Below are 43,421 nucleotides of genomic sequence, written 5' to 3'. Positions count from 1 at the left end.
CCGGCAAATAACGGGCTAAATCTCCGGTGCGGTACATACGGGCATCCGGCTTATCACTAAACGGATCGATAAGGAAACGTTCCGCCGTCAAGTCAGGGCGATTGAGGTAGCCACGCGCCACGCCCGCCCCCCCGATATACATTTCCCCCACCACGCCCAACGGCACCGGTTGACCATACGCGTCCAGTAAGTAAAGGCCGGTGTTGGCTATCGGACGCCCGATACTTTCAATAATCCGGTCACCCCGCTGTATCGGTAACCAGGCAGAATAGGTTGTCGTTTCAGAGGGTCCATAGAGATTGCATAACCGCTCTATTTGTGTTTCCTGGAAGATCTGTTTAATTAAAGCGCCTTTAAGCGGCTCTCCCGCCAGATTGACAGTATGAACCGACGCCATCAGCGCCTGAGCCTGCAATAACGGTTTCATCGCAGACGGGACTGAGTTGATCAAGGTCACCGGCAGGGCATGCTGCATCAATGACAGCGCATCTTCCACCAGATAAATCGCCGCGCCACGGGACAACGGCATAAAACATTCAAAAATGGACAGGTCGAAATTCATCGACGTTGAGAAAAGCACCTCGCGGATCGCTTCCGTTTCAAAAGCCTGCTGCGCCCAGTGCAAGAAGTTAACCGTATTGCGGTGCTCAATCATCACCCCTTTGGGCACCCCCGTGGAGCCGGAGGTATAAATCACATAGGCCAGATGCCGGGAAGTCAGCGCAGGTACCTGTGAGTTACTGTCCGGCTGTTCAGGCAAGGTATTCGGGTCCAGCACCACGAGTCCGGTCAGCGCTTCCTCACCCAGTGCAACCCAGCCAGCTTCATCTGCCAGCACCACGGCCGGAGCAGCATCGGTCAGAATATGAGCCAAACGTGCGCCAGGATAAGCCGGGTCTAGCGGCACATAAGCTCCGCCCGCTTTCATCACCGCCAACAATCCCACCACCATTGCCGGTGAACGCGTCACACAAATCGCTACCCGTTGGTCAGGTACGACGCCCAGTGCGATAAGTTGATGGGCCAGGCGGTTGGCACGGGCATTTAATTCAGCATAACTGAGCGTTTGCTCTTGATACACTAACGCTGTCGCGTCAGGGGTTTGCTCCACCTGTTGTTCAAATAATTGATGAATGCACAACTGGTCAGGATAAGCGGCTTCCGTGGCATTCCAAGTTGTTAACAACAAGGTCCGCTCCGCTTCCGGCAGAATTTCCAACTGTCGTACCGGCATTTGCGGGGCCTGTTCCAGCGCTGTCACCAAACTCTCCAGCGCTTGCTGCATATAACCGCACAAGCTTTCCGGCTCAAACGGCCGCACTACTTGAGCCGTCAGCCCCAGAGCATCACCAAAATCTTCTACCGATAGCATTAACGGATAGTTGGTCCGCTCCTGTGCGCCAAGAAACTCAATACCGTTCATCAAATCATCTGACGTTACCGGCAAAGTATTGTGCCGATAGTTCAGCAAGCTGTTAAAGAGGGGGATCTCACCCTGCACGCCGCTGCAACGCTGGGCCAGCGCCAGTGATGCGTGTTCATGCGCCAATAATCCGGCCAATCGGGTATGGGCAACCCGCACACTCTCCCGTACCGGGGTCTCATCCATATCCAACCGTAACGGCAAAGTATTAATAAACAGCCCCATGCCATTGTCAGCCCCGTCTCCCGCCGCCATACGCCCAAACAGCACCGTGCCGAACACCACTTGATCTTGCCCGCTGGTACGCGACAACACCTGTGCCCAAGCCAGATGACACAAGGTCGCCAGACTCACACTCAAACGTCGGGCCTGACTGCGCAAACGGTTATTTAGCTCAGGCGCCAGCATCCGGTGAGATTCAGCCACCTGCGAGCCATCACGATGCACTTCCGTCAACCCGAACGGTAACGTGGGTTCATCCACCCCGGCTAACATGCCAGTAAAGAAACGGGTATGTTCCTCCTGACTCATCCCCAATCGGGCCTGCGCTACCAGATTACGGAAAGGTGCCGGTGTAGGCAGGCTCTCCTCCTGACTTGCCAGATACGCCTGCACTTCACGGTGCATCACTTCCATCGTTTCATGGTCGCCAATCAGGTGATGCAGCAGTTGCAACAGAACCCAACGGCCATCGGTTTCCTGCGCCACCACAAAACGTAATAACGGTGCTTCCCTCAAATCAATACGATGCTGACGCGGATCAAAACGCTGGGTTAACTGCTCACTGACCGGACCATCAATCGGGTTTAGTGTCAATTCCGTCACCGATAAGGTGGCCTGACGCCAGACTACCTGCGCCGGAACTGACAATCCTTGCCAGATAAAAGCGGTACGCAGAATATCGTGGCGATCAACCACCCTCTGAACCGCTGCCAGATAATGATCCAACAGCGCCCGGTCAGCAAAGGCCATCTGACTGATTAACAGATAGGGATCACCTTCATTCTCCAGCAAATGGTGGAACAAAATGCCATCCTGCAACGGCGACAGCGCATAGATATCCTGAATATTGGCTACTCCGCCCGGCACTTGTCCGACGATGCGGTCAATATCAGCCTGAGCCAAATCAATCAGCGGCAACATTGCCGGCGTCAACTCTGTGGTTGCTGGCACAATGACGTTAGGTGGCACTTTCACAGCCTGATGCTGTCCTAATGTTTGCGCCAGATCTGATAGCACTGGCGACTGGAACAGATCACGCGCCGTCAGTGTCAATCCCAAGTGACGCAAGCGTCCAATCATGCGTACAGCGAGCAACGAATGACCACCCAAGGCAAAAAAGCTGTCATACCGACTTATTTGCTCAATGCCCAATAATTCACGCCAAATCGCCGCCAGCGCTATTTCTGTTTCTCCCTGGGGCTCAGCGTAAACCTGACGGGCAACAATTTCATTGTCCGGTGCCGGTAACGCCCGATGATCCAACTTACCGTTTGGCGTCAACGGAAAAGCATCCAGCCGCACAAAGGCCGTTGGCACCATATAGTCAGGTAAAATAGTGCTCAGGTGAGTATGCAGGCTGTCCACCAGCCCGTCATCCTCTGATTCCACCACATAGGCCACCAGCCGTTTATTCTGACCTTCCCCCTGTACCAACACCGCCACTTCACGCACCGTTGGGTGATCGGCTAACCGGGCCTCAATTTCCTTTGGTTCAATGCGGAAACCGCGGATTTTAACCTGCTGATCATTACGGCCCAAGAACTCCAGATTGCCGTCCGGCAGATAACGCGCCAAATCTCCGGTGCGGTACATACGGGCGTCCGGGTTATCACTGAACGGATCGACAAGGAAACACTCGGAGGTCAATTCAGGCCGATTAAGATAACCACAAGCCACCCCATCTCCACCTACATAAATCTCCCCGACCACCCCCAGCGGCACCGGCTGACCATAAGTATCCAATAGATAAACCCGCGTGTTGGCTACCGGTCGGCCAATCGGGATGTTGGTCGCTCCCGGTGCTACTGCATTGATACGGTATGTGGTCGTAAAGGTGGTGCCTTCACTCGGCCCATAACCATTTAATAGCTGCCGTGGCGGACTCGTGCGCAGTACCTGACCGATGACATGCGGATCAAGGGCATCTCCGCCGACAATCAGGAGCCTTATCTGCGGCAAAACAGGAGACAATTCCTCTGCTAGCTGGTTAAACAATCCGACGCTCAACCACAGAACAGTAATTCGCTGAACTTGTAAAACCTGTACAAACTCTAGCGGCGTCAGCAAAGTGGCGTGATCAACGACCACTAACGCGCCACCATTAAGCAACGGCGCCCAGACTTCAAACGTGCTGGCATCGAAAGCAGGGTTAGCGGCAAAGGCCACTCGGTCATCTGGTTCGATTTCAGCATAGCCATTGTTGATCACCAGCCGGACCACCGCACGATGCGGCACCAATACGCCTTTAGGTATCCCGGTAGAGCCAGAGGTGTACATGATATACGCTAACTCAGTGCTAGAACGCGGTAAGTCAAGGTTAAGGCGATCTTCCTCGTTGTCTGTATCTGTCTTATCCGAGAGACGAAACAGCGGCACAGCCAGATCCGCCGGAATATCCACCCGCGTATCGGTGAGCAGTAACTTGGCTGCACAATCACTTATTAGCCAGTTTTTCCGCTCATCCGGCACATTGGGATCTATCGGCACGTAAACAGCGCCAGCTTTGAGAATTGCCAATTGGGCTATCACCAGTTCCACCGATCGAGCGAGCAAAAGCGCAACATGCTCACCGGGACACACCCCTTGTTCGATGAGCTGACGAGCCAACCGGTTAGCGCGGGCGTTTAATTCGGCATAACCAAGGGTCTGATCTTCATACACTAATGCTATCGCGTCAGGCGTTTTTTCCACCTGTTGTTCAAACAACTGATGGATACATAACTGATCAGGATAGGCGGTTTCCGTGGCGTTCCAGCTTTTTAACAGCAACGTCTGTTCCGCTTCTGGCAGAATTTCCAATGCCCGAACAGCCATATCCGGGGCTTGCTCAAGAGCCTCCACCAGACTTTCTAGCGTCCGTTGCATATAGCCGCATATCCGTTCTGACTCAAACGGTTGCACTACCTGAGCGGTCAGTCCCAGAGCATCGCCAAAATCCTCCACTGACAGCACTAACGGGTAGTTAGTTCGCTCCTGTATGCCAAGGAATTCAATACCGCCAATCAGTTCATCTGATGCTGCCGATAAGGCATTATGCCGATAGTTCAGCAAGGCACTAAAGAGCGGCGTACCGCTGGCAACCCCACTGCACCGCTGAGCCAGCGCCAGTGACGCATGCTCATGCGCTAATAATCCAGCCAATCGGGCATGGGCAGCCTGTACACTTTCCCGTACCGGGGTTTCATCGATATCCAACCGCAATGGCAAGGTATTAATAAACAACCCCATGCCGTTGTCGGCGCCATCCGCTGCCTGCATACGCCCAAACAGCACGGTGCCGAACACCACTTGTTCCTGACCACTGGTACGCGACAACACCTGTGCCCAAGCCAAATGACACAATGCCGCCAGACTGACCCCTAAACGCCGAGCCTGACCGCGCAGACGATCATTCAACTCAGGGGCCAACATCCGGTGGGATTCCGTCACCTGTGAGCCGTCGCGGTGCACCTCTGTCAACCCGAATGGCAGCGTCGGTTCATCCACCTCCGCCAGCATTTCGGTAAAGAAACGGGTATGTTCTTCCTGACTTACCCCCAGTCGGGCCTGAGCCACCAGATTGCGGAAAGGTACCGGAACAGGCAGGCTCTCCTCCTGACCCATTAGATACGTCTGGACTTCGCGGTGCATCACTTCCATCGTTTCATGGTCGCCAATCAGGTGATGCAATAATTGCAGCAGTATCCAACGGCCATCGGTTTCCTGCGCCACCACAAAACGCAATAACGGCGCTTCGTTCAGGTCGAGACGATGATGACGCGGATCAAACTGCCGGATTAACTGCTCACTGACCGGACCATCAACCAGGTTTAATGTCAGTTCAGTCACCGATAAAGTGGCCTGACGCCAGACCACCTGTGCCGGGACTGACAATCCTTGCCAGATAAAAGCAGTACGCAGGATATCGTGGCGATCAACCACCCGTTGCACCACCGCCAGATAACGATCCAACAGAGCCCGATCAGCAAAAGCCATTTGCCCCGTCAACAGATACGGATCACCTTCGTTTGCCAGTAAGTGGTGGAACAAAATACCGTCCTGCAACGGCGACAGAGCATAGATATCCTGAATATTAGCGATCCCGCCCGGCACCTGCCCGACGATGCGGTCAATGTCAGCCTGAGTCAAATCAATCAGCGGCAACATCGCCGGCGTCAGCGCCGTAGTTGCTGGCGTAATAACGTTAGGCGGTACGATCACAGCCTGATGCTGTCCCAACGTTTGAGCCAGATCTGACAGCACCGGCGATTGGAACAGATCACGCGCCGTCAGTGTCAGTCCCAAGTGACGCAAGCGTTCAACCACCCGTATCGCGAGTAGCGAATGACCACCCAGAGCAAAAAAGCTGTCATACCGGCTTATCTGCTCAATTCCCAGTAATTCACGCCAAATCGCCGCCAGCGCAATTTCTGTTTCTCCCTGAGGCGCTTCGTAAGTCTGACGGGCAAAGGCTTCACTGTCAGGCGCCGGTAGTGCACGACGATCCAATTTACCGTTCGGCGTTAGCGGAAACGCATCCAGCCGCACAAAGGCTGACGGCACCATATAGTCAGGCAAAATAGCTTGCAGATGAGCACGCAGACTGTTCGTCAACCCGTCATGGGCTTCCGCCGCCACATAGGCCACCAGCCGTTTATCCTGCCCTTCCCCTCGTACCAACACCGCCGCTTCACGCACCGCTGGGTGCTCTGCTAACCGGGCTTCAATTTCCCCCAGTTCAACGCGGAAGCCGCGGATTTTAACCTGCTGATCGTTTCGGCCCAAGAATTCCAGATTGCCGTCCGGCAGATAACGCGCCAAATCCCCAGTGCGGTACAGGCGAGCATTCGGGTTATCACTGAACGGATCGGTAAGGAAACGCTCGGCGGTCAATTCAGGCCGATTAAGATAACCACAGGCCACCCCATCTCCACCCACATAAATCTCTCCGACCACCCCTAACGGCACCGGCTGACCATAAGCATCCAACAGATAAACCCGCGTGTTGGCTACCGGTCGACCGATCGGGATATTGGTCGCTCCCGGTGCGACCGCATTGATTCGGTATGTTGCCGTAAAGGTGGTGCCTTCACTTGGCCCATAGCCATTTAATAGCTGTTGCGGCGGACTGGTGTTCAGTACCTGGCCGATAACATGGGGATCAAGCGCATCTCCGCCGACAATCAGAAGCTTTATCTGCGGCAAAACCGGTGACAGTTCCGCTGCCAGACGGTTAAACAACCCGACACTCAACCACAAAATCGTTATTTGCTGAATTTGTAAAGCTTGTACAAACGCCTGCGGCGTCAGCAAAGTGGCGTGATCAACCACCACTAATGCGCCACCATTCAGCAACGGTGCCCAGACTTCAAACGTGCTGGCATCAAACGCCGGATTAGCGGCAAAAGCCACCCGATCATCCGGTCCAATTTCTGCATAGCCATTATTGATAACCAGCCGGACTACCGCACGATGCGGCACCAAAACTCCTTTGGGTGTCCCGGTAGAACCGGAGGTGTACATGATATACGCTAACTCGGCGCTGGAACGCGGTAAGTCAGGATTGATGCGATCTTCTTCGCCGCCCGAGTCTGTCTCATCCGAGAGACGAAGCAGCGGCACAGCCAGGTTAGTCGGAATATCCGCCTGTGTGTCGGCGAGCAGCAATTTGGCGGAACAATCACTTATCAACCAATTTTTCCGTTCATCCGGCACACTGGGATCTATCGGCACGTAAACAGCACCGGCTTTGAGAATCGCCAATTGTGCCACTACCAGTTCCATCGAGCGCGCTAGCAGAAACGCAACATGATCACCGGGACACACCCCCAGTTCAATGAGCTGACAAGCTAACCGATTGGCGCGGGTATTCAGTTCCATATAACTGAAAGTTTTATCTCCCGCTATCAGTGCCATTGCCTCTGGGGTTTTCTCCACCTGTTGTTCAAACAACTGATGAATGCATAACGCCTCAGGATACGTGGTTTTAGTAGCGTTCCAGGTTTCCAGTAACAACCTACGTTCAGCCTCAGGCAACAAATTAAGCTGCCCCACGGGGGTTTCATCACTCATCCTTTTTGATGACGCCAGCACCTGCAAATGTTCACTCATCCGCCGAATAACTTCTGGGCTCAGACGATTTTCATCATAGATCCAGCGAAAACCGCCTTGCGCATTCATCTGGAACGTCAATAATTCGCCGGCTACCGTCTGATGACACGATTTGTCATCCTGTATTACAGAAACGGCGATCTGCCATGGTCGGCTTGTTCTTAATTCCGGGATAGACCGCAGTGAAGGAGAACGGGAAAGAAGATCACGACTAAATGTGCGGTGCCGCGCCAATCGGACAAGCTCGTTATCCATCCAGTCAGCTACCACAGGCCACGGCTTATCAAACGCCACCTCAACAACCATCGGCACCACCGATGACAACCCGGTCAATATATTTGGTTTATCTTCTGCCCCATCCACACACCAGCCGATTTGGAGTTCAGTTTGCTGAGTCAAGCGCGCAAGATAGATAACGAATACCTGCAACAGTACCTGTAATGGATCTTCTCCAGCGTTTTTTAGCAATGGAGGCTGCCAGGAGCTCATTCCCCATCGTGGTTCTGCTTGTTTCCCAATCATTTCAAAAGGCAACTGGAGTGGTTGCAACGAGGCAAGACGCTCATACCAAAATGGTTCACTGGATGCGAGTGTTTGAAGGGTATTTTTTACATTCTGCGCTTGTTGTGAGGAGAGCAAAGGAAGCTGTTTGCCTGGCCTAAGTTCCGACATATCGGCAAGTTCCCTGGCAGACAGCAAATGACCTTCAAGGGTGGCGAATCCCCCAATCCGCACATCCTCACTACCGGTCGTCACCTGCCAGGCATCCTCCTCCACACTAATCAACGTACCGGGTCCCCCCTCAGAGCACGTGTTCAACCGCTGAAGCCAGGAAATTTGTACCGGGCCCTGCCTCAGTAACAGTTTCGGGCAACCCAATGGATTTAAATAATTCTCCCCAAAATCTAATGCCCGCACTAAAGCTGACAGGGCTTCTCCCGACTGCTCCCAACATAAATATCCCCCCCGGTCGGGGCGACGTGACTGAGCATAAAAACTCCGTTGCGAAAGATCCTGAGGGTGAGTCACCAGTACGTCGCACCCCAGATTCTTCAGTAGTTCAACAAATCCTTTCTGAGCAGCTTGGTAACATTTCAGATTCAACGAGAAAGCATTATCCTGTTCTTCAATCGATACCGGCCATTGCACGGCAATATCGCCGACATCCACACCGCCTTCAATACAGTGCCAGGAAATAGCGTAATGTGTTTCCCTCGCTAACAACGCCCAAGAGGTTGCATGACTGCCCGCATAGCGTGGCAGGGGACTATTATGATAATTAAAAGCCCCACCACGAATTTGTTCAATGAGCGACACCGGCAGGATGATTGGGTTGACGATTGAGAAAAGCCAATCGACAGGCTGTAATGTGATTTGTTCCTGTAATGCATCAACCGAGTTCACACAAGCAATCCCTTGCTGGGCAGCCCACGTTTGTAGAACAGTATCAGTAGGTAGCACTGCTTGTATGGTATGTCCAGCCGCCAAAATTTGCTCGGCGCAAAACACCGCCAGGGTTGTTCCTCCCACCACAACACATTCTCGTGATGGAATCGATGTATCATACGTATTATGAGTTATATTTTCACATGACATCTGAGAGAGAGTTTCGTCTTTAAGAACATTTCCAGCTGTAGCAATGTTACCTTTCATTTATTACCTCAAAGAGTTTGTTAGAAATTTGAAAACTGTCATATCCGACAGCCATCACCAATATTTCTTTCTTACTTCTTACCCCCCAAAAATAAACACGGACGTATCCGACATCAATTCAAGATATTAAAAAACCGTGCCATCGCTCGATTAATAACAACCAATTAGTCATTTTTTACGCTAATTTCCCTAATAACCGAACAAATAATCAACCTTAATTGAAAAAATAAAACACCCTATCCTTGTTCCTATAAGGACATCATTATATTCAATACCGTAAAGAAACATTACAACGTACAATTAATATCACCACATATTATTTCACAATAATAAAATAATGTGACATATATAATAATTAACCCAATAAGATATTGATTGTAACGAGATGTATGCAAATTAGATCGTTTTGTGATGTTATTTTTCTGACGCCAAGCGATATTTACCAACACCTGGTGCAAACTGGGATAAAGCTTAATATTGTTCAATTACATACTCCTCCCAACATATACCCGTCATCTTTCAAGTTGCCTCTTTGTTGGCTGCACTCACTCACCCCGGTCACATCGTTATCTATGCTCCCGGGGATTCGCTCCCTTGCCGTCGCGATGTATCTTGAAATCCATTGGGTATATACACTTATTGCCTATCCAAGAGGGCTATTTTATTTGCTATTCTTTGCCATAAATAACGAGGCGAATCACCCTTCATATATTGCGTGTATACGCCGGGTTTTCCGCACTGTCCGTATCTGCCATTCATTTATACCCGTCATCTTTCAAGTTGCCTCTTTGTTGGCTGCATTCGCTCACCCCGGTCACATAGTTATCTATGCTCCCGGGGATTCACTCCCTTGCCGTCGCGATGCATCTTGAAATCCATAGGGTATATAAGAATGACCAGCAACAATTACCTCTAACAAGTAAGGCTTTTAATTATCACGAGCCTTTAAAACAAACTCAATATATTCTAAAGCGAGTTCATGAAATTAAGGCTGATTAAATTAGCCTATATCACCACTAAAAAACACATTACCATGATCACACCTTCAATTATCTTCTCATAATTATCTATTACAATAAATATTCCCAACAATAATGACAAAATTAAAAATATAATTTTGATACCAAGGCAATCAACAAAACAAAATAAAATCAACAATAAAATCCGTTTGAGATCACAAAATATAAAATAGCAACAATAATAACAAAGAAACCTAAAAAATAACTCATATAGGAATGATAACTTCCCTTATTCTATTTTAATGCATAAAAAATCCGGTATAATAAATACATACCGGATTATCACACTAGAACTAAATAATTGAGTACTTCCTTAATATATCAGTATTACGAAGCCTTCTCATCATAGTTGATTGCTAACGCCCTATTCAAAATCTGAGCTAAAGCGATTTTATTCTCATTATCCTCCAATAAACTAAAATGGTTACCCGGAGTAGCAATCAACCTAAGTGAAGTATCAGGCATGACCCGTTCCCAACCTAACGACGGCTCTATATTCACGGACTCCGACTTTTCATCCGTCACAAAAGAAACCGCAGGAGAAGGTTCTACCGCATAGAACTGATGCAACGTTATTGCTAATGCTGGCGGCTCATAATCGGCAACGATTTGCGTGTAACGTTCGATCCGCTCCCAACGTTTTGCGATCACATCAGCACGCAGATTTACGGGATATAACGCCAATTCTTGTGCTGCTTCAATAAACCGCACCAAATTCAACTCATCAATTCGCCGGTACAATGCTGCAATCTCTTCTTTGCATTCCTCCCCTGATTGCCGGGCCAGCTCAGTAAAGCAATGGTATTTGGGCTGCATAGCCTCCTTCCCAAAATAATGCGGCGCAGGCGTATCAATTAACCCCAAGAAATTGACCATTTCACCGGCACTCAAAAGCCGCTGGACAACGGCATAAGCCAATATCCCGCCGGAAGAGTAGCCACTTATCCGATACGGGCCTACCGCTTGTACCGCTTTCATCAAGGTGATCATTCTGGCTGCCTGCTCTTCCATCGTTAACATCGGTTCTTCATTGATGGATGGCCAAGGCAGCGCATAAATCGGATAGCCCGATGGGATATGTTGAGCCAGCCCGAAGACATAAGAATAATCACCCATGCCACTGGGAACAAAGAACAATGGCAGCCCAGTTCCGTCAGGTCGCACCGATATAGCGCTGTTTTGCGGCTGAGATAGCAAATCTGAGGTGATTTTCGATGCCAATTCGGACAACACCGGGAATTGGAACAAGGCATTCAATGTAAAACTCAAACCCCGACCAGCGGCAAGATTCATCATTCGCATGGCAAGCAGTGAGTGGCCGCCCAACGCGAAGAAATTGTCATACCGGCTAACCTGCTCAATCCCTAGCAATTCACACCAAATCGCGGCTAATACGGTCTCCGTTTCGCCTTGTGGCGCTTCATAAGCCTGACGAGCAAACGCTTCATTGTCCGGCTCCGGTAGCGCACGACGATCTAATTTACCGTTCGGTGTCAATGGAAAAGCGTCCAGACGCACAAAGGCTGACGGCACCATATAGTCAGGCAAAATGGCGCTCAGGTGGGCACGCAAACTATTCGCCAACCGCTCATCCGCTTGCGCCACCACATAAGCAACCAGTCGTTTATCCTGCCCTTCACCCAACGCCAGCACCACAGATTGACTTACCGTAGGATGTTCCACCAACCGGGCCTCAATTTCACCCGGTTCAATGCGGAAGCCACGAATTTTCACCTGCTGGTCATTGCGCCCCAAGAATTCCAGATTGCCATCCGGCAAGTAGCGAACCAAATCCCCGGTTCGATACATCCGTGCATTTGGATTATCACTAAACGGATCAGTCAGGAAGTATTCCGCGGTCAGTTCAGCCCGGTTGAAATAACCCCGTGCGACACCCGCGCCCCCAATATACAATTCCCCCACAACGCCTAACGGTACTGGCTGCCCCTGAACGTCGAGCAGGTAGACACGTGTATTCGGTAGCGGACGGCCTATGATATTGGCCTGCCCCATCCCCTCGTTTAGGCAGGATGTCGTCGTGGTAATCGTGGCTTCTGTAGGGCCGTAGCAATTCGCCAGAACAGGGGATTCACCGTGAGTCGATAACCAACGCTGTAACTCATGATCAGGTATTGCTTCTCCACCAATGCAAATAATCCTTAGGCCCTGATAGATATCACCTTTATTAACATTTGATATTATCCGCCAGAATTGGGCCGGTATCGCCATGTAGGTAATTTTATAAGACTCGCACAGACGCCAGAACTCCTGCGCACTCAGGAGCCACTGATTTGTCCTTAAGACTAATTGTGCCCCCTGTGTTATTGCGCAAAATATTTCTGATGCGCAAACGTCAAAAGAAGGGTTGCAAAATTGCAATAGACGGTCAGATGCGTTAAGCGACCACTTCATGTTCAGCGAAGTAATTTGGCTGACCAGTTGCCTATGTTCAACCATCACGCCCTTTGGTGTGCCAGTCGAGCCGGAGGTGTAAATCACATATGCCAGATGCCACGAGGTCAATTCAGGTATCTGTGGATTGCTGTCTGGCTGGTCAAGCAATGTATTCGGATCAAACACTGTCAGCCCGGTAAGTACATTCTCGCCCAACACTGTACGCCCGACAGCATCAGCCAATAAAATAACCGGTGAAACATCAGCCAAAATATGTGATAGACGTTCACCTGGATAATCCGGATCCAGCGGCACATAAGCCGCGCCAGCTTTCAGCACCGCCAATAATCCCACCACCATCGCCGGTGAACGTGCCACGCAAATCGCCACCCGCTGGTCCGGTTCTACACCTAGCGCAATGAGCTGATGGGCCAGCCGGTTAGCGCGGGCATTTAATTCGGCATAGCTGAAAGTTTGCTCCTCATACACTAACGCTGTTGCGTCTGGGGTTTGCTCCACCTGTTGTTCAAACAATTGATGAATACATAACAGTTCAAGATACGAGATTTCCGTCGCATTCCAAGTTTTCAGCATCAACGTACTTTCAATTTCAGGTAGGATGTTCAATGTCCGTACCGGCGTTTCCGGGGTCTGCTCCAATGCCTCCACCAAGCTCTCCAATGCCTGTTGCATATAGCCGCATACCCGTTCCGGCTCAAACGGTTGGATAACTTGAGCAGTCAGCCCCAGTGCGTCACTAAAATCCTCCACCGACAAGGCAAACGGATAGTTGGTAAACTCCTGCGCACCAAGGAATTCAATACCGTCCACCGTTTCATTCAAAGGATCTAGCTGATCATTATGTCGGTAGTTCAACAGGGCGCTAAACAGTGGAATGCCATCCTGCACACCACTACAACGTTGAGCCAACGCCAGTGAGGCATGCTCATGTTCCAACAATCCCGCTAACTGGCTATGTACTGCCTGTACACTATCTCGCACTGGCGTATCATTTATATCCAGCCGCAACGGCAAGGTATTGATAAACAGCCCCATGCCGCTGTCAACCCCTTTCCCAACCGCCATGCGCCCAAATATTACGGTACCGAACACCACCTGTTCCTGTCCGCTGGTACGCGACAACACCTGCGCCCAAGCCAGATGACATAAAGCCGCCAGACTGACCCCCAAACGCCGGGCTTGACTGCGTAAACGGTCATTCAGCTCAGGTGCCAACATCCGCTGCGATTCCGTCACTTGGGAGCCATCACGATGCACCCCCGTCAATCCGAACGGCAATGTAGGTTCATCCACCTCCGCCAGCATTTCGGTAAAGAAGCGGATATGCGCTTCCTGACTCACCCCCAGCCGGGCCTGCGCTACCAAATTGCGGAAAGGTGTCGGTGTTGGCAGGCTCTCCTCCTGTCCGTCCAGATAAGCTTGTACTTCACGGTTCATCACGTCCAGCGTGGTATGGTCGCCAATCAGATGATGCAGCAATTGCAGTACAATCCAACGGCCATCAGTCTCCTGTGCTACCACAAAGCGCAATAACGGTGCTTCGCTCAGGTCTAGACGATGGTGTCGGGGATCAAAACGCTCAGCCAGTTGTCCGCTAACCGATCCATCGGCTGGGTTCAGTGTCAATTCAGTCACCGACAAGGATGCCTGACGCCAAACCACTTGGGCAGGCACTGAAAGCCCTTGCCAGATAAAGGCGGTACGCAGGATATCGTGTCTATTTACCACCTGTTGCACCGCCGCCAGATAACGGTCCAGCAAAGTCCGCTCAGTAAAGACCATCTGACCGGTTAATAAATAGGGGTCCCCTTTGTTTGCCAATAAGTGATGGAACAAAATACCGTCCTGCAACGGCGATAAGGCATAGATATCCTGAATATTGGCAACTCCGCCCGGCATTTGCCCGACGATACGGTCAATCTCTGACTGAGTTAGATCAATCAGTGGCAACATTTCCGGTGTCAACGCCGCGGTTGCCGGAGTGATGACGTTAGCCGGCACGATTATGGCCTGATGCTGTCCCAACGTTTGGGCCAAATCTGACAACACTGGCGACTGGAACAGATCACGCGCCGCCAATGTCAACCCCAAATGACGCAAGCGTTCAATCATGCGTACAGCGAGCAGTGAATGGCCGCCCAACGCAAAGAAACTGTCATATCGACTAACCTGTTCAATCCCCAGTAATTCACGCCAAATCGCCGCTAGCGTCATTTCCGTTTCGCCTTGTGGCGCGACGTAAACCTGACGGGCAACGGCTTTACTGTCCGGTACCGGTAACGCCCGACGATCCAGCTTACCGTTCGGCGTCAACGGAAACGCATCCAGACGCACAAAGGCTGACGGCACCATATAATCAGGCAGAATTTTACTCAGGTGAGTACGCAAGCTATTCACCAGCCCGTCATCCGCGAGTACCACCACATAAGCCACCAGCCGTTTGTCGGGTCCATCACCTAACGCCAACACAGCCGCTTCACGCACCGCCGGGTGCTCTACTAAACGCGCCTCAATTTCCCCCGGTTCAATTCGGAAGCCCCGGATTTTAACCTGCTGGTCATTACGGCCCATGAACTCCAGATTACCGTCCGGCAAATAGCGAGCCAAATCCCCGGTGCGGTACATGCGGGCATCCGGGTTATCACTGAACGGATCGACAAGAAAACGTTCGGCGGTTAACTCAGGACGATTGAGATAACCTTGGGCGACCCCATCACCACCGACATAAATCTCACCGATCACACCTGGCGGTACCGGCTGACCGTAAGCATCCAGCAGATAAACACGCGTATTCGCTATTGGCCGACCTATAGGTATCCGGCTCGCTCCTTGCGGTAACACCTCGATAGGATACATGGTGGTAAAGGTGGTGCCTTCACTCGGACCATAGGCTTGCAAGAGTTGTTGTGGTGGACGATTATCCAGAACCTGAGCAATCACCTGTAAATCGGGTATATCTCCCCCGAAAATCAGAATTTTAATTTGCGGAAGAATGGGAGATAACTCTGCCGCCAGCCGGTTAAACAACCCGATAGTCAGCCACAGAACTGTGATGCGGTGCTCCTGTAAAGTCAGCACTAACTCCTGCGGTGTCAATAAGGTGGCGCGGTCGATAACCACTAAAGCACCACCATTAAGCAACGGTGCCCAAACTTCAAACGTGCTGGCATCGAAAGCTGGATTAGCTGTAAAGGCAACCCGATCCTCCGGTCCGATGTTGGCATAGCCATTATTGATGACCAGCCGGACCATAGCACGATGCTGTACCAAAACCCCTTTTGGGGTGCCGGTAGAGCCGGAGGTGTACATAATATACGCTAATTCGGCGCTGGAACGCGGCAAATCAGGGTTGACATGATCTTGCTCTCTGTTCGCACTTTTCTTATCCGAGAGACGCAACAGCGGAATAGTCAAGTTAGCCGGAATATCAGCCCGTGTATCAGTGAGCAGCAACCGGGCGGAACAATCACTTATCAGCCAATGTTTCCGCTCATCCGGCATACTGGGATCAACCGGCACGTAAACAGCGCCGGCTTTGAGAATAGCCAATTGGGCCACCACCAGTTCTATCGAACGTTCTAACAGGAGCGCAATATGGTCATCCGGACGAATCCCCTGTTCGATTAGCTGATAAACCAATCGGTTAGCACAGGTATTCAGTTCCGTATAGCTTAGGGTTTTATCGCCCGCTATCAGCGCCGTCGCCTCTGGGGTTTTCTCCACTTGCTGCTCAAACAATTGATGAATACATAACGCATCAGGATAGACGGTTTCCGTGGCGTTCCAAGTTTCCAGCAACAACCTGCGTTCCGTTTCAGGCAGGATGTTCAACCCCCGTATCGGTGTCTCCGGCGCTTGCTCCAAAGCTTCTACCAGACTCTCCAGCGCCTGTTGCATATAACCGCATAGGCTTTCCGGATCAAACGGTTGTACTACCTGAGCCGTCAGCCCCAGAGATTCACCAAAATCCTCCACCGACAGCACAAATGGGTAGTTGGTTCGCTCCTGTCCACCAAGAAATTCAATACCACTGATCAGTTCATCCGACGTTGCCGGCAAAGCATTATGCCGATAATTCAACAGCGCACTAAAGAGTGGCGTACCGCTGGCAACCCTACTGCAACGCTGAGCCAGTGCCAATGAAGCATGCTCATGCGCCAATAATCCGGCGAGTCGGGTATGGGCGGCCTGCACGCTGTCCCGTACCGGAGTCTCATCGATATCCAGCCGCAACGGCAAAGTATTGATAAACAATCCCATGCCATTGTCAGCACCGTCCCCCGCCTGCATACGCCCAAACAGTACCGTACCAAACACGACACTCTGCTGACCGCTGGTACAAGACAACACCTGTGCCCAAGCCAGATGACACAGCGCCGCCAGACTGACACCCAAACGTCGGGCTTGACTGCGCAGACGGTCATTTAGCTCAGGAACCAACATTCGGTGGAATTCCGTCACCTGCGAACCGTCACGATGTACCTCCGTCAATCCAAACGGCAACGTAGGTTCATCCACCTCCGCCAGCATCTCGGTAAAGAAGCGGGTATGCTCTTCCTGACTGACACCCAACCGGGCCTGAGCCACCAAATTGCGGAAAGGAACCGGCACCGGTAAACTCTCCTCCTCACCCGTCAGATACGCCTGAACTTCGCGGTGCATCACTTCCATCGTTTCATGGTCACCGATCAAGTGATGATGTAATTCCAGTAACAACCAACGACCATCCGTTTCCTGCGCGATAACAAAACGCAATAATGGGGCTTGACTCAGGTCAAGACGATAGTGAGCGGGATCAAAACGCCGGGTTAACTGGTCACTGACTGAGCCGTCAGCCGGGTTCAGTGTCAGTTCCGTCACTGATAATGGGGCCTGACGCCAGACCACCTGCGTCGGCACTGACAATCCTTGCCAAATAAAAGCGGTACGCAGGATATCGTGCCGATCAATTATCCGTTGAATCGCCATCAAATAACGATCCAACAGCGCCCGGTCAGCAAAAACCATCTGGCTGACTAACAGATAGGTATCACCTTCATTTTCCAGCAGATGGTGGAACAAAATGCCATCCTGCAACGGCGACAGCGCATAGATATCCTGAATATTCGCCATCCCGCCCGGTATCTGTCCGACAATGCGGTCAATGTCAGCCTGAGTTAAATCGATCAGCGGCAACATCGCCGGTGTCAGTACCGTCGTATCCGGTGTAATACCGTTGTCAGGCACCTGGATTTCATCATGCTGAACCAGAGACTGCGCCAGAACACAGAGTGTTGGATGTTGAAATAGCGTTTGTACCGATATCCCCAGACCGATACGCCGCAATCGTTCAATCATGCGCACGGCGAGCAGTGAATGGCCGCCCAACGCAAAGAAGCTGTCATATCGACTAATCTGCTCAACGCCCAATAATTCACACCAGACAGCCGCTAGCATCGTTTCTATCTTCCCTTGCGGGGCTTCATAAACCTGACGGGCAAACGCCGCTTCCCCCGGTGCCGGCAATGCTCGGCGATCCAGCTTGCCATTCGGCGTCTGCGGGAAGCTATCCAGACGTACAAAGGCCGCCGGTATCATATAGTCAGGTAAAACCGCACTCAGGTGTTCACGCAAACGGGCAGCCAAACCCTCATTCGCTTCCGCCGCCACATAGGCGACCAGCCGTTTGTTTTGCCCGTCATCCAGCACCAGCACCGCCGCCTCTTGCACCGCCGGGTGTTCCACCAGCCGGGCTTCAATTTCCCCTAGCTCAACCCGGAAGCCGCGAATTTTAACCTGTTGGTCGTTACGCCCCAGGAATTCCAATTCACCGTCCGGCAGGTAGCGGGCCAAATCTCCGGTACGATACATCCGCGCATCGGACATCGGATTAAAGGGGTCCGATATAAAACGTTCCTCGCTCAATGCCAGCCGGTTCAGATAACCCCGTGCCACCCCCACGCCACCAATATATATTTCTCCAACGCAGCCCAATGGCACAGGTTGCCTGTTTCTATCCAGTAAATAGACACGAGTATTCCTAATCGGCCGACCGATAGAACGATCGTCTACCGGGGATAATATTTCTTTACAGGTCGCCGTCACGGTATTTTCCGTCGGGCCATAAGCGTTCAATAGCCGGAGTTGGTAGGTTTCCTGTTTAAACCAATCCTGAATGGCGCTCTTTTTGACCGCCTCACTGCCAATGATGATCAGCCTGAGACCATCCGGCAACGGCAACCCGTTATCTCTGGCCGCCAGTTCAGACCAGAACAAAGTCGGCAGAAACATCACCGTGATACGGTTTTGCCGGGCTAAGGCAATAAATTCCGCCATTGAAGCCAGCCAGCTATCATCACGAATTACCAGCGTGGCTCCGTTGCATAATGACGAGAAGCACTCTTCCACTGAAACATCAAACGCAAAAGCGGCAAATTGCAACACCCGGTCTTGCTCGGTGACGGCATAGAGTTCATTAACACCCAGATAACGTTGATACACCGCCTGATGTTCTACCATCACTCCTTTCGGCTGCCCGGTGGAACCGGAGGTGTAAATCACATAGGCCAGATGCTGTGGCGTTAATGCCGTCACTAATGGATTGCTGTCCGGTTGGTCAGGCTGGATATTCGGGTCAATTACCGTCAGCCCAGCCAGCGCTTCGTCACCCAGCGTGGCCTGTCCGGTCGCATCCGCTAATACCACTGATGGGGCCGTGTCATTCAAGATATACGTCAGACGCTCCGCCGGGTAAGTTGGATCCAGCGGCACATAGGCCCCACCCGCTTTCAGTACCGCCAACAATGCCACCACCATAGTCGGGGAGCGAGCCACGCAAATTGCTACCGGCTGATCCGGTGTTACGCCAAACGCAATCAGTTGATGGGCAAGGCGATTGGCGCAGGCATTTAATTCGGCATAACTCAGCGTCTGCTCTTGATACACCAGCGCCGTCGCATCAGGGGTTTTCTCCACCTGTTGTTCAAACAACTGATGAATACATAACGCGTCAGGATACGGATTCTCCGTGGCGTTCCAGGTTTCCAGTAACAACGTGAGTTCCGTTTCAGGCAGGATGTTCAGTGTTCGTACCGGTACCTCTGGAGCCTGCTCAAGAGCCTCTACCAAACTCTCCAGCGCCTGCTGCATATAACTGCACAAACTTTCCGGATCAAACGGTTGCACCACATGAGCGATCAGCCCCAACGTGGCGCCATCGTCCTCCACCGACATGCCAAAGGGATAGTTAGTGCTCTCCTGTTCGCCCAGGAATTCAATCCCCTCTATCGTTTCATCCAAAGGATCAAGCTGATCATTATGTCGGTAGTTCATTAAGGCACTAAAAAGTGGCGTACCGCTGGCAACCCTGCTGCATCTCTGAGCCAACGCCAGTGAAGCATGCTCATGTTCCAATAATCCCGCCAGCCGGGTATGTACGGCCTGTACACTATCGCGTACCGGCGTATCATCCATATCCAGCCGTAACGGCAGGGTATTGATAAACAGCCCCATACCATTGTCAGCCCCTTCTCCCGCAGTCATGCGCCCAAACAGCACGGTGCCAAACACCACTTTCTCCTGACCACTGGTACACGACAGTACCTGTGCCCAAGCCAAATGACACAACGCCGCCAGACTGACCCCCAAACGTCGGGCTTGGCTACGCAGGCGGTCATTCAAGCTGGCCGTCAGCAGCCGATGGGATGCTATCTCCTGAGAGCCATCACGATGCACATCCGCCAGCCCGAACGGCAGCGTAGGCTCATCCACCTCCGCCAACATGTCAGTAAAGAAGCGGATATGCGCTTCCTGACTCACCCCTAGCCGGGCTTGAGCCACCAAATTGCGGAAAGGAGCCGGGTCAGGCAGGCTATTCCCTTGCCCGGCAAGGTACGCCCGCACTTCACGGTTCATCACTTTCATTGTGGTATGGTCACCAATCAGGTGATGTTGCAATTCCAGTAAGAACCAGCGGCCATCGGTCTCCTGCGCCACCACAAAACGTAACAGCGGTGCCTGACCCAAATCGAGACGATTATGACGGGGATCAAAACGTCGAGCCAGTTGATCGCTAACCGGCCCATCAACCGGGTCCAGCGTCAATTCAGTCACTAATAAGGACGTTTGACGCCAGACTACCTGTGCCGGCACTGACAACCCTTGCCAGATAAAGGCAGTGCGCAGAATATCGTGGCGATCAATCACCTGTTGCACTGCCGCCAAATAACGATCTAGCAGAGACCGGTCAGCAAAAGCCATTTGACTGACCACCAGATACGGATCACCTTCGTTTGCCAATAAATGGTGGAACAAAATACCGTCCTGCAACGGTGACAGGGCATAGATATCCTGAATATTAGTCATCCCACCCGGTACCTGCCCGACGATACGATCAATCTCAGCCTGAGTCAGATCAATCAGCGGCAACATTTCCGGGGTGATTTTCGTCGTCGCTGACGTAATCACATTCGATGGCACCACCATAACCGGGTGCTGCCCCAATGTTCGCGCCAATTCAAACAACACTGGCGACTGGAACAGGTCACGCACTGCCAGCGTCAACCCCAGGTGACGCAAGTGTTCAACCATCCGCACAGCCAGCAACGAGTGGCCGCCCAACGCAAAAAAGCTGTCATACCGGCTGACTTGTTCGATCCCCAGTAATTCACGCCAAATCGCTGCCAGCGCAATTTCCGTTTCGCCTTGTGGCGCAACATAAACCTGACGGGCAAACGCCTCTTCGTCCGGTGCCGGTAACGCCCGGCGATCCAGCTTACCGTTCGGGGTTAACGGGAAAGCATCCAGACGCACAAAAGCTGACGGCACCATATAATCAGGTAAAATAGCACTCAGGTGATCACGCAGAGTAATCGCCAGCCCCTCATGGGCTTCCGCCGCCACATAGGCCACCAGCCGTTTGTCCGACCCATCACCCAGCGCCAACACAGCCGCCTCACGCACCGCCGGATGCTCCACCAGACGCGTCTCAATTTCTCCCGGTTCAATGCGGAAGCCGCGGATTTTAACCTGTTGGTCATTGCGGCCCAGAAATTCCAGATTACCGTCCGGCAGATAACGGGCTAAATCCCCGGTCCGGTACATACGCGCATCCGGTTGATCACTAAATGGATCTGTCAGGAAACGTTCCGCAGTCTGGTCAGGGCGATTAAGATAGCCGCAAGCAACCCCATCTCCCCCCACATAAATCTCACCGATCGCACCTGTCGGCACCGGCTGACCGTAAGCATCCAGCAGATAAATACGTGTATTGGCTATCGGTCGGCCAATGGGGATACGAGTCACTCCCTGCGTTAATGCCACGATAGGATACATAGTGGTAAAAGTGGTTCCCTCACTGGGACCATAAGCCTGCAAGAGTTGTTGTGGCGGGCGATTATTTAGAACCTGAGCAATCACCTGTAAATCGGGTATATCTCCCCCGAAAATCAGAATCTTTATCTGCGGCAGAACCGGAGATAACTCTGCCGCCAGTCGGTTAAACAACCCGATAGTTAGCCACAGCACTGTGATGTGGTGAGCCTGTAAAACCGGTACTAACTCCTGTGGTGTTAATAACGTGGCGCGGTCAATAACCACTAACGCCCCGCCGCTGAGCAACGGTGCCCAGACTTCAAACGTACTAGCATCGAAAGCCGGATTAGCCGTAAAGGCAACTCGGTCATCCGGTCCGATTTCAGCATAGTCATTATTGATGACCAGTCGGACCACCGCACGATGCGGTACCAAGACCCCTTTGGGTGTACCGGTAGAACCGGAGGTGTACATGATATACGCTAACTCGGTACTGGAACACGGCAAACCAGGGTTGAGGCACTCTTCCTCTCTTCCGTCCGTGTCTGATTCATCCGAGAGACGCAACAGCGGAACAGTCAGGTTCGCCGGAATATCAGCCTGTGTATCGGTGAGCAGTAACCGGGCGGAACAATCACTTATCAGCCAGTTTTTCCGCTCATCCGGCATACTGGGATCAACCGGTACGTAAACGGCACCGACTTTAAGAATGGCCAACTGGGCCACCACCAGTTCTATCGATCGTTCTAGCAGAAGCGCAATATGATCACCGGAACAAGCTCCTTGTTCGATTAACTGATGAGCCAGCCGGTTAGCACGGGTATTCAGTTCCGTATAGCTTAGCGTTTTATCTCCTGCGATCAGCGCTGTCGCCGCTGGAGTTTTCTCCACCTGCTGTTCAAACAACTGATGGACACATAACTGATCTGGGTAGACGGTCTCCGTCGCGTTCCAGGTTTCCAGCAACAAAGTACGCTCCGCTTCCGGCAGGATCTCCAATACCCGAACGGGCATTTCCGGGGTTTGCTCCAGCGCTTCCACCAGACTCTCCAGTGCCTGTTGCATATAACCGCATAGGCTTTCCGGATCAAACGGCCGCACGACTTGAGCGGTCAGACCCAGCGTAGAGCCACCGTCCTCTACCGACAGCACAAACGGATAGTTAGTTCGCTCTTGTTCGCCCAGGAATTCAATTCCGGCCATTGTTTCATTCAAAGGATCTGGCTGCTCATTATGGCGATAGTTCAACAGGGCACTAAAGAGCGGCGTACCGCTATCAACCCCACTGCATCGTTGAGCCAGCGCCAACGGAGCATGCTCATGTTCCAACAATTCAGCCAGCCGCAGATGCGCCTCCCGCACACTGTCCCGTACCGGGGTCTCATCGATATCCAGCCGCAGCGGTAGGGTATTGATAAACAACCCCATTCCTTCCCCCACGGCCATGCGCCCAAATAGGACGGTACCAAACACCACTTTCTCCTGTCCGCTGGTACGCGATAACACTTGTGCCCAAGCCAGATGACACAACGCCGCCAGACTGACGCCCAAACGCCGGGCCTGACTGCGCAGACGGTCATTTAGCTCAGGAACCAACATCCGGTGGGATTCCGTCTTCTGAGATCCATCACGATGCACGCCCGTTAACCCGAACGGCAACGTTGGTTCATCCACTGCCGCCAACATGTCGGTGAAGAAACGGGTATGCGCTTCCTGACTCACTCCCAACCGGGCCTCAGCCACCAGATTACGGAACGGCACCGGCGCAGGCAGATGCTCCCCCTGTCCGGTAAAATAGGCCTGCACTTCACGGTGCATCACTTCCATCGTTTCATGGTCGCCAATCAAATGATGCTGCAATTCCAGTAAGAACCAGCGGCCATCGGCTTCCTGAGCGATAACAAAATGCAGTAGCGGCGCTTGACTCAAGTCAAGACGATATTGAATGGGATCAAAACGCCGAGTTAACTGATCAATGACTGGACCGTCAGCCGGATCCAGCGTCAGTTCTGTCACGGGCAACCGTGCTTGACGCCAGACCACCTGCGCCGGAACTGATAATCCTTGCCAAATAAACGCCGTCCGCAAGATATCATGGCGATCAACCGTCTGTTGTACCGCCGCCAGATAACGCTCCAGTAAAGAGCGGTTAGCAAAGGCCACCGGATAGAGCACCAGATAGGGGTCACCTGCCTGTTCCAACAGGTGGTGGAACAAGATACCGTCCTGCAACGGCGACAACGCATAGATATCCTGAATATTGGTTATCCCGCCCGGCACTTGCTCGACGATACGGTCAATGTCAGTCTGACTCAAATCAATCAGCGGCAACATCTCCGGCGTCAGCGCAGTAGTTGTCGGCGTGATGACGTTAGGCGGGACTATCACAGCCTGATGTTGTCCCAACGCTTGGGCCAACACTGACAGCACCGGAGACTGGAACAGATCACGCGCCGTCAGTGTTAACCCCAGGTGGCGCAGGCGCTCAATCATCTGCACGCCGAGTAGGGAATGACCGCCCAACGCAAAGAAACTGTCATGTCGGCTTATTTGTTCAATACCCAATAACTCACGCCAGATGTCCGCCAGAGTGATCTCAGCCTTCCCTTGTGGGGCTTCATAAATCTGACGGGCAAAATCGTCTTCCCCTGGCGCAGGCAACGCCCGGCGATCTAACTTGCCACTCGGGGTCTGCGGGAAGCTATCCAGACGCACAAAGGCCACCGGCACCATATAGTCAGGCAAAATGGCACTCAGGTATTCACGCAAATCAGCAGCCAATCTCTCATTCGCTTTCGCCTCCACATAAGCCACCAGCCGTTTGCCCTGATCGCCATCCAATGCCAGTACCGCTGCCTCTTGTACCGCCGGGTGTTCCGTCAATCGGGTTTCAATTTCCCCCAGTTCAATTCGAAAACCGCGAATTTTAACCTGCTCATCGTTACGGCCCAAGAATTCGAGGTCACCGTCCGGCAGGTAGCGGGCCAAATCCCCAGAGCGATACATCCGTTCGCCGGATACCGGACTAAAAGTATCCAACATAAAACGTTCTACGCTCAACGCCGGCCGGTTGATATAACCTCGTGCCACCCCCACGCCACCAATATACATCTCACCTACACAACCTGCGGGGACCAATTCGCCATATTTGTCCAACAGGTAGATACGGGCATTTTTAGCCGGTCGTCCGATAGAACGGGCATCTTCCGGGGATAACACCTCCTTATAGGTCACCGTCACGGTGTTTTCCGTCGGGCCATAACCATTCAATAGCCGAGGCCGGTGGCCCGTCTGTCTAAACCACGCCTGAATGGCGCTCTTTTTCACCGCCTCACCCCCAATGATGATGAGCCGGAGACAATCCGGCAGCGGTAATCCATTATCTCTGGCCGCCAATTCAGACCAGAATAAAGTCGGCAGTGACATCACCGTAATACGATATTGTCGGGTTAAGGCAACAAATTCGGGTATCGAAGCCAGCCAGCTATCATCCCGGATAACCAGTGTGGCTCCGTTGCATAATGACGAGAAGAAATCTTCCACTGAAACATCAAACGCAAACGCGGCAAATTGCAATAGCCGGTCTTGTGCGGTGACCGCATAGGTGTCATTAAAACCCAGATAACGTTGGTAAATCGCCTGATGTTCCACCATCACCCCTTTCGGCTGCCCGGTGGAGCCGGAGGTGTAAATCACATAAGCCAAATGCTGTGGCGTCAACGCCGGGATCTGCGGGTTGCTGTCGGGCTGGTCAAGTTGGATACTCGGATCAAGTACCGTCACTCCTACCAGCGCCTGTTCGCCCAGCGCCGCCCGGCCAGCTTTATCAACCAGCACCACTGACGGCGCACTATCGCTCAGGATATATGCCAGACGTTCCCGCGGATAAGTTGAATCCAACGGCACATAAGCCCCACCGGCTTTCAGCACGGCCAGCAATGACACCACCATCATCGGGGAACGTTCCACACAAATCGCGACCCGCCGGTCTGGTGTGACGCCCAGCGCAATCAATTGATGAGCCAGCCGGTTAGCATGAGTATTCAATTCCGCATAACTGAGGGTCTGTCCTTGGTATTCCAACGCCGTGGCGTACGGGGCTTGCTCTGCCTGTTGTTCAAACAATTGATGAATACATACCGGGTCAGGATAAGGGGTTTCCGTGGCGTTCCAGGTTTCCAATAGCAAGGTACGTTCAGCCTCAGACAACACATTAAGCTGCCAAATAGGAACTTCCTCTCCCTGCCTTTTTGACGCTGCCAGCATCTGTAAATGTTCACCCATGCGCAGAATCACTTCCGTGCTCAGGCGATTTTCATCGTAAATCCAGCGAAAACCGCCCTGCACATTGATTTGGAGCGTCAGCAATTCTCCCGGCACCGTCTGATCACACGGTCTATCCTCCGCTATGACAGCAATGGCAATTCGCCACGGCCGGTGGTTTGTCAACGCCGGAATAGCCCACAATGAAGGAGCGCGCGCGAGGAGATCTCGACTAAATGTGCGGTGCCGGGCCAACCGGGCCAACTCGCCATCCAGCCAATTCGCTACCACATGCCAGGGCTTATCAAACTCCATCTCAACGACCATTGGCACCACTGGTGCCAAATCTGCCGACTTATCGTCCACCCCATCCACGTACCAACCGATTTGGAATACCGTCTGCTGAGTCAAACGCGCAAGGTAGATAACGAATGCCTGCAACAATGTTTGTAATGGTTCCTCTTCACCGTTTTTTGGCAACGGGAGCTGCCAGTCGCTTATTACCCAACTGGGTTCTACTTGCTCTCCGGCGGTTTCAAAAGGTAATTGGAGGGGTTGCAAAGCAGCAAGACGTTCGCACCAAAATGATTCACTGGATGTCAACGTCTGGGGAATATTCTTTACATTTTGAGTCGGTGGTAAAGTGTCATTTACGTTGGTTATATTTTCTGACGTCTGAGAGAGGAGTTCAGCTTTAAAATCACTTCCTGCTTGAGCGATACTATCTTTCATTTACTACCTCAACGAATCTGTTAGAAATTTGAAAACTGTCATTTCTGACAACCATCACCAATATTTCTTTCTCACTTCTTGCCCCCAAGAAATAAAAACGGACACATCTGATATCAATTCAAGATATTCAGATACGGGATGCTATAGCCTCGTCAACAACAACCAGCTAACAATTTTTTGACATGAATTTTCCTGACAACGGAATAAATAATTTATTTTATGCTTCGGAATAAGACATTCCATTTTTGTTCCCGTTTTTTAGATAAGTTCGATTGATTTACTGCAATTTTAATTGGCTAATATTGAATTCCATCATTTAAAATGGAACCGTTAACTGCATTTAATTATGCATAAATACCAAATCACCATTGTATTTTATCTATTCTCTATTAATATCTAATTGAAATTATTCCAAAAACAAATGATATATTTATAAAGATAAAATAAATAAATTATCAAAAAAGTTTACTTTGATAATTACTTATGAAATAAATTCTTTATCTTAATAATTAACTAATAGCTCAATTACAAATGTAACTTATTCAACATTTACAAACCATCTTATATATTCAATTATTTGAAAATATAAGACTGGGTTAAAAGTAATTCATAACACGCTATTTTTCAACAAATAAATAATATCATTAATGTAAATATCGTAAACGAACCAATACAAATTCAAATTAAATCCATTATATTTTTTTATAATAATAAGATTATAGAGTCGATATAAATGTGATTATATTTATACCTGTCATCCTTCAAGTTGCCTCTTTGTTGGCTGCACTCACTCACCCCGGTCACATAGTTATCTATGCTCCCGGGGATTCGCTCCCTTGCCGCCGCGATGCATCTTGAAATCCATAAGGTATAATACCATATAGAAACAATTTAAAACTATAAATGGCTTTATTACACACTATCTTACAATAAGCATTATTGCTATAAAACAATAACATATGCAATAAATCATTAATTACAAGACAATATCACCCAAGTAAATAGTTCTACAAAGTAATTTACTTGATACCTTGAGACATTTATCAATTTATAGTTTTATTTCGATGTTGTTTAATTTCCAGACAGCAGAGAAATATATAGACATTATATTGGTCAAGATTAACAATGGAAAATATATGGCTATTTCTAACCTTTACATGAATTATTCTTAATAATTCATGAGAATAATAATGAGACATATTTATATATAGCAAAGAAGATTCATAAAAAAATAAAACTAGATTAGATTAAATTTCATATGTGACCGGGGTGAGTGAGTGCAGCCAACAAAGAGACAACTTGAAAGATGACGGGTATATATACCGGATTGTCATATCAACGTTAAATAATTAATATATTAGTACTATACCACCTCCCCTTCACAACTGATTGCCAGCGCCCTATTCAAAGCCTGAGCTAAAGCCGTTTTATTCTCATTATCCTCCAATAAACTAACGGAATAGCGATTAACTTAAACAAAGTATCAGATATTACCTGTGCCCAACCTAGCGATGGATCGATATGTAAAAACGCTGGCTTTTCATCCGGCACAAAAGAAATAGCGGGAGAAGATTCTGATAAAAAGTCACTGGAGGTAAATGTCTGGAGAATGCTCTTTACATTCTGAGTTGGTGGTAAAGGGCCATTCACGATCTCAATGAATTTGTTAAAAATTTGAAAAATATCATTCATGACAATTATATCCCATATTTTCCCCTAACTTCTTGCTCTCCAAAAAAATAAAAACAGATATATCTGACATCAATTCAATATATTCATAAACTGAATGCCATTCCCCGATTAATAACAACAAATTAGCAACGCCCAATTAAAATTTTTAGGATAATATTGATTAATTGACCGCAATTTTTATTAGCTTTAGCTTGCGCCCACTTATCGAAATGACATATATTCAAATTAAAGCCTATGCTCTTAATACAGATTATTATTAATTGACTCTGCAATACATCATCTTGCGGAAAGGCTTTTCTATGTTAACAACGTGAGAACAGAATCACGTAAGGGAAAATCACAATGAATAGGGAAAATATATCCGCCGATGCAGATACATTGTCATCTGCTCTTAACTGTTGCCGATTATTGTTGCAATTAGCTAAAAGTGAGGCTCAGGAACCACAGCCTCTGCTCCCCCATAACAAACTGAAACCTGCGATAAAAGAGTACGGCAAGGCACATGATGTTGATCTGGCATTATGCCGTTTAAAATTCCCCAAACTGACTCCCAAGCTGCTGCCCCTAGCCTTTCGCGACAAACAGGGAGGATTTATTGTATTAGCGCGCCTTTCCACTGATCAGGCCCTAATCCAATCTCCTTATGCCGTTTCACCCGAAATACTCTCCATCAACGAGCTAGAAGCCAGATGGAGCGGGGAGGTGATCCGGTTAGGGGAAGCTTCCCTCAGATTCGATGTCTCTTGGTTTATACCCGCGTTTATCCGCCATCGCCACCTCCTCGGCGAGGTGCTGCTTTTTTCCCTGATGCTTCAGCTACTTGCCCTAATCACCCCTCTGTTTTTCCAAGTGGTGATGGACAAAGTGTTGGTGCACAAGGCGTTGTCGACCCTAGACGTCTTGGTGATAGTGCTGGCAGTGGTTGGGCTGTTCGAGGTGGTGCTCCGGGGGCTACGCGAATACCTCTTTGCCCACACGGCCAACCGCATCGATATCACCCTAGGGATCAAGCTGTTCCGGCACCTACTCGGCCTGCCCCTGCTTTACTTCAAACACCGTCAGGTAGGCGCTATCATCACCCGGGTGCAGGAGCTTGATAGCATTCGTGACTTCCTGACCGGCTCCATGCTAACCCTGAGCGTGGACCTAGCCTCCACCTTTGTCTTCTTCGGGGTAATGCTCTGGCTGTCGCCGTCCCTAACCTGTATGGTACTGGCGGTATTGCCCCTCTATTTTCTGCTAGCTTGGCTGAGCTCCAAACCACTGCAACAGCGCATCGAACAACAGTTCCAAACGGCTGCCCTCAATACCTCATTCCTGAACGAGTCCGTCAGCGGCGCTGAAACCATCAAGAGCCTGGCGGTAGAACCCAGGATGCAACGGCGCTGGGAATCCCAAACCGCGAGCATGGTCAAAGCCGGTTTCCGCACTCAGACCCTCAACAGCTTCATCAGCCACGGGGTTATGCTACTACAGAAGACGACCGGCGTCGGGATCATCTGGCTGGGTGCCAACATGGTGATCTCTCTGGAGCTCACCATAGGCCAACTGATCGCTTTCAACATGATGGTGTCCCACGTCAACCAACCCACCGCCAAACTAATCGACCTGTGGCAACAGTTTGTCCAAACCCGGGTCGCCGTCGACAAGCTCGGTGACATACTCAACCTGCCCGTCGAGCAGGAGCAGGGGAACATCCGTCCTCAGCAACCACTCTCCGGTGATCTGCAAATACGCAACCTGGTGTTCCGCTACCAGCCCCATCAAGCCCCAGTGTTGCAGGGAATTACCCTGCATATCAGGTCCGGCGAGAACCTGGGCATAGTCGGTCCCTCCGGTTCGGGTAAGAGTACGCTGGCCCGCTTATTACAGAAGCTCTACGTTCCGGACGAGGGGGAGATCTTGATCGACGGCACCCCCCTACACCAACTGGACCCCGGCTACCTGCGTAGCCAGATTGGGGTGGTACTACAGGAGAACTACCTGTTCAACCGTAGCGTGCGCCACAACATAGCATTTAAGGACCCCTCCGCCTCGCTGGAGAAAGTGATGGCCGTCGCCAAGCTGGCAGGCGCGCATGACTTTATCCTGCAATTACCGCTGGGCTATGACACGGTACTGGCCGAGGCCGGCAGTTCCCTATCGGGAGGACAGCGCCAGCGCATTGCCATCGCCCGCGCGCTGATGGCTAACCCCAAGATTTTAATCTTCGACGAGGCGACCAGTGCCCTCGATGACGAATCCCAAACGCTGATCCAGGCCAACATGGCCGAGATCGCGCTAGGGCGCACCGTCATCATCATTGCCCACCGCCTGTCCACGGTGCGTCACTGCGATCGCATTATCACTTTGGAGCAGGGCCTTATCACCGAATCAGGCAACCATCACCAACTACTGGTCAAGGGCGGCCGCTACGCCAAGCTGTGGCAGATGCAACAGGAATTACGAAAGGAGACGGAGCCATGTCATTCAAGAAACACCTAAAAACCGTCCTCCGGGCTTGGCAGCGGGAGCGTAACGCTCCCAAAGCGACGAAGCGCACCCGCGACGAGTACGAGTTTCAGCCCGGCTACCTGGAGATCGTTGAACGACCTCCCGCGCCTTGGGCAAGGTGCACGGCAATGGCACTGACCCTGTTTCTGTTGGTGGTTCTACTCTGGTCCACCATCGGTCGCCTAGACATCCATGCCAACTCGACAGGAAAGCTGCTGGTGTCCAGCCACTCTAAGGTGATCCAATCCCTTGAAGCCGGCGAGATTGTGGCGATTCACGTGCGTGACGGACAAAAGGTGAAGACTGGAGATGTGCTGATCAAACTCAACCCCATAGGAGTCGAGGCCGAGCTAAAGGAGCTACAGGAGCAGCTTAACTTCAAGCGGCTGGAGATGGCTAGACTACAGGCCCTGCTAACCGATACCCCCATTGAGCATTTCGCCGTACAGGAAGGTATGCCACAGGCACAGGTCGAGCTAGCCAGAGAGCACCTGATCAGTATCTGGAAAGAGGTCGTCGCCAATCTAGAAAGCCTGGACAGCGAGATGAGCGTCAACCAAGCGAGCCAAAGTGCACGTAACGCCGATATCACCGCGCTGGAAAAGCTGATGACCAATATCAAAGTGCGCCTTGAAGCCCGTCGTACCTTGGCCGCCAGCAAGCTATTGCCCAAAGTCGAGCTACTGGAGCAAGAGAAGGAGAAGTTGGAAATCGAACGCACCCTTTCTCAACAGCATGCCGAGCTGACCGTCCTCAAGGAGCAATATCAGGTACTGAAAGAGAGCCGGGACCGCTACCTGGCCAAGACCCGCCGGGAATATTACGACCAGATAAACGAAACTCAGACCGCTATCGCGGTCATGACACAACAGTTGATAAAGGCCGGCGAGAGACGGCGGCTGCAAAGCCTGCGGGCACCAGTCGACGGCGTAGTGCAACAGCTAGCGATCCACACCTTGGGAGGTGTAGTGCAATCGGCCCAGCAACTAATGGTGATCGTGCCCGATGATACCTCTCTGGAAACCGAAGTGATGGTGTTGAACAAAGATGTGGGGTTCGTGCACGCCGGTCAGCCGGTGGAAATTAAGGTCGACTCCTTTCCCTATACCCGCTATGGAACTATACGGGGTAAGGTCGCCCACGTCTCCAAGGATGCGGTCAAGGATGAACAGCTAGGCCTGGTATTCCCCGCACAGATCCAGATGGAACGCTCCTCTATCGCAGTGGACCAGCATGAGGTACCGCTACAGGCAGGCATGAGTGTCACCGCAGAAATCCGCACCGGTGATCGGCGGGTGATCGACTACCTACTCAGCCCACTACAACAGTACCAGTCCGAAGCATTGAGGGAACGATAATGTCAACCATCGAATCTATTCTGTCGGAACCGAGCATCGTCGACGCGTCCAAGGCGGTAGCGGATGGCGGCCTCCTGGCCCTGACCCATGCCGCCCGCCATTTCAACTTGGCGGTGGAACCGGAACAACTAAGCCACCGTCTCGGACGCCCCCAAGGGGTCTCAGATAGCCAGGACTTATGCCGCTGCGCCCAGTGGATCGGCTTGAGGGCACGCCACATCTCCACAGATATGAGCCGTCTCGATACCCTGCCCCTTCCTATCCTGCTGAATACGGAACAGGGCTGGCAGGTGCTAGAGAGAGTCGAAGGCGAATTCATTACCTTGTATCAGCCAAGCGCGGGTAAGATATGTCGCTATCTCCGAACCCTCTTCGCTAGTCATTGGCAAGGCAGCGCCGTGCTGCTGGCGGAGGCGACCGAACCGCCGAAACGGCAGCGGTTTGGCTTCGGCTGGTTCGTGCCTTCCATCCGCAAACATGCCAGCCAGTTTAGGAACGTAATCCTAGTGTCTCTGATGCTACAGGTGATCGCCCTAGTGACCCCCATACTGTTCGAGAACGTGATCGATCGGGTGCTGGTCAGCCGCAGCCTATCGAGCCTGCAAGTGCTAGGAATCGCCATGTTGGCTCTGGCTTTGTTCGAGCCCGTCTATGGTTTCCTTCGTTCCTGGCTATTCACCAACCTCGCCAGCAAGGTCAACTCCGAGCTCTCTGGCCGCCTCTATCAGCACCTAATGGCCTTGCCTATGGGCTATTTCCAACAGCGTCAGACCGGTGAAATCATCGCCCGGGTGCGCGAGATGAACCAGATCCGCCAATTTCTCACCGGTTCAGCGCTGACTATGGTGCTGGATTTAGCCTTCGTCGGCCTGTTTGTCGCCGTGATGTTCTCCTACGCCACCGAGCTAACTTGGCTGGTGCTCGGTTCTCTCGTGCTCTACTTCCTGTTCTGGCTAGGTGTCGGGCCCGTACTGCGTGCCCGGGTATTGCGAGAGTACGAGCTAGGGGCCGACAACACCGCCTTCCTTACCGAGTCAGTCACCGGCATTGAAACCATCAAAACCAACGCCACCGAAGCCGGCTTCCTACACCGCTGGGAGCGGCAGCTATCTGCCTTCGTCCGCGCCTCATTCCGCGCCAAAGTGGTGGGGATCTTGGCTGGTCAGGGAATCGACCTCATCCAGAAGTTAACCTCCGCCCTGCTACTGCTGTGGGGCGTTACTCTAGTCATGGAGGGCAAACTCAGCCCAGGGGAGCTGGTCGCTTTCAACATGCTCTCGGAACACGTGACCCAGCCGATTCTGCGTCTGGCCCAAGTCTGTCAGGATTTCCAGCATACCCTGATCTCGATGCGCAGGATTGGCGACATTCTTGACGAGGAGGGGGAAAGTGGCAATGGCGGCCTGGCCTCCGTACCCAAGCTACAGGGAGGGGTGAGTTTCAGAGGCGTGCGTTTTCGTTACAACGAAGATGGTCGGGAGGTGTTACGCAACCTCAATATCGAGATTCATCCCGGCGAATTCATCGGTATCACAGGGCCGTCCGGCTCGGGCAAATCCACCTTGGCTCGGCTGTTGCAGCGCCTCTATGTACCTCAGCACGGCCAGGTGTTGGTGGATGGGATAGATTTGGCAATCGCGGATCCGGTGGCACTGCGCCGCAACATGAGCGTCGTGCTGCAAGAAAGCGTGCTGTTTGCTGGCAGCATCGCCGAGAACATTCGTTTATGTCGGCCCCAGGCCAGCGATGCGGAAGTGTATGAAGCAGCGACTTTGGCCGGTGCCGATGGTTTTATCAAGGCGCTGGACCGAGGCTATGAGACCCAAGTCGGCGAGCGTGGCGGCCAACTCTCCGGGGGGCAACGCCAACGCATCGCCCTAGCCCGAGCACTACTGACCAATCCGGGAATATTGCTACTGGATGAAGCCACTAGCGCCCTGGACTACGAGTCGGAAGCGGCGGTAATGACCAATCTACAACGCATTGCACAGGGCCGCACAGTGATAAGCGTCGCCCATCGCCTTAATACCCTGCGCCATGCCCATCGAATTCTGGTGATCGACCAAGGTCAAGTGATCGAACAGGGCAGCCATGAGCAACTGCTCGCCTTGAACGGGCTTTATGCCCGACTGTGGACCTTGCAGATGAAGGATTCTTAGATCACAGGCGGCCAACCGTGTCCGCCATAACCAGCCATTCTTGAAGCGTTGTAATCCGTAAATATCAAAGTAGGATTTTCCTAAGGAGAACCATTATGCCCAATAACAGCTATCAATCGCTGCTCGCGTCCGCGCAAGCGACCTTTAGAGAGATGAGGAGCAAACCGAAAATCCAAATGCTGGTCCAAGAGATCAAGAAGGGGTTCCGTGAAAATGGTCGCAAGTGGAGTCCCGAATTGCTCCAGCAACAGAAAATGCTGGAACGGGCGCTGGAGAGCAACGCTTATTGGCGCTACAGTAATGACAGACCGGTCGGCATCAGTAGCCTCGACAAAAACGAGCAACAGGCATTTGTCAGTTATATCAAAACACTGACGACACGCATCACGACAGTCGACATCTTGGTACAAGGCAATGAGAAAACAGCGCTATCTTCGCAAACGGATGACGCCCTAGGCAATGCCGAAGCTTTCCGGATGCTGCCCAAGGATTTTGCGCAACGTTATGGTGCCCGCGGCAAGCTTGGTGCGCGGCTGACCATCAACGTTAGCAAGGCGCATTTCAACTTGCTTGCCCGGGCGTTGCCCCAGTTGTTCAATGATGACAATCGCGGCTGGCTGGAACAGGCCAAGATCATGGGGCCGAAAAATCTGGGCAGCCGTACCGACCAAGCCGTGATCTACCTTTCCAGAGCCGGGGTCGAGCATGCTCAAACCATCAGCGCAAAGCTTAGCGAACTGTTACCAGCGACAGCCTTTGTCGAACACACCCCGACTGGTATGTATCGCGTGGGCAAAGGCATTTCCTACTCTGAAACAGCCGAGGGTGGATCGAGCAGTCACGGTCAGTCCCGAGCACAACTGATTGCCGCAGCGGGTACACAGTCCTTACTTACCGATATTCCAATCGAGAAAGCCCTGACGTATACCTTGCAGACGCGCGGGTACGATGTACACATTCCAGCGTTGCTCTCACAAGCACTACGGGATAGCGAGCTCAAGGGGAAGCTGGTGCCCATGAGTGGCGGTTCCGAGCCTCGTCAGAGCAGCGCCGACATCCATCAGTTCACCGCCGATCCTGTGTTGTTCGCCAAATCCAACACCATCAGTGCCGAGACATTAATCAGGTCGGGGAGTCTCCCGGCGGAAGGGAACGCCCAGCTAGTGAAAATCCGATCAGGCTTGTACGAGCTCGAATACACCGATCGAAGCGCTAATGATGATGTAGCAACAAGCGTTAACAGCATACCAGCGTATTTTCTCAACTACGACAGCGCCGACCAGGCCAATGCATCACCAGCCTACGTAGACATTCCTAAGCATGAGATCGCGGAGAGCTTTCTATTTACCGGAACGCTATCGGGCAGTTCGGTGGTGGTGACCAGCCTCGATGCCAACACCTACCGGATCTACCACGACGGCAGAGTCAATAGTTCGTTGCTATACGATAACGTGGTGATGGCAGTGGACTACAAAGATTACCGGGTAGCGGCCACCACCAAAAGCCTCGCCGTGGCGTACATGCAGTATGTCAATGGTGAATGGCAATTGGTGTTCCAGCGCCAGGAGTATCAGCAAGACGGCCAGATGAGCTGGACAAAGCGGCGCGGCGGTGAAGAACCGCTCTCGATCCAGATCGCGGACAGCCAAGTGGTTAAACGCAACCAAGCTCAATTCGCCACTTACCGTGAGCAAGTTCACCAACGACTAAAGAAAGTCGCTGCCCAGTTCGGGGTGTCAGTCGAAGGGATCACCGATGGTGTATACACAGAGGGTGAATTTTCTCCTGATCATCCAGCAATTGCCGCGTGGACTAAGTTACATGCCGAAGTTGACGACAGGATCAACGCGGATATCAAGCAGCTAGTAGACAAACGAAGCAAACTCTATGAGGAGCAACGCAATACCTCTCAGCACAACCTGATCGACCAACAGATAAAACAGATTAATATCACTCTGGAGTATTACAAGGCGCAATACGATACGGTTCTGCGTGAAGCGGGCTTCGTCGAACAAAGCTGGTTATGGCAACAGATCAAGTCCAAGGACGGCATGGCTGCCGTGGTGTGGATCGACAATATATCCATTCAGAACAGTGGACCGGAGCATACCAGTAGTGTGGGCGAGCGTTATGCGATCGCCGAAGCTTACCAATATCGTGTGCATGGAACCGCGTTTACCGATGGTCAGCGTAACTTCCGCGATATTAGCATCCCTGGGATGTACGACAAGATGTCAGCCTTGGAGATGAAGATCCTGTTTCTCAAAGGCCAGCTCACTCCTGAGCAGCAAGGTGCCTTGAGTACTCACATCACTGAAACCAGCCAGGCAGAGTACATCGACAAGGTATTGAAGTGGACGGCAGTGTACAGCGAGGGTTTTCATCGCGCTGGTAGTAGCTTCGACCGTCTGGTGCCACAGGACTTTTATCTGTCGCTGGTCGGCGACAAGTCCGGCGGCCGCTGCTACCCCTTGGTCAGAGCGATGGCGGTGGCGCTGGCTAACAACAGCGAAGCGGGTATCAACAGTCTGGTGGAAAAACTCTTCCTGGCTGCCGCCGATCCCCACGCAGACAGTTCCACGCTGCTGAAAAACAGTCTGATTAAATTGCACTCCGATAACGTTGAGGCCGTACAGGCGTCAACGGCGCGGGGGAAGGTCAAATTGTCCGAAGTGGTTTCCCTGCTGGAAAAGGCGACCAAGACCTCAACGTTCGCGCTCAATACCCCAAATCACTCGATGATGGTGGGAAGTACGGTCGGACTCGAAGGACGCCGTTACTATTTCTATGATCCTAATGTCGGGATTTTTGCCTTCAACAATACAAGCAGCTTCTTCCAAGCCATGAAGAATCACTTGGTGGGACGCAAACTGGCCGCCCACTACGGTTCGCTTGGCAGCGAGTTAGCCCCTATCTTCAACTTGGTGGAGATCGATGCCAGCAAGATGGCAAAGGTGCCGGTGGGTAACGACCTGAACGTCGCTGACCTGACCCGCCCCGATGAACTAACCACGGTCATAGAGCAACGGCGGCAGGTTGAGCAGACGGTTAACACCCAGGTACGGATTGCCAAGGACACCCGGTTGCACACTGCATTGGCGACCCTCGATGCCGAACAGTGGGGAGCAAGGTTCGCCGAGGCCAGTACACAGCTCGCCCAAGAAAACAACCTTGACCAGCACTGGATGCCGGTGATTGGCAATACCGAGGACCAGGGCGAAGGCCGCTATCGAATCCAGTTCATCAATCGCGACCAACCCAAAGAGACCCGTTGGGTGAGCAGCGGCGATGCCACCTTTATCGAATTCCGCCGCTTTGTCGATGAACACGTGCTCACCCTAGGCCAACATTTCACCCTCGAACACGGCCAGATACAGCCCAAAGGCGGTATCGGCGAAGCAGCTCCAGTTGATGGGCTAAACGCCGGGTTTGCGATACAGACATTGATCCAATGGTTTGCCGACAAGAACCGCAACGATGCGGCACGTGGTATCGCTTCGCCTGATCTGTCCACCGCTCTCAAGGTCCACAGCTATCTCAATCTTATCCAGATGGCTCACGGTGGCGTACAGGACGTGACTAAGGTCACCGAACTGGTGCGTACGGCGTTGCGCAGCGAAGTGGTGGCCGCCGAAACTTCACTCAAGGACTTTACCTCCATCCTGGGGCACACCGTCAATGAAGGCGCAGGCGTACTGTTTGGCGGCGCTATGGTCGGCCTGGATGCTTATGAGCTGGCCCACGCTGAGAACGATGTGCAGAAGGCGGTGTTCGGTACCCAGCTTGCGTTCGACTCGGCTAGCTTCGTCACTGGTACAGCCGGAGTGGGAGCTGGTTTGGTCGGTGCCTCAACAGCGGGCGCTGTGCTCGGTTCTGGAGGAGTGATCCTTGGCGGGCTCGCAGTGGGCTTTACGGCACTGGCGCAAGCCTTTGGTGCGGTTGCCGAGGATGCCAAGGCGGTAGGCCGTTACTTCAACACGCTCGACAATGCCTATAAAGGCAATGGATATCGGTATGACAACGAAAAGAAAGTGCTGGTGCCCCTGGCTGGGGCTGTGATAAAAACCCTGGATTTGCGCAAGAATCAGATCGACTTCGACAGTCAGTACATTTACCGCACCCATTCGGGTTCTACCGGTTCAGGAAGAATCAATTATTTCTTCTGGATCGGCGACTTTCCAAAGATGGTCCATGACCGCAGCCAAGCAATCGAGGTGCGCAGTGGAATCGGTTACAAGGACGTTTCCCACAGACTCGACCACAGCGACAGCAATGTGCTGATCCTGCCCGGTACCCCAAAGTCCTTCATCAGTTACGAATACATGCAGCTCCCTGGCGCAACTACGCGTCATGATGCCGGTTTTGATGTGATCCGTAGGCTTGAAGAGGATAAGCGGCTCGACTATGACTTCTACATCTTTCCGGGGGAGGTGACGATTCGTAGGATTCATCAGGAGTATGTGGCGACACCAATCGAAGTGGTGCTCGACCAGCGCAACCGGCAACTGATAGCACCCGAGCTGCCCAAGGAATTGCATGGCTACCTGCATTACGAAATCAAGGGTGCCGGTGGCGAGTACCTAATCGGGCTGAACGAAGGCACCAGCGTGAAGCTCACGAGCGATGTCCCGCACAATCTGGTCGGCAGTGCGCCGTCGCGCTGGATCATCGACAGCAGCCAGCTCGCCAGTGACAGTATTAGTGTGTCGAAGAACCGACTGGTAGTTGGTGGAGTGGTGGTCGAACTCGATTCAGACCGGAAAGAGCAAGTGCTGGTGGTCAACCGCAAGGGCGAGGTGCGCGAAGTCAACTTCTCCGACCTGACAACTCAGGTGATAAGCGAAGATGCGAGCAAGTGGCAGGTGCCGAGCCATAGCATCGAGCAGCATCTGAACGATCTAGCCAAGGCGCATCAGTTACACGGGCAGTATGTGGTGGTGGAGAACTACAACCACAATGGGCATAATGTTGGTCAGGCATTCTACGACGTAGCCAACAAGCGGATGTTGTTCACCGACACCCTCCACAAACAGGCCAGACATGCCCAACTGGGTGCGGTGATGGGCAGCCATGCCTATTTTTACGATGCCGACAACGCGGCGGCGTGGCGGGTAGACATCGCCACTGGACAGGTCGACGCGCAGTTTGAGCCTTGGTTCAACCAGAGTGCGGGCCAGATCAGTCGGCTATGGCAAGAGGGGGATGCGGTCTATCTGGCGCGCCGTTATCAGCTAAAAGGGAAAGAAGCTGAACTGAGCTATCGGCTCCTCGGTGACCGAATGGAGTTAGTCAGTGCGGTGGGTGATGATGCGCTACTCCAGCTTTCGGCACGTACCGGCCTGCATAGTGATGAGCTCAAGACTATACTCCAGGGCTACGAGAACGATAGCATTCAACGTGAAACTCCGACGTATACGCTGAGCGCACGGCTGATCCAACCGACCAGTGCGGCGCTGGTCACGGTGTTCGGCGTGGATGCGGCTGGCGTGGCGCATCGCTACTGGATACGCACCAGCAATGGGACGCTGATGCTGATCAAGCCAAATCTGGCACCACCGCCGGATCAGACCTTGCATTTTGAAGCATACGAACAAGCCCGCAGCGCCTGGCCGATCCCGGCCGATCTCGTGTTGGCAGGCAGCATTCCCCGCCCTGCTGGTACAGAAGTATTCTTCTTCTACAGCAAGGAACAAAAAGCTCTGTTCCGTCAGGAAGGTCCCGGCCAGACTGTTCTCAATGCCAATCATCCCAGCGCATTACGCATCAGCACGCCAGCGTTGGCTAATCTGGTCAACCTGAATGGTAGCCTGCTCGCCATCACCGAGGATGGGCGTGTGGCCCGGCTCGATGCGCAGGGGCAGCTTAACTATGAAGCGGTTAATGAGCATTGGCTCAAGGGGCGTACCCACTGGTGGCAGGATCTGGCTAACATTACCGACGGCAGCACCACTCTGGCAGTGTTCGGGATCAAGGGCACCGACGGCAAAAACCTACTGCCGGTGTGGTACCACAACGGCCAAGTGGTGGTAGCTTCAGCGGCACTGTTGGGTAAATCGTTGCAATTTCTGGGATTCGAAACAGATGGCGCTTCCGCGCGGCTCTTCGAACCCGAAAGTGGCAAGCTGTATCGCCAACCAACTATGACTGTAAATGCGTTGGCCGCGGCCTTTGGCACCGACCAAGCACTTAGCACCTCGGCGCAACTTCCCGCTGCCAGTGAGTTGACGCCCGAATTACATCTCAAGGCGGCGCAACAGGTCGATACCGGCATGCGCCTGATTACGGTCAAGGGCGAGATCTTGCTGCGAACCAACAACGGCGAGTTGCAGCTAGTTGGCGTTGACAAAGGCTGGCAACAAAACAACTTGGTCCAACTACCGCAGGCGCTCACCAAACTCGCTGACCAGTGGCAGGCCAAAGGGATACTGACCTTGCAGGACAACAAGGAACTAGGCTGGTTCGATATCGGCAGCAGTCAGATATTTTCGGGTAATGGCATCCCTGTCTCGAATAATCTGCGCTTCGTGGGGATCGCCGCCAGCGAGAAGGCAGCGTATGTGTACAGCCCGACAACTCAGGCGCTGTATCAGATCAAGGATGGCAACACGCAGATGCTCAACAGGTTTACGGGCGTGGAGCGCATCGGTTCGTCCCTTCTGCTTCAAGGCGGAGGAGTTGGCGGCAGCAAAGATGATCTAACGCCACCGATCATTGCCGGTGTCGACAGCGTGGTGCTGCATGGCGGAGCCAATAACGATATCTACCGCCTCAGCAAGGCGATGTGGTCCCATTACCGTACGATAGTCATCGATAACGACGACCAGGGCCAAGCCTTAGACCGTCTGATCCTACCGTTGGCTGATCCGGAAAGCATCCTGGTGAACCGCCACGATGACGACTTGATGTTAACCGATTCCAGCAACGAAACGGCCCTGATGGTGCGTCAGGTATTTGGCAATCAGGCTATGGCCCATCGACATCTGCAAATCGAGCTGGAAGGTTCCTCGTCGGTGATCAACGTGGACCACCTGGTCGAGGGCTTTACCCAACGGAGTTACACCAGGGAAGGTCTGATGGAACTGTCCTGGGTCAGCAAGCAACCCATCATCACAACCCATGCCGTTGCCGCTGTCCCGGACATAGAGGGGCCGAGCCTGGAGAAGCTGAGTGGGGCTATGGCTTCGTTCCCTGATACCGGTGGTGCCCACGACCACCTACCGCAAATCCGTCAGGCTTCGCAAGCTATGCTGACGTCATCACTGATCTCTTAAAGGTCGCACGAGAAGCAGCAGAAGGGGCGAAATGCCCCTTCTGTCCGTTTAGTTGAGCCTTTTAGAAACTGTCTAATCGACAGAGGGATTTTAATATTGTAGGAGGAGTTTTTTTAAATAAGAAGTTAGATTTCTAATCTAAAATGAAAAATATAAGCAGATTTTAAAATTGTAAATAATCCATGTGATGATTTAGCATGCATTATTACATATAATTTTATATTCCCCAGAAAATACTTTCCTGTTTTATAAAATAAAACCCCAATATTAACAAGATTAAAATAAATATTTTTTAACTTCAGAATTTTGACAAATTTTATAAAAGCGATACACTTAATGTGAAATTTATAAAGTCACGAAAGTTATTAAAATATTGAAAGGAAAATTTTTATGTTCAAGAAATCATTGGTAGTTGGAGCATTAGCAACAGCATTAATCGGAAGCATTGGGACTGCAAACGCACATCTTTCTCCCTGTCCGAATCAGAATATAGGCTTCAATGGCTTGGCGTATACTAGATATATTGTTAATCCTGATAACAATTTTGCTAGCGTATTTACGCAAAAACATAATGGTATAAATATTACATGGCATCTTAAAGGAGTTGTTAAACCTTGTTTATATAATGGACGTAAAGCTTACTCCGCTTACTACGAAGGAATATAAAGCAAGATAAACTCTACCGAAAATCCTCATTAGAGATTTTTTCAGAACTATGACAAGCCTCGTTGAAAATAACGGGGTTTTTGCTTTTATCATGAATAATAATATTTCTTATTTTTCCTTATTAACCTTTTCCTACTGCCTTTCAAAACGCTATTAATAAGAACAAAAATGCCGATCTTGAATATCGGCATTTTGCTGTAAAAGAGAAGATTAATTTAATGCTTTAACGCTTCAATTTTATCCCGGCTCAGTCCGGTACTGGTGACAATAATGTCCAAACTCACGCCATGCCGTAATAAGGCACGAGCCGTTTCCACTTTACCTTCCTCTCGGCCTTGCTCAATACCTTGCTCAATACCTTGCTCAATACCTTGCTCGATACCTTGCTCGATACCTTGCTCGATACCTTGCTTGATACCTTGCTCGCGCCCTTTTTGTTCAAGCTCTTCTGCAATAGTCATCAACATCGTTTCATGCTCCGGAGATAGTTACTTCAGTCTGACCAGTTTCAGCTTCGCCGGGCAAACGTAAAAGTCCCCTGTACAGTCATCACCTTGAATAAGAACAAAAATGCCGATCTTGAATATCGGCATTTTACTGTGAAACAGAAGATTAATTTAATGCTTTAACGCTTCAATTTTATCCCGGCTCAGTCCGGTACTGGTGGCAATAAT

Annotated in this window: 8 protein-coding genes and 3 pseudogenes; 6 read left to right on the top strand and 5 right to left on the bottom strand. The window is 51.7% G+C overall.

Annotated features, from left to right (window positions below; translation table 11 throughout):
* Together CKY02_RS18565 and CKY02_RS26895 are read right to left on the bottom strand one after the other, a co-directional pair.
* Positions 1-7,654 (bottom strand): annotated as a pseudogene (locus tag CKY02_RS18565) (non-ribosomal peptide synthetase); the annotation flags it as partial.
* Positions 7,655-8,851: 1,197 nt separating this feature from the next.
* Positions 8,852-9,331: pseudogene (locus CKY02_RS26895) on the bottom strand (formyltransferase family protein); the annotation flags it as partial.
* Positions 9,332-9,777: 446 nt separating this feature from the next.
* On the opposite strand from CKY02_RS26895, the gene CKY02_RS24905 reads away from it, so the two are divergent.
* Positions 9,778-10,260, top strand: coding sequence for a hypothetical protein (locus CKY02_RS24905; protein ID WP_162120161.1), 483 nt, complete (start codon positions 9,778-9,780; stop codon positions 10,258-10,260).
* 474 nt (positions 10,261-10,734) lie between these two features.
* Here the strand turns inward: CKY02_RS24905 and CKY02_RS18550 are convergent, their stop codons facing one another.
* Positions 10,735-27,108 (bottom strand): non-ribosomal peptide synthetase, encoded by a 16,374-nt coding sequence (locus CKY02_RS18550; protein WP_112896426.1) that lies wholly within the window; start codon positions 27,106-27,108, stop codon positions 10,735-10,737.
* A gap of 1,416 nt (positions 27,109-28,524) precedes the next feature.
* Positions 28,525-28,800 carry a hypothetical protein gene (locus CKY02_RS18545; protein ID WP_112896425.1) on the bottom strand — a complete coding sequence of 92 codons (276 nt, stop codon included), beginning with the start codon at positions 28,798-28,800 and terminating at the stop codon, positions 28,525-28,527.
* Positions 28,801-29,142: 342 nt separating this feature from the next.
* Here CKY02_RS18545 and CKY02_RS18540 point away from each other — a divergent pair, with 342 nt between their 5' ends.
* The 5 genes from CKY02_RS18540 (at position 29,143) to CKY02_RS18520 (ending at position 42,747) form a co-directional block, all read left to right on the top strand.
* The gene (locus CKY02_RS18540) at positions 29,143-31,284 is read left to right on the top strand and encodes a type I secretion system permease/ATPase (protein ID WP_112896424.1); all 2,142 of its coding nucleotides are present in this window, start codon (positions 29,143-29,145) and stop codon (positions 31,282-31,284) included.
* Positions 31,263-32,651, top strand: a complete 1,389-nt coding sequence (locus CKY02_RS18535) for an HlyD family type I secretion periplasmic adaptor subunit (protein WP_112896423.1) — start codon at positions 31,263-31,265, stop codon at positions 32,649-32,651. Before CKY02_RS18540 ends, CKY02_RS18535 begins: the two co-directional genes overlap by 22 nt.
* On the top strand, positions 32,651-34,810 hold the full coding sequence (locus CKY02_RS18530; protein ID WP_112896422.1) for a type I secretion system permease/ATPase: 2,160 nt from the start codon (positions 32,651-32,653) through the stop codon (positions 34,808-34,810). The genes CKY02_RS18535 and CKY02_RS18530 overlap by 1 nt, the downstream gene beginning before the upstream one ends.
* A 95-nt stretch (positions 34,811-34,905) precedes the next feature.
* Positions 34,906-42,081: a TcdA/TcdB pore-forming domain-containing protein gene (locus CKY02_RS18525; protein ID WP_112896421.1), complete on the top strand. Its 7,176-nt coding sequence runs from the start codon at positions 34,906-34,908 to the stop codon at positions 42,079-42,081.
* A gap of 390 nt (positions 42,082-42,471) precedes the next feature.
* Positions 42,472-42,747 carry a hypothetical protein gene (locus CKY02_RS18520; RefSeq protein WP_112896420.1) on the top strand — a complete coding sequence of 92 codons (276 nt, stop codon included), beginning with the start codon at positions 42,472-42,474 and terminating at the stop codon, positions 42,745-42,747.
* Between the two features lie 215 nt (positions 42,748-42,962).
* Here CKY02_RS18520 and CKY02_RS18515 read toward each other — a convergent pair.
* Positions 42,963-43,232 (bottom strand): annotated as a pseudogene (locus CKY02_RS18515) (ISNCY family transposase); the annotation flags it as partial.
* Between the last annotated feature and the right edge of the window lie 189 nt (positions 43,233-43,421).

This window comes from Photorhabdus bodei, assembly GCF_003287735.1.
Lineage (GTDB): Bacteria > Pseudomonadota > Gammaproteobacteria > Enterobacterales > Enterobacteriaceae > Photorhabdus > Photorhabdus kayaii.
The sequence above is the reverse complement of the archived record's forward strand: the minus strand, read 5'-3'. Positions and strand labels throughout refer to the sequence as shown.

Excerpts from the sequence above, each read along its gene's own strand:
- CKY02_RS24905 (WP_162120161.1), top strand. The coding sequence starts at position 9,778 with ATGCAAATTAGATCGTTTTGTGATGTTATTTTTCTGACGCCAAGCGAT.
- CKY02_RS18550 (WP_112896426.1), bottom strand. The coding sequence starts at position 27,108 with ATGAAAGATAGTATCGCTCAAGCAGGAAGTGATTTTAAAGCTGAACTC.
- CKY02_RS18545 (WP_112896425.1), bottom strand. The coding sequence starts at position 28,800 with ATGAATGATATTTTTCAAATTTTTAACAAATTCATTGAGATCGTGAAT.
- CKY02_RS18540 (WP_112896424.1), top strand. The coding sequence starts at position 29,143 with ATGAATAGGGAAAATATATCCGCCGATGCAGATACATTGTCATCTGCT.
- CKY02_RS18535 (WP_112896423.1), top strand. The coding sequence starts at position 31,263 with ATGTCATTCAAGAAACACCTAAAAACCGTCCTCCGGGCTTGGCAGCGG.
- CKY02_RS18530 (WP_112896422.1), top strand. The coding sequence starts at position 32,651 with ATGTCAACCATCGAATCTATTCTGTCGGAACCGAGCATCGTCGACGCG.
- CKY02_RS18525 (WP_112896421.1), top strand. The coding sequence starts at position 34,906 with ATGCCCAATAACAGCTATCAATCGCTGCTCGCGTCCGCGCAAGCGACC.
- CKY02_RS18520 (WP_112896420.1), top strand. The coding sequence starts at position 42,472 with ATGTTCAAGAAATCATTGGTAGTTGGAGCATTAGCAACAGCATTAATC.